The organism is Mucilaginibacter sp. JRF, from assembly GCF_015223065.1.
Classification (GTDB): domain Bacteria; phylum Bacteroidota; class Bacteroidia; order Sphingobacteriales; family Sphingobacteriaceae; genus Mucilaginibacter.
In genome coordinates this window covers 1,037,433-1,095,103 of sequence record NZ_JADFBY010000001.1, presented here as the reverse complement: position 1 = coordinate 1,095,103, position 57,671 = coordinate 1,037,433, and the positions used below count along the sequence as shown (strand labels likewise).

The 57,671-nt window shown below is 39.8% G+C and carries 60 protein-coding genes, 2 pseudogenes and 1 riboswitch (2 of these 63 cut by a window edge); of the genes and pseudogenes, 31 read left to right on the top strand and 31 right to left on the bottom strand.

Features of this window, described 5'->3' with window-relative positions; genetic code table 11:
* Nucleotides 1–76 carry the 5' portion of an MOSC N-terminal beta barrel domain-containing protein gene (locus IM792_RS04495; RefSeq protein ID WP_194100583.1) on the bottom strand. The gene continues 749 nt to the left of window position 1, outside the view, so only the first 76 of its 825 coding nucleotides appear in the window; the start codon lies at nt 74–76; its stop codon lies off the left edge, out of view.
* An 83-nt stretch (nt 77–159) separates the two neighbouring features.
* Between IM792_RS04495 and IM792_RS04490 the strand changes: the two genes are divergently transcribed.
* Nucleotides 160–831, top strand: a complete 672-nt coding sequence (locus IM792_RS04490) for an NAD-dependent epimerase/dehydratase family protein (protein ID WP_194100582.1) — start codon at nt 160–162, stop codon at nt 829–831.
* Here the strand turns inward: IM792_RS04490 and IM792_RS04485 are convergent.
* The gene (locus tag IM792_RS04485; RefSeq protein ID WP_194100581.1) at nt 826–1,209 is read right to left on the bottom strand and encodes an acyl-CoA thioesterase; all 384 of its coding nucleotides are present in this window, start codon (nt 1,207–1,209) and stop codon (nt 826–828) included. The two genes, IM792_RS04490 and IM792_RS04485, sit on opposite strands and share 6 nt — an antisense overlap.
* A gap of 65 nt (nt 1,210–1,274) precedes the next feature.
* The gene (locus IM792_RS04480; RefSeq protein ID WP_194100580.1) at nt 1,275–3,320 is read right to left on the bottom strand and encodes a PAS domain-containing sensor histidine kinase; all 2,046 of its coding nucleotides are present in this window, start codon (nt 3,318–3,320) and stop codon (nt 1,275–1,277) included.
* Between the two features lie 211 nt (nt 3,321–3,531).
* On the opposite strand from IM792_RS04480, the gene IM792_RS04475 reads away from it, so the two are divergent.
* The 3 genes from IM792_RS04475 to cysM all read left to right on the top strand — a co-directional run bounded on the left by IM792_RS04475 (nt 3,532) and on the right by cysM (nt 5,883).
* Nucleotides 3,532–4,056 carry a DUF4269 domain-containing protein gene (locus IM792_RS04475; RefSeq protein WP_194100579.1) on the top strand — a complete coding sequence of 175 codons (525 nt, stop codon included), beginning with the start codon at nt 3,532–3,534 and terminating at the stop codon, nt 4,054–4,056.
* 114 nt (nt 4,057–4,170) lie between these two features.
* Nucleotides 4,171–4,980, top strand: a complete 810-nt coding sequence (locus IM792_RS04470) for a serine acetyltransferase (protein WP_194100578.1) — start codon at nt 4,171–4,173, stop codon at nt 4,978–4,980.
* Between the two features lie 12 nt (nt 4,981–4,992).
* Complete coding sequence (cysM, locus tag IM792_RS04465) at nt 4,993–5,883, top strand: cysteine synthase CysM (protein ID WP_194100577.1); 891 nt, start codon at nt 4,993–4,995, stop codon at nt 5,881–5,883.
* On the opposite strand, the gene uxaC is transcribed toward cysM, so the two are convergent.
* Complete coding sequence (gene uxaC, locus IM792_RS04460) at nt 5,877–7,283, bottom strand: glucuronate isomerase (protein ID WP_194100576.1); 1,407 nt, start codon at nt 7,281–7,283, stop codon at nt 5,877–5,879. The genes cysM and uxaC overlap by 7 nt on opposite strands.
* A 179-nt stretch (nt 7,284–7,462) precedes the next feature.
* On the opposite strand from uxaC, the pseudogene IM792_RS04455 reads away from it, so the two are divergent.
* From IM792_RS04455 to IM792_RS21260, 9 genes and pseudogenes are all read left to right on the top strand, one after another.
* Nucleotides 7,463–8,098 (top strand): annotated as a pseudogene (locus IM792_RS04455) (HAD family phosphatase); the annotation flags it as partial.
* A 90-nt stretch (nt 8,099–8,188) separates the two neighbouring features.
* Nucleotides 8,189–8,869 (top strand): metal-dependent hydrolase, encoded by a 681-nt coding sequence (locus tag IM792_RS04450; RefSeq protein WP_194100806.1) that lies wholly within the window; start codon nt 8,189–8,191, stop codon nt 8,867–8,869.
* 133 nt (nt 8,870–9,002) lie between these two features.
* Nucleotides 9,003–10,868 (top strand): mechanosensitive ion channel family protein, encoded by a 1,866-nt coding sequence (locus tag IM792_RS04445; RefSeq protein ID WP_228084926.1) that lies wholly within the window; start codon nt 9,003–9,005, stop codon nt 10,866–10,868.
* A 125-nt stretch (nt 10,869–10,993) separates the two neighbouring features.
* Entirely contained in the window at nt 10,994–11,926 is a 933-nt protein-coding gene (locus IM792_RS04440; RefSeq protein WP_194100575.1) for a glycosyl hydrolase, read from the top strand.
* A 180-nt stretch (nt 11,927–12,106) separates the two neighbouring features.
* Nucleotides 12,107–14,032 carry a threonine--tRNA ligase gene (gene thrS, locus IM792_RS04435; RefSeq protein WP_194100574.1) on the top strand — a complete coding sequence of 642 codons (1,926 nt, stop codon included), beginning with the start codon at nt 12,107–12,109 and terminating at the stop codon, nt 14,030–14,032.
* Nucleotide 14,033: 1 nt separating this feature from the next.
* Complete coding sequence (gene infC / locus IM792_RS04430; RefSeq protein ID WP_194100573.1) at nt 14,034–14,600, top strand: translation initiation factor IF-3; 567 nt, start codon at nt 14,034–14,036, stop codon at nt 14,598–14,600.
* A 135-nt stretch (nt 14,601–14,735) separates the two neighbouring features.
* Nucleotides 14,736–14,936: a 50S ribosomal protein L35 gene (rpmI, locus tag IM792_RS04425; RefSeq protein ID WP_173413919.1), complete on the top strand. Its 201-nt coding sequence runs from the start codon at nt 14,736–14,738 to the stop codon at nt 14,934–14,936.
* Between the two features lie 78 nt (nt 14,937–15,014).
* Nucleotides 15,015–15,359 carry a 50S ribosomal protein L20 gene (gene rplT / locus IM792_RS04420; RefSeq protein ID WP_194100572.1) on the top strand — a complete coding sequence of 115 codons (345 nt, stop codon included), beginning with the start codon at nt 15,015–15,017 and terminating at the stop codon, nt 15,357–15,359.
* A gap of 130 nt (nt 15,360–15,489) precedes the next feature.
* A complete protein-coding gene (locus tag IM792_RS21260) occupies nt 15,490–16,158 on the top strand; it encodes a helix-turn-helix transcriptional regulator (protein WP_228084925.1) in 669 nt (222 codons plus the stop codon).
* Between the two features lie 52 nt (nt 16,159–16,210).
* On the opposite strand, the gene IM792_RS04410 is transcribed toward IM792_RS21260, so the two are convergent.
* Nucleotides 16,211–16,957, bottom strand: a complete 747-nt coding sequence (locus IM792_RS04410; protein WP_194100571.1) for an SRPBCC family protein — start codon at nt 16,955–16,957, stop codon at nt 16,211–16,213.
* A gap of 124 nt (nt 16,958–17,081) precedes the next feature.
* Nucleotides 17,082–17,287, top strand: a riboswitch (cobalamin riboswitch).
* 91 nt (nt 17,288–17,378) lie between these two features.
* On the opposite strand from IM792_RS04410, the gene IM792_RS04405 reads away from it, so the two are divergent.
* The 4 genes from IM792_RS04405 to IM792_RS04390 all read left to right on the top strand — a co-directional run bounded on the left by IM792_RS04405 (nt 17,379) and on the right by IM792_RS04390 (nt 21,867).
* Entirely contained in the window at nt 17,379–19,403 is a 2,025-nt protein-coding gene (locus IM792_RS04405) for a TonB-dependent receptor (RefSeq protein WP_194100570.1), read from the top strand.
* A 9-nt stretch (nt 19,404–19,412) separates the two neighbouring features.
* Nucleotides 19,413–20,483 carry a DUF5074 domain-containing protein gene (locus tag IM792_RS04400; protein ID WP_194100569.1) on the top strand — a complete coding sequence of 357 codons (1,071 nt, stop codon included), beginning with the start codon at nt 19,413–19,415 and terminating at the stop codon, nt 20,481–20,483.
* 59 nt (nt 20,484–20,542) lie between these two features.
* Nucleotides 20,543–21,115, top strand: coding sequence for a DUF6580 family putative transport protein (locus tag IM792_RS04395; protein WP_194100568.1), 573 nt, complete (start codon nt 20,543–20,545; stop codon nt 21,113–21,115).
* 71 nt (nt 21,116–21,186) lie between these two features.
* Entirely contained in the window at nt 21,187–21,867 is a 681-nt protein-coding gene (locus IM792_RS04390) for a Sir2 family NAD-dependent protein deacetylase (RefSeq protein WP_194100567.1), read from the top strand.
* 86 nt (nt 21,868–21,953) lie between these two features.
* Here the strand turns inward: IM792_RS04390 and IM792_RS04385 are convergent, their stop codons facing one another.
* Both IM792_RS04385 and IM792_RS04380 read right to left on the bottom strand, forming a co-directional pair.
* Entirely contained in the window at nt 21,954–22,202 is a 249-nt protein-coding gene (locus IM792_RS04385) for a hypothetical protein (RefSeq protein ID WP_194100566.1), read from the bottom strand.
* A gap of 3 nt (nt 22,203–22,205) precedes the next feature.
* Complete coding sequence (locus IM792_RS04380) at nt 22,206–22,904, bottom strand: DUF3291 domain-containing protein (protein WP_194100565.1); 699 nt, start codon at nt 22,902–22,904, stop codon at nt 22,206–22,208.
* Between the two features lie 75 nt (nt 22,905–22,979).
* Here IM792_RS04380 and IM792_RS04375 point away from each other — a divergent pair, with 75 nt between their 5' ends.
* From IM792_RS04375 to IM792_RS04350, 6 genes are read left to right on the top strand one after another with little or no spacing between them, the layout of a single operon-like run.
* Nucleotides 22,980–23,456 (top strand): GAF domain-containing protein, encoded by a 477-nt coding sequence (locus tag IM792_RS04375; protein WP_194100564.1) that lies wholly within the window; start codon nt 22,980–22,982, stop codon nt 23,454–23,456.
* A complete protein-coding gene (locus IM792_RS04370; RefSeq protein ID WP_194100563.1) occupies nt 23,457–24,104 on the top strand; it encodes an alpha/beta hydrolase in 648 nt (215 codons plus the stop codon).
* A complete protein-coding gene (locus IM792_RS04365) occupies nt 24,101–24,703 on the top strand; it encodes a DNA-3-methyladenine glycosylase (protein WP_194100562.1) in 603 nt (200 codons plus the stop codon). The genes IM792_RS04370 and IM792_RS04365 overlap by 4 nt, the downstream gene beginning before the upstream one ends.
* Nucleotides 24,704–24,741: 38 nt before the next feature.
* Nucleotides 24,742–26,031 carry a kynureninase gene (gene kynU / locus IM792_RS04360; RefSeq protein ID WP_194100561.1) on the top strand — a complete coding sequence of 430 codons (1,290 nt, stop codon included), beginning with the start codon at nt 24,742–24,744 and terminating at the stop codon, nt 26,029–26,031.
* A gap of 8 nt (nt 26,032–26,039) precedes the next feature.
* A complete protein-coding gene (locus IM792_RS04355) occupies nt 26,040–26,897 on the top strand; it encodes a bestrophin family ion channel (protein WP_194100560.1) in 858 nt (285 codons plus the stop codon).
* The gene (locus tag IM792_RS04350) at nt 26,897–27,799 is read left to right on the top strand and encodes a histone deacetylase (RefSeq protein ID WP_194100559.1); all 903 of its coding nucleotides are present in this window, start codon (nt 26,897–26,899) and stop codon (nt 27,797–27,799) included. The genes IM792_RS04355 and IM792_RS04350 overlap by 1 nt, the downstream gene beginning before the upstream one ends.
* Nucleotide 27,800: 1 nt before the next feature.
* Here the strand turns inward: IM792_RS04350 and IM792_RS04345 are convergent, their stop codons facing one another.
* Genes IM792_RS04345 through IM792_RS04330 form a run of 4 tightly spaced genes read right to left on the bottom strand, consistent with a single transcriptional unit; the run spans nt 27,801 to nt 30,799 of the window.
* Nucleotides 27,801–29,159: an MATE family efflux transporter gene (locus IM792_RS04345; protein ID WP_194100558.1), complete on the bottom strand. Its 1,359-nt coding sequence runs from the start codon at nt 29,157–29,159 to the stop codon at nt 27,801–27,803.
* 57 nt (nt 29,160–29,216) lie between these two features.
* Complete coding sequence (locus IM792_RS04340; RefSeq protein ID WP_194100557.1) at nt 29,217–29,840, bottom strand: ATP-binding protein; 624 nt, start codon at nt 29,838–29,840, stop codon at nt 29,217–29,219.
* 15 nt (nt 29,841–29,855) lie between these two features.
* The gene (locus IM792_RS04335; RefSeq protein WP_194100556.1) at nt 29,856–30,305 is read right to left on the bottom strand and encodes a GNAT family N-acetyltransferase; all 450 of its coding nucleotides are present in this window, start codon (nt 30,303–30,305) and stop codon (nt 29,856–29,858) included.
* Between the two features lie 8 nt (nt 30,306–30,313).
* Complete coding sequence (locus IM792_RS04330; protein WP_194100555.1) at nt 30,314–30,799, bottom strand: DUF4442 domain-containing protein; 486 nt, start codon at nt 30,797–30,799, stop codon at nt 30,314–30,316.
* 201 nt (nt 30,800–31,000) lie between these two features.
* Between IM792_RS04330 and IM792_RS04325 the strand changes: the two genes are divergently transcribed.
* Nucleotides 31,001–31,219, top strand: a complete 219-nt coding sequence (locus IM792_RS04325; RefSeq protein WP_194100554.1) for a hypothetical protein — start codon at nt 31,001–31,003, stop codon at nt 31,217–31,219.
* A gap of 32 nt (nt 31,220–31,251) precedes the next feature.
* Here the strand turns inward: IM792_RS04325 and IM792_RS04320 are convergent, their stop codons facing one another.
* On the bottom strand, nt 31,252–32,334 hold the full coding sequence (locus IM792_RS04320) for an acyltransferase (protein WP_194100553.1): 1,083 nt from the start codon (nt 32,332–32,334) through the stop codon (nt 31,252–31,254).
* A gap of 821 nt (nt 32,335–33,155) precedes the next feature.
* Here IM792_RS04320 and IM792_RS04315 point away from each other — a divergent pair.
* Both IM792_RS04315 and IM792_RS04310 read left to right on the top strand, forming a co-directional pair.
* Complete coding sequence (locus IM792_RS04315; RefSeq protein ID WP_194100552.1) at nt 33,156–35,675, top strand: P-loop NTPase fold protein; 2,520 nt, start codon at nt 33,156–33,158, stop codon at nt 35,673–35,675.
* A 173-nt stretch (nt 35,676–35,848) separates the two neighbouring features.
* A complete protein-coding gene (locus IM792_RS04310) occupies nt 35,849–36,898 on the top strand; it encodes an ATP-binding protein (protein ID WP_194100551.1) in 1,050 nt (349 codons plus the stop codon).
* A 138-nt stretch (nt 36,899–37,036) separates the two neighbouring features.
* Here the strand turns inward: IM792_RS04310 and IM792_RS04305 are convergent, their stop codons facing one another.
* The 11 genes and pseudogenes from IM792_RS04305 to IM792_RS04255 all read right to left on the bottom strand — a co-directional run bounded on the left by IM792_RS04305 (nt 37,037) and on the right by IM792_RS04255 (nt 46,279).
* Entirely contained in the window at nt 37,037–38,452 is a 1,416-nt protein-coding gene (locus tag IM792_RS04305) for a hypothetical protein (RefSeq protein WP_194100550.1), read from the bottom strand.
* Between the two features lie 47 nt (nt 38,453–38,499).
* On the bottom strand, nt 38,500–39,063 hold the full coding sequence (locus IM792_RS04300; protein WP_194100549.1) for a hypothetical protein: 564 nt from the start codon (nt 39,061–39,063) through the stop codon (nt 38,500–38,502).
* Nucleotides 39,056–40,042 carry a GTPase gene (locus IM792_RS04295; RefSeq protein WP_194100548.1) on the bottom strand — a complete coding sequence of 329 codons (987 nt, stop codon included), beginning with the start codon at nt 40,040–40,042 and terminating at the stop codon, nt 39,056–39,058. The genes IM792_RS04300 and IM792_RS04295 overlap by 8 nt, the downstream gene beginning before the upstream one ends.
* A 3-nt stretch (nt 40,043–40,045) precedes the next feature.
* Nucleotides 40,046–41,101 carry a GTPase domain-containing protein gene (locus tag IM792_RS04290; protein ID WP_194100547.1) on the bottom strand — a complete coding sequence of 352 codons (1,056 nt, stop codon included), beginning with the start codon at nt 41,099–41,101 and terminating at the stop codon, nt 40,046–40,048.
* 2 nt (nt 41,102–41,103) lie between these two features.
* Nucleotides 41,104–42,144: a GTPase-associated system all-helical protein GASH gene (locus IM792_RS04285; RefSeq protein WP_194100546.1), complete on the bottom strand. Its 1,041-nt coding sequence runs from the start codon at nt 42,142–42,144 to the stop codon at nt 41,104–41,106.
* A complete protein-coding gene (locus IM792_RS04280) occupies nt 42,141–43,013 on the bottom strand; it encodes a hypothetical protein (RefSeq protein WP_194100545.1) in 873 nt (290 codons plus the stop codon). The genes IM792_RS04285 and IM792_RS04280 overlap by 4 nt, the downstream gene beginning before the upstream one ends.
* A gap of 77 nt (nt 43,014–43,090) precedes the next feature.
* Nucleotides 43,091–43,474: a metallophosphoesterase family protein gene (locus IM792_RS04275; RefSeq protein WP_194100544.1), complete on the bottom strand. Its 384-nt coding sequence runs from the start codon at nt 43,472–43,474 to the stop codon at nt 43,091–43,093.
* Between the two features lie 18 nt (nt 43,475–43,492).
* Entirely contained in the window at nt 43,493–43,795 is a 303-nt protein-coding gene (locus tag IM792_RS04270) for a polyhydroxyalkanoic acid system family protein (protein WP_194100543.1), read from the bottom strand.
* 445 nt (nt 43,796–44,240) lie between these two features.
* Nucleotides 44,241–44,579, bottom strand: a complete 339-nt coding sequence (locus IM792_RS04265) for a hypothetical protein (RefSeq protein ID WP_194100542.1) — start codon at nt 44,577–44,579, stop codon at nt 44,241–44,243.
* 4 nt (nt 44,580–44,583) lie between these two features.
* Nucleotides 44,584–45,164 (bottom strand): annotated as a pseudogene (locus tag IM792_RS04260) (recombinase family protein).
* 749 nt (nt 45,165–45,913) lie between these two features.
* Nucleotides 45,914–46,279 (bottom strand): helix-turn-helix transcriptional regulator, encoded by a 366-nt coding sequence (locus IM792_RS04255; protein WP_194100541.1) that lies wholly within the window; start codon nt 46,277–46,279, stop codon nt 45,914–45,916.
* 254 nt (nt 46,280–46,533) lie between these two features.
* On the opposite strand from IM792_RS04255, the gene IM792_RS04250 reads away from it, so the two are divergent.
* The 5 genes from IM792_RS04250 (at nt 46,534) to IM792_RS04230 (ending at nt 49,229) form a co-directional block, all read left to right on the top strand.
* Nucleotides 46,534–47,061 (top strand): hypothetical protein, encoded by a 528-nt coding sequence (locus IM792_RS04250; RefSeq protein WP_194100540.1) that lies wholly within the window; start codon nt 46,534–46,536, stop codon nt 47,059–47,061.
* 152 nt (nt 47,062–47,213) lie between these two features.
* Nucleotides 47,214–47,552, top strand: coding sequence for a hypothetical protein (locus IM792_RS04245; protein WP_194100539.1), 339 nt, complete (start codon nt 47,214–47,216; stop codon nt 47,550–47,552).
* Nucleotides 47,542–48,501: a Mu transposase C-terminal domain-containing protein gene (locus IM792_RS04240; RefSeq protein ID WP_194100538.1), complete on the top strand. Its 960-nt coding sequence runs from the start codon at nt 47,542–47,544 to the stop codon at nt 48,499–48,501. Before IM792_RS04245 ends, IM792_RS04240 begins: the two co-directional genes overlap by 11 nt.
* Entirely contained in the window at nt 48,501–48,788 is a 288-nt protein-coding gene (locus IM792_RS04235; RefSeq protein WP_194100537.1) for an ATP-binding protein, read from the top strand. Before IM792_RS04240 ends, IM792_RS04235 begins: the two co-directional genes overlap by 1 nt.
* Nucleotides 48,789–48,866: 78 nt before the next feature.
* Complete coding sequence (locus IM792_RS04230) at nt 48,867–49,229, top strand: hypothetical protein (RefSeq protein ID WP_194100536.1); 363 nt, start codon at nt 48,867–48,869, stop codon at nt 49,227–49,229.
* 195 nt (nt 49,230–49,424) lie between these two features.
* Here the strand turns inward: IM792_RS04230 and IM792_RS04225 are convergent, their stop codons facing one another.
* The 8 genes from IM792_RS04225 to IM792_RS04190 all read right to left on the bottom strand — a co-directional run.
* A complete protein-coding gene (locus IM792_RS04225) occupies nt 49,425–50,693 on the bottom strand; it encodes a tetratricopeptide repeat protein (RefSeq protein ID WP_194100535.1) in 1,269 nt (422 codons plus the stop codon).
* Nucleotides 50,683–51,786, bottom strand: coding sequence for a tetratricopeptide repeat protein (locus IM792_RS04220; RefSeq protein WP_194100534.1), 1,104 nt, complete (start codon nt 51,784–51,786; stop codon nt 50,683–50,685). The genes IM792_RS04225 and IM792_RS04220 overlap by 11 nt, the downstream gene beginning before the upstream one ends.
* A gap of 44 nt (nt 51,787–51,830) precedes the next feature.
* Nucleotides 51,831–54,416 carry a DNA gyrase subunit A gene (gene gyrA / locus IM792_RS04215; RefSeq protein ID WP_194100533.1) on the bottom strand — a complete coding sequence of 862 codons (2,586 nt, stop codon included), beginning with the start codon at nt 54,414–54,416 and terminating at the stop codon, nt 51,831–51,833.
* Between the two features lie 150 nt (nt 54,417–54,566).
* Nucleotides 54,567–54,962, bottom strand: a complete 396-nt coding sequence (locus tag IM792_RS04210; RefSeq protein WP_194100532.1) for a hypothetical protein — start codon at nt 54,960–54,962, stop codon at nt 54,567–54,569.
* Nucleotides 54,962–55,876 carry an oxygen-dependent coproporphyrinogen oxidase gene (hemF, locus tag IM792_RS04205; protein WP_194100531.1) on the bottom strand — a complete coding sequence of 305 codons (915 nt, stop codon included), beginning with the start codon at nt 55,874–55,876 and terminating at the stop codon, nt 54,962–54,964. The genes IM792_RS04210 and hemF overlap by 1 nt, the downstream gene beginning before the upstream one ends.
* A gap of 57 nt (nt 55,877–55,933) precedes the next feature.
* Nucleotides 55,934–57,163 (bottom strand): MFS transporter, encoded by a 1,230-nt coding sequence (locus IM792_RS04200; protein ID WP_194100530.1) that lies wholly within the window; start codon nt 57,161–57,163, stop codon nt 55,934–55,936.
* Nucleotides 57,164–57,266: 103 nt separating this feature from the next.
* A complete protein-coding gene (locus tag IM792_RS04195) occupies nt 57,267–57,464 on the bottom strand; it encodes a cold-shock protein (RefSeq protein WP_194100529.1) in 198 nt (65 codons plus the stop codon).
* 132 nt (nt 57,465–57,596) lie between these two features.
* Nucleotides 57,597–57,671, bottom strand: the 3' end of a protein-coding gene (locus IM792_RS04190; RefSeq protein ID WP_194100528.1) for a peroxiredoxin. It continues 561 nt past the right edge of the window; 75 of the gene's 636 nt are visible here — the last part of the coding sequence; the start codon falls outside the window, past its right edge — the gene reads right to left on this strand; the stop codon is at nt 57,597–57,599.

The window sequence follows — 57,671 nt, the reverse complement described above, 5'->3', positions numbered from 1 at the left end:
TAACTTCAGCCTGTTGCAGCTCAATGCCACCTAATGATTTTACGGGATAAATGTACAGTGCCGATACTTTGAGCATAATAAAAGCTTAAAAATGTAAAATTATTTAAAATCTTAATCCTGTCAAATCGTTTATACAGATACATAACCTATAAAACTTACATGAAAATAAAAGCAATTATAACAGGCGCAACGGGTATGGTAGGTGAGGGCGTAATGCACGAATGCCTTAACAACCCACACGTTGAAGCTGTTTTGCTGATAAACCGTCGCCCATCAGGCGTGGTGCATACAAAAGTTAAAGAGGTCATTCATGCTGATCTTTCAGATATATCTGCCATTGCCGATCAGTTGAGCGATTACAATGCCTGCTATTTTTGCGCGGGTGTAAGTTCGGTAGGTAAAGGAGAGGAGGAGTATACAAATCTGACTTATAACTTAACCCTGGGCTTTGCCAAAACTCTTTCAGCCATTAATCCGGATATGGTATTCTGCTATGTATCGGGCAGTGGTACTGATAGCAGCGAAACCGGCCGTGTAATGTGGGCACGTGTAAAAGGCCGTACGGAGAATGATCTGGCAAAGCTCCCGTTCAGGAAAGTATATAATTTCAGGCCAGGATTTATGAAACCAACGCCGGGTTTAAAGAATACGCTTAAGCTTTATAAATATATCGGCTGGCTGTTCCCGGTGTTTAAAGCGCTTTGGCCTAATGCCACCAGCACACTTAAACAGGTTGGTGATGCCATGATCAACATCACGCTGCGCGATTATAATAAAACCATTATTGAAGTGCCTGATATTAAGCGACTGGCCTATCCGCCTGCCCTATAAAACCTTTATAGGGTTTTTATGCTCATCAATGGCCACGAAAGTAAATGTACCGGTAATGGCTTTTTCGCGATGCTCTGAGTACATTTCTTCGATGAATATTTCAACCAAAACTTTCAGACTGGTATTACCTACATGAACCACACGGGCTATCAACTCAACAATAGTACCTGCCGGGATAGGTTTATTGAAATCGATACGATCAGAAGATACCGTAACCACACGTTTACGGCTAAACCGGGTTGCAGCCATAAAAGCCACCTCATCCATCATGAACATGGCATTGCCACCATGCAGGGTATCATAGTGGTTCGTGTCGCCCGGAAATATGGGTCTGAACATGCGCGTTTCTGACTGTTGTATTCTTTCTTCGATATCCATGCGGCAAAAATAACAATACCACGCTTTTTGAGCATGGTATCGCCTTTTTATTATTAAAATCTGTTTTAGCTGTTATTGATGGCAGGCAGCTCAAAGTAAAATGCCGAACCTTTACCCGGCTCGCTGTCAACGCCTATTTCGCCCTCATGCCTGCGTATTATCTCGGCACATAAATATAAGCCGATGCCAAAGCCGCTAACGGTTTGGGTTTGGTTGTTGCTAACTCGATAATAACGGTCAAACAGCTTGTGTTTATCCTGATCCTGAATACCAATACCGCCATCTTTCACGGTAACGCGTACACGGCCGTCAGTTTCAGAGCATTCAACTACAATTGGGCTGCCTTTAGGTGAGTATTTAATAGCGTTGCTTAAGTAATTATTAATTACCTGACCTATTTTATCCCTGTCAGCATCTACAATTACAGGTTTGCAGCGGTTAAAAATTATCGGGTGACTGGTATGGATCAGCTTCATCTCGTCCTCAACCTCATCAACCAGTTGCTCCAGGTCAAACTCTTGTTTTTCCAGATATATCTTGCCCGATTCCAGCCTTGACACATTAAGGAAACCATTGATGAGCGAGGTCATTTTTTTAACCTGCGTACCGGCCTTGCCCAATGCTTGTGCTGTAAAAACATCCTCGGCCTTATGTGCCTTCGCGGTTAGCATTTGCAAATAGGCATTAAGTGATGTAAGCGGTGTTTTAAGCTCGTGGCTTACCATACCTATAAAATCATTTTTACGTATATCATCTTCCTTGGCCTCTGTTACATCAAGTAATGTGCCCGAGAAGTATTTGTTACCATCGTCCTTATCCTCATATAATTTGCCTGTAGCCCTAAACCAGCGTAGCTGCTGACTTTCGCGGGTACGCAGGCTAAACTCCTCGTCGAAGTGAATGCCTTTGGTCATGGCGTTGCGCATAGCGTTTTTAACACGATCGCGGCAATCATCACTAATAAGCGCCAGGGCATCATTATAACTCATGTAATCTTCCTCGTTATATCCGAAAAAGCTTTTCATCCGTATTGATGGTAAAAACTCATAAGTTTTAGCATCAATATGCCAGGTGCCCAATTTTGATGATTCGATAGCCAGGCGCAATTGTTCCTCGGCCTTTTCAATGGTTTTGCGTGCCAGTATACGCTCGGTGTTATCAATTACCGTTGCCAGTACACGGTTCACTTTTCCATCCAGATCGCGCAGTGGTTGGTAATGGAAATCGGCCAGGAAACGGCGCTCTGTACCGTCATCATTCTTATAATATACTGCAACTTCTTCCTTAACTACAGTTTCGCCGGTATCAAGCACATGTTTCCATATTGTGGGGAATATCTGTTCGCCAACCTCGGGGAATACCTCGAGCATCGGTTTACCCAATACCTGGTCAACTGTTTTATTCCAAAAATCAAGTATAGCCTGGTTAACCGATCTGATAATAAAATCATGCCCCTGCAAAACAACCACGGGCGCGGCAAGCGAATTAAGTATTTGCTCAACCTTTGATTTGCTGTAGCGCAGTTCCATTTGCGATTGAGCCAGTTCCTCAATAGTAGCCGTTAATTCTTCGTTAGTGGCCGAAAGCTCCTCGTTGGTAGCAAGGTATTCTTCATTTATAGCGGTAAGTTCCTCGTTTGATGCCGCGAGTTCTTCAAATAGTTCCTGCTCGTGGTTTTCCTTTTCAACAATAACTTTACCCTGCCTAATCTCTTCAGTAACATCAACCGCGGTATGCAATATGCTGTATACATCGCCGGTATCGCTTTTTATGGGGCGGTATTCAAAATCAAAATAAAATGTTTGCAGTTCGCCATCAACAACCAGGTCGGCAGGGGTATTCTCGGCTGTATAGGTAACGCCTGTATGCCATACCTGCTTTAACAAATCGGTAAACGGCTGACCTTCCATTTCAGGTATAGCCTCCTCAAATGTTTTACCCATCACACCGCGGTCTTTACCCCAAATACGCAGCATACCATCGTTCACAAAACCTATATGTAGTTTCTCGCTTGTATATATTGCTGTAGCATAAGCTGATGATGAAAGAACCTGTATCAGCAAGCTATCATGTAAACTATCATTTTTTGACTTTAAAGTCGGGTTATCCATTCTTAATAAAAGTAAGATGTATCATCAAATATCAATCGATAACAATGTTAATTGCTCACCGATGTTGTAGAATCCAAATTTAGGCAAAACATAAATCAATTTATTGCTTATTACCCTAACAAAATTAACTAAACAGCTAAATGTGCTATTAATTATATAACCATTAAGCACTTATTACCTGTAATTGACATTTTTGCCTGATAATTACAAAATGAGCGATCAGATTTTTGATACCATTGAGTATTTGAAAACGGGCAATTCGAGGCAACGAAGTGCTTACGATACATTGGTCAAGTATCATATAATGGAAGTGCTTGCGGACTTTAACCCCATATTAACCGGCACGGTACCCATTGGTATAGATATTCCAGGTAGTGATCTTGATATTATATGTTGTTATGATAGTGTCGATGAATTTGAAGATACCATAGCATCCAATTTTAAAAGCTTTAAAAAATTTAATATCGGGCACAATCAAGATAATGAAAGTATCATAGCTGATTTTTACGCTGATGATTGGGAGATCGAAATATTTGGACAACCTGTACCTACACATTTGCAAAACGCGTATCGCCACATGATCATCGAGAACAAACTGTTGCTGCTACACGGAGAGGATTTTCGGGATACAATAATCGCCCTAAAAAAAGAGGGATACAAAACCGAACCCGCTTTTGCTAAGGCATCAGGTTTGCAGGGCGACCCGTATCAGGCATTATTGGATATGGATATTTGAATGTTTTGAAGTAACAAATTGGCCGCTTTTAGCTGTATTTGTTTTTTGCATGACATTGGGTAACTAACTAAAAACGTACTTTTGCCATAACCGGCATACTGAACCACCGATTTTATGAATGACAATTTTTACAAAGCATTACTCAATAAGCCGAGAGCACAACAGGTTGTCCCGTCGAATGATATGATAGCGGGCTGGGCGCTCAAGGTGATTTATTTATTATACCCTGAGCATTCAACCGTTGAATTTGATTCGATAGCGGGTCTGGAAGAACATGTTGCGGCTCTGCGCGATGAACTGGCCAGCATATTAAGTACCGGCGCACACGCCGACTCTGCAACAGGATGCCAGATAGCCGCCGACTTTTTTGATGATCTTCCATCATTATACGATACCTTAAACACTGATATACAAGCCATATATGATGGCGACCCGGCCGCCAAAAGCGAGTTTGAGGTTATACGCACATACCCCGGCTTTTATGCCATTTGCTTTTACAGGATAGCACATATACTTTATAATTTCGATGTAGCTTTTATACCAAGGATACTGACCGAACACGCGCATTCAAAAACAGGCATTGATATTCATCCTGCTGCTGTTATTGGCGAGTATTTCCATATTGATCATGGTACGGGTATTGTAATTGGCGAAACTTGTGTTATTGGCAAGTATGTAAAGTTGTATCAGGGTGTTACACTTGGCGCTTTAAGTGTGCGTAAAGGCCTATCCGGTATAAAAAGGCATCCAAATGTTGAGGATAGGGTGATCATTTACTCGGGCGCCACTATATTGGGCGGCGATACGGTGATAGGGCATGATAGCGTAATTGGCGGTAACGTATGGCTTACCGGTAGCGTAGCGCCGTATTCAACCGTTTTTCATATACCTAAGATTACCATACAAAACGTTACACAAGAATAATATAAGTTTGAAATGGCAGGAGTTACTGATTTTATAGGCAATACACCATTAGTTAAACTGGCAAAGCTTAACCCTAACCCCAACGTTGAGGTTTATGCTAAACTGGAAGGCAACAACCCAGGCGGTAGTGTTAAGGACAGGGCAGCGCACAACATGATTCGCAGCGCCATTGAGCGTGGCGATATTAAGGAAGGCACTAAGCTTGTTGAAGCCACCAGCGGCAATACCGGTATAGCTTTGGCGATGATAGCCCGCCTATATAACCTGGATATTGAACTGGTTATGCCTGCCAACTCCACCCGCGAGCGTACGCTAACTATGGAAGCTTATGGCGCAAAGGTAACCTTGCTCGAAAGCATTGAGGTTTGCCGTGATTATGCCGAAGAAAAGGGCGTTAAACCCGGCTACTTCCTGTTAAATCAGTTTGCTAATAGTGATAACTATATGGCCCACTATAAAACTACCGGGCCTGAAATTTGGCGCGATACACAGGGAAAGATAACCCACTTTGTAAGCGCGATGGGCACTACCGGTACCATTATGGGTTGCTCAAAATACCTTAAAGAAAAAAGTACCGACATACAAATTGTAGGTTGCCAGCCTACCGAGGGTTCATCAATACCGGGTATACGCCGTTGGCCGGAGGCTTATCTGCCTAAAATATTTAATCCGGCCAGTGTTGACCAAACCATAGATATTGATGAGGCCAAAGCCGTAGCCATGACTCGTCGGCTTGCTAAAGTTGAAGGTATTTTTGCTGGTATGAGCACAGGCGGAGCATGCACCGCTGCAATCAATCTTGCTAAAACCTTAGATAGCGGAACCATAGTATTTATAGCCTGCGACCGTGGCGACCGCTACCTGAGCAGCGGTCTGTTTGGTGACGTTACAGATGCTCAATAAGCAAAGTTGAAATAGTTGCGCGCATTGTGATAGCATATATCATTAATGATCTGGCCTGTCCATTCTATATCGGCAGGCAATTCGCCGTTCTCAATATCCTCAGCAAACAGGTTGCATAATATGCGCCTGAAATATTCGTGCCGAGGGTACGACAGGAAACTGCGTGAATCCGTCAGCATACCCACCATTCGGCTGATCAATCCGATGTTTGACAGTGAATTAAGCTGCCGGGTTATTCCATCCTTTTGATCAAGAAACCACCACGCCGAACCAAATTGCATTTTGCCCAATATCTCGCCATCGTTAAAACAACCTAAAACGGCGGCTATCATTTCGTTGTCGGCAGGATTAAGGTTGTAAACTATGGTTTTGGCAAGGGCATTAGCACTGTTTAACTTATCCAAAAAACGGGCAAGCGATCTGGCATGACTAAAATCGCCAATGGCATCCCAACCAGTATTTGGGCCGAGTGTTTCCATGCTCTTGCTATTCAGGTTGCGTATAGCGCCTATATGAAACTGCTGCGCCCAGCCTTTTTCATGGTTCCAGCGGGCTACTTCAAATAACAATGCCGATCTGAATTGATCTGCCTCATGCGGCGAAACCGGTTTGCCTGTTCTAATCTTGTCGAAAATATCTTCAATATCCTCATCAGTATAATCATCGGCATATAAATGCTCCAAACCATGATCAGATAGTTTGCAGCCATGAGCAGCGAAATAATCATGACGTGTTTTCAACGCGGTCAAATAATCGCTATAAGTACTTATATCAATATTGGTTATCGCTTCAAGCTTATTGATATAAGTATTTAATGTTACCAGATTACCGGTATTCATCGCCTCATCAGGCCTGAAGGTAGGGTATACCTTTGTAGTAAAGCCATCATCGCTCAGCTTTTTGTGGTGCTCCAGGCTATCTATCGGGTCATCGGTAGTACATATTACCTCTACATTCATCCGGGTAATGAGTGATCGTGTACTAAATTCAGGCTGTTGCAACATAGCTGTACATTCATCATAAATACCCTTTGCTGTGGCAGGTGAGAGTATTTCGCTAATACCAAAATATCGCTGTAATTCTAAATGACTCCAATGGTATAGTGGGTTACGTAAGGTGTAGGGGATGGTAGCGGCCCATTTTTCAAACTTTTCGTAATCACCGCGCTTGCCGGTAACATAATCTTCGGTAACGCCATTGGTGCGCATTGCCCGCCATTTATAATGATCGCCTTTTAACCAAACATCAGTTAAATTACTGAACACTTTATTCTGTGCTATTTCATCAGGCGGCAGGTGGCAGTGATAATCAATTATGGGTTGATGGGCGGCGTAATCATAATATAATTTACGAGCGGTATCATTGGTAAGCAAAAAGTTCTCGTTCAAAAAGCTTTGCATAGGTTAATGTGTTGGTTGATGCTATATTACAAATTAACAAAGAAATACTTAGCCTCATAATCATTAAATAACACAATTGATACCAATAAGTCATTGTCATATTTAAATAAATGTTGAAACTTATATTGGTCATTTTACCGCAATAGACCTACCTTAGCCCGACACTACTGCGCATATATATGAAAGCGATAATATTCGATCTGAACGGTACCATGATCAACGATATGTGGTACCATACCTTAGCCTGGGAAGATATTTTGAACAACGATCTTGGCGGTAACTTTACCCGCGAACAGGTTAAGCAAAACATGTACGGTAAAAACCATGAGCTGTTGGTGCGCATGTTCGGGCAGGATCATTTTAGTATTGAGGAGATGGATAAACTATCCCTCGAAAAAGAAAAGCGCTATCAAAAAGCCTTTTTACCGGAGTTGAAGCTTCTGCCCGGTCTGCATGAGTTTTTAGAACAAGCGCACGCGAAAGGCATTGTAATGGCTATCGGCTCGGCAGCCATTACCTTTAATATTGATTTTGTGCTTGATGGGCTCGGTATACGCAAATACATCCCCGTGGTTGTTAGTGCCGATGATGTGAGCATCAGCAAACCACACCCCGAAACATTTTTAAAGGCTGCTGAATTACTGAACGTTGCTCCGCAGGATTGCCTGGTATTTGAAGATGTACCCAAAGGAGCGGAGGCAGCCGCGAACGCCGGTATGAAAACCGTGATATTGACCACTACGCACGAAGCTGAAGAATTCAGCTATCTGGATAATGTATTGCATTTCGCTGCCGATTTTACCGACCCATACATTACCGGTTTGGTTAAAGAAACACTCAACAAAACACCGCAGTTCCTGTTTAACAAACGGGAGTCTGATTTAATAATTAAACAAACTATCACTATGGAATTTAACTATTATGGCCATGCCTGTTTCGCTGTTAAAATAGGCGGCAAGCATATCCTTTTCGATCCTTTCATCACGCCAAACGAGCTGGCAAAAGCTATTGATGTAAACGCCGTACCGGCTGATTACATTTTTGTATCGCACGGGCATTTTGACCACATGAACGATACCGAAGTTATTGCCACCCGTACAGGTGCTAAGGTAATAGCGAGCTTTGAAGTTCACAGCTGGTTCAACAACAACGGTGTCAGCAATACGCATCCGCTAAATCCGGGCGGGCAATTGGCGCTTGATTTTGGTAAGGTTAAATGCTTTACCGCGGTACACTCAAGCAGTATGCCCGATGGCAGCTATGGCGGCGTAGCCACAGGTTTTGCCTTAAAAAGCGACGAGGGTAACTTCTATTACAGCGGCGACACCGCATTAACTATGGATATGCAACTGGTGCCTCGCTGGGCCGACCTTAACTATGCCGTACTACCTATAGGCGATGATTTGACCATGGGGATTGATGACGCCATTGAGGCCGCGAAAATGGTGAATGTAAAAACCGTTATCGGTGTACATTACAATACTTTTGGCTTTATTATGATAGATACCGAAGATGCTAAAAAACGTTTTGAAGCAGCCGGCATAACTTTACTATTGCCGGCTATAGGCGAAACAATAACCGTGTAATAATAAATACATATCTAATACAACAAGAGCTGCCTTACGGGCGGCTCTTGTTGTATATGGGGCTAATTCAATCAATGGAACAGTAATTCACTTTATATGTTAATCATTAATTTGTGATTAATTAAGTTTGTATATGATCAAATATTTACCTGCACTGTTTCTCGCCCTGTTTTCGATAAATGTAGCTTTAGCACAATCGCCTGATTCTACTACAAATCAAATCGATACTACGCATAACGATAAGGTAAAAAATCAGTTAAACAGTGTCCAGCAGCTATCAGCCGAACGGGTAGCCGACTCGTTAAAACGCGCCGAGCTTGAGGCTAAGGTAGCTCAGCTTACCGGTAATAATGATCAGCGCTCGATGCTTGTAAACGAGCTTAATGCTTTAAAACAGAAGGATTCACTACGTATCATCAGGCAAAAACAAAAGGTTGATTCGCTGCGCAGGTTTGTTAAGGGTTTCGCTGTTGCGCCGTTTAAGGATACAGTTTTCTCGATATACCTTAAACAGGGCAGTTTTACCGCCAAAGATAGGGCAGAAGCCATTCAACAACGTTTGATAAAGCTCGCCGACAACTACCGCTTTAGTGCCGATTCATTAAAAACAACCGATGCCGAACAAACTACTGATATTATTTATGCCGATGAGCTGATCATGTCGGTATCAGATATGGATGCCCTTTGGGAAAATACAACCCGCGAAAAGCTTGCCCAAAAGCTAAGCGTAGCTATGGGCACTGCCATAACCGTACATCGTGATGAAACGAGCCTGCAAACCCTCATTAAAGAAGGTCTGCTCGCGTTGTTGGTAATTGGAGTATTAAGCCTGCTCATTTATTTAATAAACCGATTGTTCAAATGGTTCACCGGTAAGCTTGCACTTAACGATAGGGTATCAAAAAAAGGCGTACACATTCGCAATTATCAGCTACTTACACCGGCAAGGCAATTGGGATTATTGAATACCGCTATCGGATTAATTCGATGGGTAATCATCCTGATAACTGTTTACTTCGCGCTTACTATACTGTTTGGTATATTTCCATTCACACGCGATATATCAACCGCTTTGTTGGGTTATATATTAAGTCCGCTACGAAGAATAGGCGAAGCCATCTGGAACTACATCCCCAATCTGATCACTATTATTGTTTTGGTAATAGTGTTCAAATACGTGTTAAGGTTCTTCAATTTTATCAAACTTGAAATAGAACGGGGCCAGTTAACCATCCCCGGCTTTTACCCAGATTGGGCTAATCCAACGTATCAAATTATAAGGGTATTGATACTGGCGTTTATGCTGGTAGTCATATTTCCATATCTGCCGGGTAATGAGTCGCCAATATTTAAAGGCGTTTCGGTATTTGTTGGTGTGTTGTTCACTTTTGGATCGGCCGGTGCATTGGGTAACGTGGTAGCAGGCTTGGTACTTACTTACATGCGGGCCTTTAAAATAGGCGACAGGGTTAAGATAGGCGAAGTTACCGGCGATATCATCGAAAAGAACTTACTGGTTACCCGAATCCGCACTATACAGAACGAGATCATATCCATCCCCAACTCAACCGTAATGAGCAACCATACGGTAAATTACAGCAGCGATGCTACACATAAAGGTTTAATAGTTCATACTACAGTAACCTGCGGATACGATGTACCCTGGCGACAGGTGCACCAATTACTTATAGAGGCCGCAGGGCGTACATCAATGCTTGAAAAGGAACCTGTGCCTTATGTATTGCAAACCAGTCTTGATGACTTTTATGTGAGCTACCGAATTAACGCTTTCACCAAATCGCCCAATAAGCAGGCAGTAATTTATTCGGAATTACATGCTAATATTCAGGATGTATTTAACGAGGCCGGTATAGAGCTTATGTCGCCAAGATATAATGCTGTAAGGGATGGAAACACAACAGCCATACCACCGGAATATTTACCTAAAGACTATCAACCCGGTGGTATGAGGTTCCAAAGCAATGATAATGAGGCATAATCATGCCATAAAATATTATTAGCATAGCTGATACTGCAAACTTATATTTGAGAGTTTTTGTAATACTCAGCATGTCGCTCAAAAAACATATTGTAATACTATTCAGCTTATCTCTAATTGTCGGGATGAATTCATTGACAATGGCGCAGCAACCCGTTAAACTATCCAACAAAAAAGCGACTAAAGAAGCTCGTGCGCTTTATAATTACCTGCTGGCTATCAACGGTAAAAAAACATTATCGGGCCAAATGGATGTTAAATGGGGCGATAGCGAGTTAAAGTATATTCAGGATGTTACGGGTAAGCAGCCTGCCATACGTGGTATGGATTTTATGGATAGCACAGAGAACGTGAATGAGGTTGACCATGCCATTAATTGGTGGCGCAAAGGTGGTATACCAACCATTATGTGGCATTGGGGTGCACCAACCATGGGGCAGGGATACGATAACTCGAAAAAAGAGATCGACATAAATAAATGCTTTGAGAAAGGCACACCCGAAAATATAGCATTTTGGGCTGAACTAAGTCAGAAGGCCTGTTTGCTGAAACAACTCCAAAAAGCTAAGGTACCTGTACTTTGGCGACCGTTTCATGAGATGAATGGTAATTGGTTTTGGTGGAGTAAACAGGGCCCCGAAACATTCAAAAGGCTTTGGATAACCATGTACGATTATTTTGTTAAAGAAGAAAAGCTTAACAACCTGATATGGGTATTTGGTTATACCGCCAAGCCCGACAGCACCTGGTACCCTGGTGATGAATATGTAGATATTGTGGGTGCAGATGACTATGGTGATGATAGTCCTCATACCGAAATGTATAAGCTAACTAAAGCAATAAGCAACCGTAGTATACCAATTGCTTACCACGAATGCGGCGTACCGCCCGATCCGGATAAATGTGTGGCTGAAGGCACTATATGGTCGTGGTGGATGGAGTGGCATACCGAACATTTAACCACTATCGACAAAGAATATCTTAAGCGTGTTTACAATCACGATCTGATCATAACGCTTGATGAGGTGCCTGATATTGTGAAGATATACGGTAAATGATTTGATTCCTATATTCTTATCAGCCTGTAAATTTTCTTTTCAACAAGGACATTAGCTATTAAATAAATCATATTTTTGCTGCATAACATACAGGTCGCGTTAGTAGGCGATCTTTTAAAAACATATTTATATAAACTGGCCTATCAAATACATATTGAAAAGGCCGAATCATAGTTGTAGATGATTAATATTACACTCCCTGATGGTTCCGTTCGTCAGTACGACAAAGGAATCACTTCTATGCAGATCGCGCAGTCGATCTCCGAAGGTTTAGCACGTAACGTATTAGCGGCCGTAGTTAACGGCCAGGTTTGGGATGCCAGTCGCCCTATTGAGGATGACAGCGCGGTAAAACTCCTTACCTGGAATGATGCCGATGGTAAATCAACTTTCTGGCATTCATCAGCCCACTTAATGGCTGAGGCACTTGAGGCCTTGTATCCGGGTACAAAATTCGGTATCGGCCCGGCTATTGAAACCGGCTTTTATTATGATGTTGACTTTGGCGACCGCGAATTCTCGTCCGAAGAATTTAAAAAGATCGAAGACAAGATCATCGAGCTGGCCAAGGCAAAGTCAGAGTACATCCGCAAACCTGTTAGCAAAGCCGATGCTATTGAATATTTTACCGAGAAAGGTGATGAATACAAGCTGGACCTGATCAAGGATCTGCCCGATGGCGCTATCACTTTCTATACTCAAGGTAACTTTACCGACCTTTGCCGTGGCCCGCACATTCCAAATACTGGCTTTGTAAAAGCGGTTAAACTAATGAGTGTTGCCGGTGCTTACTGGCGTGGCGATGAAAGCCGCAAGCAGCTTACCCGTATTTATGGTGTAACCTTTACCAAACAAAGCGAGCTTACTGAATATTTACACATGCTGGAGGAAGCCAAAAAGCGCGACCACCGTAAGCTGGGTAAAGAACTGGAGCTGTTTACATTCTCCGAAAAAGTAGGCATGGGCTTACCGTTGTGGTTACCAAAAGGTACCGCTTTGCGCGAGCGTTTAACTAACTTTTTGCAAAAAGCACAAACTAAGGCAGGTTACGAGCAAGTTATTACTCCGCATATCGGCCATAAAAATCTGTATGTAACATCAGGCCACTATGAAAAATATGGTGCCGACTCATTTCAGCCTATAAAGACACCACAGGAGGGAGAGGAGTTCTTGTTAAAACCAATGAACTGCCCGCATCACTGTGAGATATATAAATCAAAACCACGTTCGTACAAGGATCTTCCGGTGCGTTATGCGGAGTTTGGTACCGTTTACCGTTACGAGCAAAGCGGCGAATTGCATGGCTTAACCCGTGTACGTGGCTTTACTCAGGATGATGCCCACTTATTCTGCCGCCCTGATCAGGTTAAGGAAGAATTTAAAAAGGTTATTGATCTGGTATTATATGTTTTTGGAGCGCTTGGCTTTGAGGATTATACCGCACAGGTATCATTGCGCGACCCGGAGAACAAAACCAAATACATTGGTACTGACGAGAACTGGGCGCTTGCCGAATCGGCCATTAAAGAAGCAGCTGATGAAAAAGGCTTAAAAACCGTTGTTGAGCTTGGCGAGGCAGCATTTTACGGCCCTAAGTTGGATTTTATGGTGAAGGATGCGCTTGGCCGTAAATGGCAGTTGGGTACTATTCAGGTTGATTATAACTTACCTGAGCGGTTTGAGCTGGAATACACAGGCAGCGATAACCAAAAACATCGCCCGGTAATGATACACCGTGCACCGTTCGGTTCAATGGAACGCTTTGTGGCTGTGTTGATTGAGCATTGCGCAGGTAACTTCCCGCTGTGGCTTTCGCCGGAGCAATACATAATTCTTCCTATATCTGAAAAATATGAAGATTATGCAAAAAAACTTTCGGATGTGTTAAAAGATTCCGATATTTGCGGGCTAATTGACTTCAGAGATGAAAAGATCGGTAGAAAGATCCGCGATGCTGAAGTTAAAAAGATCCCCTATATGCTGATAGTAGGCGAAAAAGAGGCTGCTGAAAATGTAGTTTCAATTCGTAAACATGGTCAAGGTGACCTTGGCAGCATGAGCGTAGAGGAATTTATAAAACAGATAACTAAAGAAATAACAGTATAACTTGGCTTTAAACAGACCGTTCAACAGAGGACCAAGGCCCCCTTTCAAGAAAAAAGAGGCCGAACATAACATCAATCAGTTCATCAAGGCACCAGAGGTTCGTCTTGTTGGTGATAATGTGGAAACAGGCGTGTATTCGTTACGTGATGCACTTGCCATAGCCAATGAGCAGGAGCTTGACCTTGTTGAAATATCGCCAAATGCTAATCCGCCGGTTTGTAAGGTAACCGATTACAATAAGTTTATCTACGAGCAAAAGAAAAAGCTTAAGGAGATAAAGAGTAATGCCAAACAAACCGTTATCAAGGAGATCCGTTTCGGGCCTAATACTGATGATCATGACTTTGAGTTCAAATTAAAGCATGCCATCAAATTCTTAGAGTCGAACGAAAAAGTGCGTGCTTACGTACACTTTAAAGGCCGTTCAATTGTATACAAAGAGCAAGGTGAAATACTTTTACTGAAGTTTGCACAAGCCCTTGAAGAAGTAGGCAAAGTAGAGCAGTTGCCAAAACTGGAAGGTAAACGTATGTTCCTGACGGTTGCTCCAAAAGGCGCTAAGAAATAGTGATTTTTAGATGTGCAGATGCGTGGATATGCAAATGTGCAGATGATAGAAAAGATAAATTCGAAATTGAACATTCAATATTCGGGATAAAAATAAAACGTTGCGAAAACGTCTAAACACAAACAAATAAGAGTTATGCCAAAAATGAAAACCAATTCCAGTGCTAAAAAGCGCTTCAAGCTTACTGGAACAGGTAAAATTGCAAGAAAAAACGCATACAAAAGCCACATCTTAACCAAGATGTCGACCAAACGTAAGCGTAACTTAGGTCACACCAGCTTAGTGTCTGATGCTGACATGGGTAACGTTAAACGTATGCTTTGTATCGGCAAGTAATTAATTTAAATTTTTAACCAGGTATTAGAGTACAAAAGTTCGTGTTAAAGCGGCACTCACTACCAAAAACACAACAAGATGCCACGTTCAGTAAACGCAGTAGCTTCGAGAAGAAGGCGTAAAAAAATCTTGAACCTCGCCAAAGGTTATTGGGGTTCACGCAGCAAGGTTTATACCATTGCTAAAAACACAGTAGAAAAAGGTTTACAGTATGCTTACCGCGACCGTAAAACCAAGAAAAGAGAATTCAGAGCTTTATGGATTCAGCGTATTAACGCTGGTGCCCGTCAGCACGGAATTTCATATTCGCAATTAATGGGCAAATTAGCCGCTAAAGAGATCGGTTTAAACCGTAAGGTATTAGCTGACCTGGCTATGAACAACCCGGATGCATTCAAAGCAATTATTGACGCAGTAAAATAGTTCTGTTTAGCAACGTTTTACATTGAAAAACGCCCGGTATTTTTTGCCGGGCGTTTTTTTATTCTTAAATTTTTTACAATCTGAAATTATTTCACAATATTCAGGAATAATTTTATTTCCCCCTAATTAAATGGAGCTTACTAAACCGATCACTGATAAGATCAATGATTTTGCGCCCTATGCTGAAATGATGCCGGGCGTGATCATCATTCATCAAATAGTTGATTTTTCTGTAGTGTATATGTGCTCCAAGGGCCAAAAACTTTTGGGTGTTACCGTTAAGGAATTGCACGAAATGGGTACCGAATATTATCCGCGTTATTTTAATATGGAACATATGCAAGGCATTCTACCCAAAATGGAAACCCTGCTGCGTGAAAATAAAGCGAATGAAAGCTTCAGCTATTTTCAGCAAGTAAAATTTGCTGAGAAAAACGAATGGACCTGGCACATGACATCAACCGGCATTTTTATGTGGGATGATGAGGGCAAGCCTATACTTACCATAACGGTAGCCTTACCAATAGACAGCATGAAAGAGGTTGAACCCAAAGCTGAACGCATTTTACAGGAAAACATCTTCCTGAAAGATCATGCTGATAAATTCTCCTTATTAAGCAAGCGCGAAGTGAGCATATTACAATTGGTTGCCAAGGGTAAAAGTTCGCCCGAAATAGCTGAGGAATTATTCATTTCGGCAGAAACTGTGCAAACACATCGCCGTAATATCAAACAAAAGCTGGGTATATCAAGCAACTTTGAATTTACGGAGTATGCCCGTGCATTTAATTTGATATAAAAAAGGGTGAACACCTACCGGGTCACCCTATAAAAATTGAGCATGCTATTTTTTAAGATACCGATATTGGCAGAACATTGTCCGACAATTCACGGGTATCATTATCAATATCCATGTATTGCTTAAAATTCTGCACATCGGCATTTACCATATTTTTGAATACCGGATTGAGCACGTGTGCTATACTTGCGCCAAAACCGCCTGCAGGTGGGTGATAGCTGATCACAACATCAATCAAGGTACCCCCATTTTCTGCATCCCTGAAACGCACCTTGCCTGCATTATTAATGATTGAGCCCGGTAACGAACTCCAACCTATCATATATCCCGGTTCATCCTTCACAATTTCGGCATCCCAACTTACCTTAACAACATTGGCAGGCAACTTTAACTCCCAGTGAGAACGGTTATTGTCCAATATCTGTACGCTTTCCAGGTGTTTCATAAACAGTGGCAGGTTGTCCAGTTGTCGCCAAAAATCATACACCTGGTAACGGGGCTTATTTACAACAAATGATGAGCGGATGTTTACATTAACCACATCATCAGTAGTAGTTTTGCCGATGCGGGTATATAATTCGCAATGGCCGGTAAAACCACGGGTAAGCAAATAACCACTTGCGCCAAGCTTTAAGATGCTCGAAAATGGGCTTTTAAAAAGATTCTTGAATCCTGATATGCCCAACTTTACACCGGATGCAATGGATATATAGCGTTCGGGCCAGGTTAAATTTATGGGCTCAACTTCAGGTGCGGTACCATGATAGCGATTTGCCAACTGTAATGCTGCGTTCGACATAATGTTTTTACGTTTTAAGTAGATACATTAATAACACACTGCACGAAAATGAGTTTTGTTTTAATTAAAAAAGCATCAACATAAAGCAAAGCGTATTCTGAATAAAAACATGAAGCTATTTATTGTACATTTGTGAGCTTTTGGTTTCGTGTTGATGTACTCATTAAACTTCACGAATTAAAAGGGAATACGGTGTAACTCCGCAACTGTCCCGCAGCTGTAAGCTCCGCAACCAAAGCCCCATCTAAAATACCACTACAGCTAACACTGTGGGAAGGCAGGGGCAAAGGGGAGTAAGTCAGAAGACCTGCCAATAGCTATAATTATTCAAAGCTTTCGGGGATTGAGGCTTGAATGGCGTACCCCTAAAACGGCGTATCTCATCAAAGCATTTCCTCTGCAATAATATTTAATAGCACCAATGCTGATCAGTGTACCTTGCATTTTAAAACATAGTCGCCTTGCAAAAGGATTAGGTATATTTTGCTTACTTGGCGGTACAAGTTCAGTATCATTTGCACAAACCGATACAACCAAAAGCCTTAAAGAAGTTAATATACAAGGCACAACTATACCTGTATTACAAACTGAGCTACCTATTCAATCCATTTCATCAGCGGACTTTTCGAGGTACAGCGCTTTTAACGTGGCCGATGCCGTGCGTAATTTTTCGGGAGTTAACGTACGCGATTATGGTGGCATCGGTGGATTAAAAACCGTATCAGTACGTAGTATGGGCGCTAACTACACCAATGTGCTATATGATGGTATTTTACTTACCGATGCGCAAACCGGGCAGATAGATTTGGGCAGGTTTAACTTACTGAACTTGCAGGAGATAGTACTATATGTAGCGCAGCCTGTAAACATCTGTCTTCCGGCACGATCATATACCAACTCAGCGGTATTATCATTGGTTACCACCCAACCAAAGTTGACCGCTGAAAAGCCATATCAAATAACTGCTGGTGTACGTGCGGGCAGCTTTGGCCTTATTAATCCGTATTTGCAATGGCAGCAACGGATAAATGATAAATGGGCATTCGTTGTAAATGGCTATACGCAAAACGCTAACGGCAATTATCGTTTTAAAGATAATTTTGGCGGACGCGACACCATTGGCAAACGGGTTAACAGCGATGTATCAACCCAACAAATTGACGGCGGTATTTATTACAGCAAAAACGACAGTAGCAAATTCAGGCTGCAATTCAATTACAATAATACTGACCGAGGATTACCGGGGCCCGTGGTGCTAAATGCCGTTTATAAAGATCAGCACCTTGTTAATCAGGATGCTTTTATACAGGCTTCGTATGATCGTATTTGGAAAAGTAGTTTGCATCTATTATTAAGCACCAAGGCATCACATAACTATCAGCATTATACCGATGCATCTTTCCTGAACAACAATGGCGGCGCTAACGAGCATTATACACAGCGTGAAATATATCAATCGGCTGCTTTGGCCTACAAGCCTACCAGCAACTGGGAAATCTCATACGCTTCAGATTTTTCATTAGCTGATGTTGATATTGACGTATTTAGATACGCCTATCCAACCAGGCTATCATTATACAATGTGCTGGCGAGTAATTTAAGCCTGGGCCGATTTTTTTTACAGGGTAGTTTATTGAACACCTACATTAATGATAATACCCAAACGCCTGTAGCTGCACGTTCACAGTTGGCATTTACACCCACTGTTATATTGAATTACGATGTTCTCGACAAAAAAGGGTTGACCTTAAGGGCTTTTTATAAAAACCTGTATCGTTACCCTAATCTCTCTGAGCAATATTACTACGCTGTTCAGCCCCGCACCCTTAAACCAGAGCAAGCCCGACAGTACAACGTAGGCGCTGTTTATAATAAAGCTTATAATAGCTTTGTTGAGCAACTTATATTAAGTGCTGATGCCTATTACTATAATATTGATAATAAAATATTCACTTTTCCCGGTCGTTCGGCAGAGATCATAAGTGTACGCAATTTGGGTAAAGTTGATATCCGCGGACTGGATGTAAATCTGAAATCACAATTCAGACCGGTACATGGATGGGCGGGTTCATTTAACGCGGCATATACATTTCAAAGAGCTATTGATGTAAGTAATTCAGGTGATTCATATTATAAGGATCAGATACCTTATACGCCTAAGCATACTTTAGCATTGAATGCGGGAGTGAAGCATAATGATCTGGGCATATACTTTAATCATATCCTATCATCATCCCGATATTATTTAAGCAATAATAGTCCGCAATATTATGTGCCCGGCTATAACGTAAGTGATGCTTCAGTAACCTATGATTTTAAATTATACGGCCGCAAAATACATACAGCGGCTGAGGTGAATAACCTTTTTAGTAACAATTATTCCATTATTGACGGTTACCCGATGCCGCCACGATCTATCCGCTTAACATTTCAATTAACAATTTAATATATCAACATGAGATCATTTAAACACAGCTACTTATTGGTTTTATCAGCACTGTCATTATTGGTGGCATCGTGTAGTAAAGATGATGAAAGCCCTACGCCCGATGACAACATTGGCAATGGAGTTTTCATTGTTAACCAGGGTTCTTTTTCTGCAAGCAACGCAACTTTAACTTTTTATAATACCGACACTAAAAAAGTTACTGCCGATATTTTTTCATCAGCAAATATTACCGGCCTTGGCTCAGTTGCTAATGATGGTGCCATTTACGGTTCAAAAATGTATATCACTGTAAACGTGTCGAGCACACTGGAGATCATCAATCCTAAAAATGGCAAGCTCATTAAACATATCGATATGAAGAATGGCAGCACCAACCGCCAGCCAAGATATGTGGCTTTCTATAAAAATAAAGCCTACATCACCTCTTACGATAATACCGTGGCTGTGCTTGATACCACAAGCCTGGAGATCGAAAAATTCATAACTGTAGGTCGTAACCCTGAGCAAATGGCCATTGCGAACGGCAAATTATATGTAGCCAATTCGGGCGGACTTGATTTCGGGAATCCCGATAAAACAGTTTCAGTTATCGACCTGAACACCAATACCGAGATCAAAAAGATTGAAGTACCTGCCAACCCGGTAAGCCTTGCTGCTGATGCGGGTGGTGATATTTATGTTATTTCAAATGGTAACTATGTAGATGTAATGCCCGCACTTACTATCATTAACAGCACTACCGATGTTGTAAAATCAAGCGCTACAGCCGATGTTGGTTACGGCAGCCCGATAGCTATTTCAGGTAATTTGGCTTACATTATTTCAGGTTCAGGTAAAATACAGGTTTACAATACCGAAACTGATGCCATCAGCAATGATAATTTTATTACAGGCAACTTTAAAATTGCTACCCCTTATGCAATAGCGGTTAAAACAAGCACTAACGAGGTTTACATTACAGATGCCAAGAACTACACAGGCGATGGTAAGCTATATATATTCGGCAGCAATGGTGCGGTTAAAGATAGCGCGGTTGTTGGCCTTAACCCGGGTAAAATTGTATTCACTAATAACTAATTGGGGGAGTTTACAAATTGCTATATTATCGTTAATTTCGCATGATAATTAATTAAGCGATGCCTGCATATAACATGAACACCCGCAATACTGTATTAATACTGATGATAATTGGCGCCATAGCCATGCGCTTTGTTACTTTTGAATTTCAACAACTGAGCAACTTTACACCTGTTGGTGCGGTGGCTTTGTTTGCGGGCACTTACTTTACCGATAAATGGAAATCGTTTTTATTGCCATTGCTGATATTGTTTGTTAGTAACATAGGTATCAATTATCTGTATACTGGTCAGGTTACCTTGTTCTCATGGTTTGATCTGGTAACGTACTCATGTTTCGCGCTTACTGTGTTTATCGGTACTTTCATCAAAAAGGTAAATGTGCTGAATGTATTGGCAGGTTCAGTATTATCAGCAGTATTATTTTGGCTGATAACAGATATGCCTTTCTTGTACGGAAACTTTTATACGCATGATATGAGCGGTTATATTACATCATTAACCAACGCCTTACCATTTTTACGTAACATGATCATGAGTGATGCGATCTTTGGTTTATTGCTTTATGGTGGCTTTGAATTAGCGAAAAACAAATACACCTTTTTACGTAACAAGCACGAGCTGGCTATGTAATTTGATGGAAAAATTATAAGCAAAGCGACTCGAATTCGGGTCGCTTTTTTTGTTTACCTATATTTGGAGATATGGAGCATATTGTAGTATTAACAGGAGCCGGTATAAGCGCTGAAAGCGGACTTAAAACATTCAGAGATAGCGATGGCCTGTGGGAAGGTTATAACATTGAAGAAGTGGCCACACCGCAAGCCTGGCGCCGTAATCCTGAATTGGTGCAGGAGTTTTACAATATGCGCCGTAAATCTGTTTTAGAGGCTGAACCTAATGCGGCACATTTCGCATTGGCTCAACTGGAAAGTAAATACAAGGTTACCATCATAACACAAAATATTGACGATTTGCATGAGCGTGCCGGCTCAACCAATGTTATGCATTTGCATGGCGTTATCACCAGATCGCAAAGTAGCCTCAATCCGAATCTGACCTATCCGATTGATGGCTGGGAAATTAAAATGGGAGAGAAGTGCGAGCTTGGTTCGCAGTTACGTGCCCACGTAGTATGGTTTGGCGAGGCTGTACCCATGATTGAACCAGCTGCCAGAGTTTGCGCACAAGCCGACATATTTATATTAGTAGGTACCTCATTAGCCGTATATCCGGCAGCAGGTTTAATTGACTACGTACCCGATGAGGTTACCAAATATGTTGTCGATCCAAAGATTCCCGAAGTTTACATCCGCAATGTGGTGCGTATTCAAGAAAAGGCATCAATAGGAGTAGTTTCATTGGCTGATCAACTCTTGAAATAGTGCCAAATAAAATTCTGTTTGATTAATTTATAAAATATAAATATTTAATTTTCAACTATAAGTAAAGATTATCGATAGTAAGGCTATCAGTAGTTATATCTAAAATAAGCATTCTTAAAATCCTTACGCATTTCGGTAAAACGGGCTGCAACTGCCTTTAAAAACTCCTCGTCAAGCACCTCAAATACACTATTAACGCCATCTGTTAAATCCATTTCGGGTATTTTGTAACTCTGTTCTAAAGTGCCTTGTTCTATCTTTACTATGAATTTATTATTCATGTTCAGGATAGATATTTTAAAATCCGGGTGGGGTAATTCTGCAATAATTCTCATGTTCTATAATATATTTTTCAAAGGGTCTGTTCCGTTAATTGTGCCGTAACTGGCAATGGGTTTAAATCTGGCAAAAAGTTCTTCGCTGTACCAGTTTTCCTGCCTTGTTTTCTTGATCACCTCTGCATGCTCCCGGCTTTTATAGGCAAAGGCTTTCATTTGTTCTTCACTTTGCCATAGCGAAAACGTAGCCTGACGATATACCGGCGCTTCACCTATACCAACCGACATAATATACCCGGGCGCGTCTTTCATCAAATTAGCTACTCCATCAACATTAGCCCAAAAGTTTTTGAGCCTGTTAAGGCGTATTGTAGCCCTCGTAAGCACTGCGATAGCCCCTTGATATTCGCTATCTGCAATAGTAGTTTTAAACGGCTCTTTGCCATCCCATTTGCCATGACTTTGCAGGGGTTCGCATAGCAAAGTCCAGCTTTCGGTGCAAAATGTTCGCCACCATTTGGCTATAAAAGAGTTCTTTTGACAACGGTCAAAATCAGCTTGACTATCCCAAACAGCTAATAATCCCCATTGCTGCCAATCGGGGTTAAGGTCAAATGTGCCGTTTCGCCCGGTACCCAACAGCTTCCAAAAGCTACATCCTCGTTGCAGCATTAATGGTAACCGATGTATGGCCATAGCAAATAAGGCCAGCGGCATATACACCTTTTTGTAACGCACAATAGTTAGGCTCACCATCATCAGCGGCTAAATTAAAACTTTAAATTATGATAATAGCCTTATTTAGTTTACAGCAAGCTTATTTACATTTGCCGCATGGCAGAAGATCTGAAAATAGTAGAACAAGGCACCAAACAAGAACGATACGAAGCGTTAATACCTCAAATAGAGGCTTTACTATATGGCGAAACAGACCTGGTAGCAAACCTGGCCAACATTGCCGCCGCGTTAAAAGAGCAGTTCAAGTGGTTTTGGGTGGGGTTTTACTTAGTTAAGGATGGTCAGTTGGTGCTTGGCCCGTTCCAGGGACCTGTTGCCTGTACACGCATTGCCAAAGGCAAAGGTGTTTGCGGTTCATCATGGGAGCAACAAAAAACACTGATAGTACCTGATGTTGAAGCATTCCCCGGTCATATTGCCTGTAGCTCACTATCCCGGTCGGAGATAGTGGTGCCCCTGTATGCAGATAATGAAGTGGTGGGTGTGCTGGATGTTGATAGCGCTGAACTTAATGAGTTCGATGAAGCAGACGCCAAATATCTTGAACAGATCATCAAGCTGATAAACTTCTAAATGAGCCGTATCTACCTGATACCGGGCTTAGGCGCCGACTGTCGTATTTATAAGAATATTGATCTTACCGGTCATAATGTAATCCATGTAAACTGGATAGAACCAGCCAGTACAGATACTTTAACAAGCTATACACAAAAGCTTATAAATAAATATGATATACAACCAGGTTCTATATTAATAGGCAACTCAATGGGAGGGATGGTGGCGGTTGAAATAGCCAATATTATGCCCATGAGTAAGACCATAATTATATCCAGCATTAAAACCTGTGATGAAGCTTCGGCATACTTTGGTTTCTTTAGGACGATCCCCATATACAAACTAATACCAACAAAATTGTTTACTTCTGTTGGTCCTTTGGTGCGTTTTGTTTTTGGTAGAATGAAGCCGGATGACCAGGCGCTTTTTCAGGACATGCTTAAAAAGTCTTCCCCTGCATTTGTTAAATGGGCAATGGGTGCTATACTTAATTGGAATAACATAAATATACCTCCAAACGTTTATCACATAACCGGCAGCAGCGATCTGTTATTTAACTGTCGCAAAGCTAAAGGAGCTCAGATAATTGAAAAAGGCACCCACATTATGATATTTGACCGTGCCGAAGAAATAAACCAATTGCTCAAAAAGATACTTACCGAATGAAGCTACCATATTCGTTTTACCTAAGTCATGACGTTGTTGATATAAGCCGTAAGCTATTAGGTAAATACTTGTTTACCAATATTGATGGCTTGCTTACCGGAGGTTATATTGTTGAAACAGAGGCCTACAATGGCGCGGTCGACAAAGCTTCGCACGCCTTTGGCAACAGACGCACGCTCCGTACAGAAACCATGTTTCAGGAAGGGGGCCGTTCATACGTTTACCTTTGCTATGGCATACACGAAATGTTCAATATTGTAACCGCTGTAGATGGCGTGCCGCATGCCGTGCTCATAAGGGCTATTGTACCTGTTGAGGGCATTGATATTATGCAGCTAAGGCGCAATATGCCCGTGCTTAAACCTAACATTACCGCAGGCCCGGGCTCGGTAGCTAAGGCATTATGTATATCGCGCAAGATAAACAATGTCAGTTTGTTAAGTGATACAATATGGATAGAAGATAGGGGTTTGATATTTAACGATGATGATATAAAAGCTGCCCCACGCATTGGTGTTGCTTATGCCGATGATGATGCCTTGCTACCTTATCGTTTTTACCTGAAAGGTAATCCGTACGTTAGCAAACCAAACAAATAAAATTTTTGTTAAGATAGTTTTTGCTATTATTGGCCTGCATGAACTACCAAACTACCGCCGAATTTGCTCAACAACTTGATGCTGAGGATAAACTCTCGGCCTTCAGAAATGAGTTTTTAATACCTCAGCATAACGGCCATGATGCTATTTACCTTTGCGGTAATTCATTAGGCTTACAACCCAAGGCAGCGCAGCAATATCTTACCGAACAATTAGCTACATGGCAAACCAAAGCTGTTGAGGGTTGGTTTGATGGCGATAAGCCCTGGCTTGATTATCATAAACAAGTCGCATCGCTGGTAGCGCCTATTGTTGGCGCTAATGATAGCGAAGTAACCATTATGAATTCACTTACAGTAAATTTGCATTTACTGCTTGTAAGTTTCTATAAACCAAACAATAAACGCTTTAAAATATTGATGGAGTCGGGCGCTTTTCCGTCAGACCAATATGCTGTTGAGAGCCAGGTGAAGTTTTATGACCTTGACCCTAAGGATGCCATTTTAGAAGTAAAACCACGTGCAGGCGAATACACTTTACGCACTGAAGATATACTTAAAGCGATAGAAGAAAACAAGGATGAATTAGCGTTGATATTGTTTGGAGGTATAAATTACTACACCGGCCAGGTGTTCGATATGCCTGCCATAACTAAAGCGGCTCATGCTGCCGGTGCTTATGCCGGATTTGACTTGGCACATGCCGCCGGAAATGTTCCGGTGCAATTGCATGATTGGGGTGTTGATTTTGCTTGCTGGTGTTCGTATAAATATATGAATTCCGGTCCTGGCGGTATAAGCGGGATATTTGTCCATGAAAAACATCATCAGGATCGATCATTAAAACGCTTTGCCGGCTGGTGGGGTTATCGGGAAGATAAACGTTTTTTGATGCAGCCAGGCTTCGACGCGGCCATTGGTGCCGCGGGTTGGCAGGTAAGTACCAGCCCGATCATGCTATTGGCTTTGCACAAGGCCGCATTGGATGTATTTGAACAAGCGGGTGGTATTACTGCACTTCGCGAGAAAAGCATTTTACTTACCGGTTACTTTGAATTCCTGATCAACAATATAAATGAAACTCATGGTCGTGAAATATATAAGATAATTACGCCTACAACGCCTGAAGCACGGGGCTGCCAGTTATCAGTGATCTGCAATTACAAAGCAAAAGAGATATTCAGCTTTTTAGTAAGCAAAGGCGTTATTGGTGATTGGCGCGAACCTGATGTGATCAGGCTTAGCGCGGTGCCATTATATAACACATTTAATGATGTGCACACGGCTTATCTGGCTTTAAATGAAGTTATAAAAGTTATTGATATTTAATTTATTATATGATAAACTACAATCCGAAAGAGTGGTTTCGATTTATATTTTCATTTAATCGCGCTGATACCTTGCGCGAGCTTTTTCCGTTGATATTGACTGTTTCGGCTTACGCGGCCATAGTTGAATTTATCTTAACACACCTCATCAAAATAACACCGGATAATACCCTGACCAAGATCACTTACGTTCATCAAACTATTGGTTTTCTGTTCTCTTTGTTGCTGGCTTTCCGTATCAATTCAGCATACGATAGGTGGTGGGAAGGTCGCAAACTTTGGGGTAGCTTGGTAAATAATAGTCGTAATTTGGCTATTAAACTGAAATGTTTAGTGAATACTCCGGAAGATGTAGCCTTTTTTAATTTCACCATTCCTTTATATGCACGCTCATTAATGCATCATTTGCGGGATAAATATCATCCTGAAGAACAGGATATGATCAACATCAATCCAAATAAACATGTACCCAACCAAATAGCATCAGCAATTATTGAACGGATATATAAGCTTAATAAAGAGGGCATTATCAATCAGGAGAAATTATTGAGCTTAAACCCCGAAATAACTTCATTTACAGATATTTGTGGCGCTTGTGAACGTATTAAAAAAACACCTATACCGTTTTCGTACAGCGTGTTCATTAAAAAGTTCATCTTCACTTATATCATGACATTGCCCTTTGCCTGGGCTTATACTTTGGGTTATTACACTGTGCCATTTATAGCATTCATCCTTTATATATTCGCCAGCATTGAGCTGATAGCCGAAGAAATAGAGAATCCATTTGGGCTTGATGCTAACGATCTGCCGTTGCAAAACATCAGCGATAACATAAGGCAACACGTTGGCGAAATATTTTACTAATGCTGAAGATCGCATTCGACCCTGTATACATCCATCCGCTGCCCGAAGGGCATCGCTTTCCGATGCTTAAGTATGAGTTGATACCTGAGCAATTGCTATATGAGGGACTTATTTCAGCCGAAAACTTATTCTCGCCAACAGAATGCCCCGAAGACATTATTCTGCTTACACATGATGCCAATTATTGGACTAACCTGCGCGATCTAACCCTATCACCAAAAGAGATCAGGCGCACGGGTTTCCCTCTATCCGCGAAGCTTGTAGAACGCGAAATACGGATAGCGCAGGGCACTATTGATGGCTGCCATTACGCATTCGAGAACGGAATTGCCTTTAACGTTGCCGGTGGCACGCATCATGCAGGCAGTAACTGGGGCGAAGGATTTTGTTTATTGAATGATCAGGCTATCGCGGCTAACTATCTGTTAAATAAAAAATTAGCAACATCTATTTTAATAATTGATTTAGATGTGCATCAAGGCAATGGCACTGCCGAGATATTTGAGCAAGAGCCTCGGGTATTCACTTTCTCGATGCATGGCGCAAACAATTTTCCATATAGAAAGGAGCGGTCTGACAAGGATATCGATCTGCCTGATGGAATAGAGGATGAAGAATACCTCTCAATTTTAAAAAAAACACTTCCACAACTCATTGATCAGCATCAGCCTGATTTTATCTTTTATCTTTCGGGAGTTGATGTATTGGCCACTGATAAATTAGGGCGGCTAAGCCTAACCCGTGAAGGTTGTGTGGAGCGCGATCGTTTTGTGCTCGCGCAATGCCACAGCAGGGGCATACCGGTACAGGTAAGCATGGGAGGGGGCTACTCGCCTCAAATACTTGACATAGTTGAGGCGCATTGCAACACCTATCGCATAGCTAACAATATCTATTTCTGAATTAATTAGTTAGCACCAGTTTCTTACTTAATTTATTGAACCTGAAATACAGCATTATAGCCGCTGCACCCAATCCACAAACCAAGCCGCACCAAACACCATTCGCACCATAGCCTAAGCGAATACCGATCAAATAACCAATAGGTAAGCCGATAATCCAGTAAGCGATAAAAGTGATAATGGTAGGGATATTTACGTCGCCCATACCACGCAGCACGCCTAAGCCAACAACCTGAGCACCATCAAATACTTGAAATACTGCCGCAAGTAATAACAATTGTGAGGCAATAGCAATTACCTGAGTGTCATTAGTCACTATCCAGGGCAGCCACGGATTAGAGACCACAAACAATACCGCTGTAAAAGCCATGAATATCAGCACAATGTGATAGCTTGATAAGGCTGATAAACGTAGCTGATTATAGTTTCTTGCCCCGGTATTGTTACCGGATTTTATTGCCGCCGCAGATGATAATCCGGTGGCAACCATAAACGTAACCGCGGCCATGTTGATAGCCACCTGGTGAGCGGCCTGTTCAATAGCGCCAATAGTGCCGATCATGATATTAGCGCCACCGAACGCGCTTACCTCAAAGGTACTTTGTAATGATACAGGTATGCCGATCTTCAGAATTTTTGCACTGCGAACTTTATCAATATGAGTTATCACAAAAGATTTGAGATACTTTTTGAAACGAGGGGCCCGCAATACATATATGGCCATCACTACAGCCATCAGGCTTCTGTCTATCAATGTGCTGTAGCCTACACCTCGTATTCCCATAGGCTCAATACCGAATAATCCTTTAACAAATGTCAATCCTAATATGATATTTATAACATTACCCCAAATAGATATTTGCATGGCCTGTTTGGTAAAGCCAAGCCCCTCAGCAAATTGTTTAAAGGTGCTGAATATTAGCAGCGGAATAATGGAAAAGCCCAATAGAATAAAGAATGGCTTTGCCTGAGCAACAACTTCGGGCGATTGATTCAGGTGATCAAGTACGTAAACCGAGCCGAAATACATCGCCATAAATAAAATCAAACTGGTAATTATGTTTATGATGAGGCTGTTTGAAAGCAATCGCCCACATTCTTCAAAATTGCCACGACCGTTCTCCTGGGAAATAAGCGGGGTTATACCATAGGATATTCCGATACCTATAAGCATCGGAATGATAAAGATACTGCCCACTAATGATACCGCAGCTAATGCAACAGTACCCACAAAATGCCCAACCACAATACTATCGGCCAGGTGCGTTGCAACGTGACCCACCTGCGATATTACGATAGGGATGGCCAGCTTTAATGTATCCTGATAATGTGGCTTAAATTTTAAATAGATCCGTTTCATAACGTACGGCTGTAACGGGCGGCAAAAATAGTAAATACGCCGGTAATAAGCTACTCGTTACGCTGCGGTGTAAAATTCTTCTTTTTCGGTAGTGTGCACCAATATAACACCCGACAATACCAGGTCAACCAATATACGTTGCGCCCGGCGACGGCCAATATTTAATAAAGTACAGAATTGTTTTACGGTGATGCGGCCCATTTCATCCAGATACTCCAACAATGCTTTTTCTTTCGATGAGTACTCGATCAACACACCCTGATCCTCATTTGATCGTTTTAATACATCAACTACAATTTTGCTCGCCAGCACACTTTTATCTTTCACACGGATGTACACCCACCATTTGCCATCCTCAGCAAGGGCATAATGTGGTTTATTATCGCTGGGAGGGATCTCGGCCACCAATACTACTTTTTGGTCGATATATATTTCCTCAAAAACAGGTTCAATAGCCGGGCGACAATAAAGATGCGCGGCTTTGGTGAGCATGTATTTTTCTTCTTCTTCTGATTTTACACCCAGTATAGCACCATTATCAGCAACGCCGACCAGCAATTTGCCACCTTTATTATTAGCGAATGACACCATGGTTTTGGCGATCTTCTCGTACCGGGTAATGGTTTTTTTAAAATCAAGTGAAACGCCTTCACCTTCAAGAATCAATCTTTTTAAGTTCATTTCACTTCCTTTCTGTTATTCAGTAGTTGTTGTATAAGGTTTATAGATCCCCATCCATCTGTCGGGGTTATTGATCACTTCAAAGCCAAACTGCTTATAAAGGCCATGCGCATCAGCAGTAGCTAAGGTCCAGCGCCGTAAACCTTGCAGCTCAGAATTATTTAATATAGTTTGAACCAGCCATTTTGATAAACCGATGCCACGATGTTGCTGTAATACAAAAACATCGCACAAGTAAGCGAACGTGGCCTTATCAGTAACCACACGGGCAAAACCAACCTGATCATCACCCTTGTAAATGCCAAAACACATGGAATTATCTATGGCTATTTTCAATTTCTCAAATGGCATTCCCTTAGCCCAATACGATTCATTGTTCAGGTAATTATATACCACATCAATATTTATATGGTCTTTATCGGTGGATATTTCATAGCCTTTATTGGCGAAGTAGGTATCGTTCATTAAGGTGGTCACTTAGCGGCCTCCTTCTCAAAAACAAAGTTCAGATCGCGCAGATATATCTCGTTTGTGAGCGATACGCATAGTTCATTATTAATATCGTACATATCAATAGCATAGGTTTTTACATGTTTACCATTGTATTTTAGATCACGCTCAACAAGAGCGATATCGTTATCTGTAAGCTTAATACTAAAATTAAGATCGGTACGGGCAGGCTTTAAGTATTGTATGGCCGATGACTTTAGCCAGGCTATAACTTTGTAGCCTTTATGACTAAATAATTGATGAAAAAGCACAGGATAAAACGGATCGGCAGCTGCGAAAATTGTACCGCCAAAAATGGTTTTGTTATAATTTTTGTTGAGTATGCTTTTGTTGATACGGACACTTAAGCCGGTAAAGCCGGGCTCTACTTTTTTTAACCAGATACGCTGAAAAAGGAGAGGGGGGTAAAAACGCATTGCCCATTTGAGGGTATTTTCGCTCACAACCATAATGCATTAAATATAACATTAAGGGGTTATAATATCCCTAAATATTTATCAACTATTGCTACAGAAATTAACATTGAATTTCGTGTGACATATAAACTATTTAGGTTACAATGAGTGCTTTTTTAAATGAATGTTTAAACAATATCATTACACTTAATGTTGTGCTGTTGATATTACTAATTAAACATTCAACATATACCTATGAAAAAGCGATTTTTAAATTTTGCTATTGCAGCCGCTTTTGTTGGCGCCATAGCTACAGGTTGTTATTCGCAAGGCGAAGCAACAGGTTCAGACACCACTGCTGCTGATTCGACCACAGCTGTTACAGATACATCAGCCGCGACACCGGTTACTGATACAGCTTCGGCGCCGGTACCGGTAGATACAACTAAGAAGGATACTACTTCAAAAATGTAATAAAAAGTCCCGGTATATATACCGGGACTTTTTTATGCCTTATCTATCCATTTTAACTTTAAATACCTACGGATAGGTATATCTAAAACCTTCATCACTATATATGCCAATATGATCATAGATATGGTTCCGGCTATCATGATGGGGATCATTTCATTAATCGTAGGTTTTTCTTTTTCTACATAGCTCATAAACAGCCAAATAAACGGATAATGCACCATGTAAAGCGGGTAGGAGATGTCGCCCGAGAATTTGCATAGCTTACCTGTAGCATTACCCAAACGAGCACCAGCACCCAGGGCTACAAACAACGGAAAGTATAAAATCACGATCAATGGATCAACAAACCAATTCCATTTTGGGTTAAACGGGATTAAAAAAGAGGCTAATAACAAAATCGCTATTGCGATAAAGCCCATGTTAGTACGAATTATCCATTGCGAGCGATAAGCAAGCACGCCGACCAAAAACGAAAATGATACCCTGATGGCGCCGCCGATAATATTATCGCCGCCCCAGCCAACACCCAAAAATCCTGATCTGTGCGACTCGTAGCACAAGGCTATAGCGGCTATAACGGTTAATATCCAAAGCGGTAACTTTTTTAAGCGGATAATTACAAGCGCGTAAAATATATTAGCCACATATTCCCAGAATAACGACCATGTGGGTGGATTGAGATGAAATAAATTAAAATAGCGCTCGTGCACCAATGGATACGGTATCATTAAACACGAGGTTAGAAACATCAAGAATATTTTACCCGAATACGATTGATACAGATTACTCATCGGATCATACACAAAGGCAACCAAGCCGATAACTGAACCAATTATCACCAATGGATGCAATCGAATAAGCCGAAGTTTGAAGAAATTGCCTAAACCAATTTGCTTTAGTTTCTCATCGTACGCGTAAGCGATCACAAAGCCTGAAAGACAAAAAAAGAAATCGACAGCCAAATATGCGTGAGCTATAAAACTATTGCTGTAATCAGGCACCGCAATTTCCATAAAATGAAAAATGACCACGGCAATAGCGGCAATTCCTCTGAGGCCATCAAGAGTTTGAAAATGTTGTTTAGTTTTTAAAAGATCAGTTTTAATATCACTCATAATAATTGGTTAATTATTGGAGTGGCAAATATGCTTTAATAAGCACATACATCAATATTACGATGTTTCATTTTTGGATTGTTCCAAACAAATTGTTCCTTTTTAAAAGTATAGATTTTTGTTTAAATATGCGATTTCGAACTCTAAAGAGTACTTTTATACTTTAAGTGTCTAAAACAAATTATTCCTTTTTTGGAAAACTTTGAATGTTGATAAAACAAATTATTCCAAAAATTATTTTGAATGCATTGTTTTTCAGTGTTTTACAGCGGTTATTGGTTTCTTGATTGATGTGTTTGTTCAACTACAATTAAAGAATCGCTTTAATAATGTATTTTATGCGTACAAGCTCATCTATGGTTTTATCCCTCAATGCGCTAAATAGATTTCTTCAACAGTAAGGTATTCAGTGCAACGGGTATATAAGTTGGAAAAAACATATTTTTCAATACAGACGTTTAAGCTCAAAGACTTAGAATCTTTTATTCACCGGTTCGATTCCGGTGTAGTGTATGTATAGGATTTTTGTCTGATTTTCGAAAGGGTTGTTCCAAAAGAGCAACCCTTTCTCATTAAGAATCAGCGACCAGGCTGATGGAAGGGCTTTTTTGCGCGCGGCGCATTGCGGCGCCAAATTGGAAGCTTCGCTAATGACAGAAGTCTAATTTATTGAAAATAGTTATGATAACAGTTGTAAGCCTAGAAAATACACTGACATCACTTACCTGATATTGCAGCACTCCCTTCTCAGAGATACTGATGTGGAAAGTTTTTTGGGATGAGGTTAAAGGGATGTTTTATCTTTAGCTAAAAATCTGAACTTGAAATTAAACCGCTATTCTTTACCTGTCATTGTTGCTTCCTTGTTGGCAGCTTTATTGTTCTTTTTCCGGTTACCAGTGAGTCGTCTGCTAGATGTATTACTGGTAAGGCCCCTGTTCGCTGATGTAGAAGCCGGTATATGGACTGACTTGGTACTGTATGCCGTTTTACTATTGTTGGCATGCTGGACAGCAAAAAGCCAGGCGCGTATTTTTCTATATCGGTTGGTTTTGTATGGCCTGGTCTTTTATGTGTTGCAACGCACCAATAGTTATTGGGTGTTTTACAGACTGTCAACTTTTGATGAACTTGTTTATTGGGATTTGTTCGCTATTACATTGTTGCTGTTATTGCCGTTAAGTTATGTTTTAAAAGAAGAAAGCAACCATAGTGCTACAGCAAACAATGAAGGCTTTATAGAGGATAATGCGGTTACGGATGTGGAGGATGACCATTTCAGGCGAAGTATTGCAGCTAAAGAAATTGCACGACTGGTTAAGTTGACCCATAACAAGAAGTCTTTTGCAATAGGCATTCTTGGGGAATATGGCAGTGGTAAGACTTCTTTTTTAAACTTGATACACGGTGAATTGAGCCGTAATGACGTGCTGAAGATTGCTTTTGACCCGTGGAGTGCGGGCAGTCCGGAAACCATACGGCGTGAGTTTTTCGATTTGTTGGCCAGCAAGGTTGCCGAAGTTGATTTGAGCGTGTCGGCGCTGATTTATAGCTATGGACGCAGGTTAGCGGGCTTTGATGCACGTTCGCTTTCACTACTGAACTGGCTAGGCTTTTTGGGCAACAAGGGTTCTGTCCAGAGTTCCGGTGAGTACCAGCGGATCAACCAAATGATCAGTTCGACTGGTCGCAAGATTGTGATCACGATCGATGATCTTGACCGTTTGCACCCGGCTGAAATTATGGAGGTACTGAAGCTCATCCGTAATACCGCGAATTTTTCAAATGTGTTCTATCTTGTCGGGTACGATAAGGGCTATGTGCAGGGGGCGATCAAAACCTTGAATGATGCCGGTAGTTTGGATTATCTCGACAAAATTTTTCAGTTAGAAATACCTTTGCCAAAGCGTGAGGAAGATGACCTACTCGTCACCCTACAGGAACGTCTGAAAGAAATGGTAACGCCTGAACACTATGCGGTCTTTGAAAATATCATGATCCCTAATGGTTTCCGCAGTCGCTACGAAAAAGCCTACAGCGGTGTGTTACGCCAGGGGCGAGACGTAGTGCGTTTTATCAATGGGTTCAAGATCATTTACAAACTGATCGGCGAAGAAGTGGATTTTGAATGTCTGGTGCTATTGGAAATGATCAAGTTCCGGTTTCCCGCTATATACGAACTGCTCTATGTGCAGCATGACGTTTTTCTCTACGAACAACCTTTGCGTTCAAGCCACCAGCAATATTATTCCCCGGTGATGGTGAAGGCCGAAGGATCGACGAAGCGTTCTGATGAGGTTTCCTTGTTTAAAACTCATATTGAAAAACTAGGCTGGCTATCTCCTGAAGAGGTGTCGCTTTTGGATGGGCTGTTCATGGCATTGTTCAAGGGCAGCCTTTATCATCATCCCGATTCCAAGAACTCGATCTCCTATCCGTTATACTTCGAGATTTATTTCCGGTACAGGTTGTCCCAGCGTGACCTTTCCGATAAGGATTTTAAAGCGGCATTGGCTTCGGGACACATGCGGGAATATATGGACTATTGCGCCAGTCACGGGCTGCACAAGGAATTGATGGTTAGATTAATGCAGGAAGACATCAATAAGGACAGGCGGCATTTTGAGCAGGTCATTCGCTGGATATTTGCTTTCGGACGGACTTACGTGCAAAAGGAAAGCAAGTTTAGTTTTGACTATGAAGCACTGGTCGATAAGATTTATAATTACCACAACAACACTACCGATAAATTGTACAAAAAAGATGTTGATGCCTACAAACGGTTCATCGATCACCTGTTCGGGACTGCAATTGCGCCGTTCCTTTTTGAAAATGAGCTGCTCTACCAGCTTAAGAAAAAGGGCGAGGGTTTTGTAATATCGCTTAATGAAATGACAGTTCATCAATATTCTTATTTTACGCAAATGGCCGATAGTGGGCACGGGCTTAGCGAAGATACGCTATGGCTGTTCTATGGTGCCAGGGAGCATTATCGTGTTCCTGCTGATGAAAAAGGCGCATATTATGAAAAATGGCGTTTCGAGCCTTCATTGGCTAATAAAATGAAACAGTATCTTGCTGATAAAGACCCGAAGGAGTTTTTGAAGTTCAGCATACAACAAGACATGCGTGATCGTTCGCAGGCTTTTATACATAGAGAGGTGATGGAGATGTTTGATGCGCCAGCTGAATACCGCAGTTTGGTGGCGGAGAATCCGGCGCTGGATGATGAAATACAAAAGGAATACTTAGAACTGTTCGACAAACTGGCGGAAACAAACTTCCAGCAGTATGCGGAAATAGACCTGAAAACCGAATTGCATAAACCTGAACGCGGCTGACCCCATTGAATTTTTGCCTGTGTCGGAAGATCTTTGATGATTATAGCCTCTCCACCCATTTGATAACAGCGTCCAAACAGACAATTTTAAAGTTTTCCGTCCGTGTACAATCACCAGGAGGCCTTGGCAATTCTTAGGTGAAAAATTTGTAAATTTATTAGGAATAGAAAAGCATGAAAGAAATTATCATCAATCTGATTGAAAACGAAAGTGAAAACACCAGATTAGATTTTAAGATAGAGCAGTATCCTATTGAAAAAGGCAATATTAAGAAAGCTGAATTTTTAAAAGATATGTGCGCATTTGCAAACCTTCTTAGTAAAGAGGATAAGTTTATTATTATAGGAGCCGAAGAAAAAAATGGCATTGCAATTGGTTTTAAACCTATTGATGTATTGCATGACCAAGCATCATATCAACAATTTTTAAATCAATATATAGAACCTGAAATAAATTTTGAGTACAAAGAGATTATACACCAAGGAAATCGTTTAGCTTACTTCAGACTCTTTACCAACAATAAAAGACCATATTTATTCAAGAAAGAATATAAGGACACTCAGCCGAAAGGAAATCAGTATCGAATCGGTACAGGGTTTGTTAGGACAGGAACTTCAACACGAGAACTAAAACGAGATGATTTTGAAAAAATATATTCTGAACGCTTTGCCACTAAAGACCGTAGCAAAGAAATAGATTTTAAAATAACACTTGGCGGATTCAAGTCTTCAGAGTTGAGAAGCACTATGTATAGACATCTGCAAGTTGATGTGACAAATTTATCAAATACTTCTATCGACCTAGACGTTGAGGCCAAAATTTATAATAACGGCGGTGTTAGCGCTCACTGTACACTAGATGTCGAACGTAAGATTGCCGAGGATAGGCGTGATAAAAGCCTATTCGCTTACACTCAATATTCAGAAAAAATGTTACCCCCACATTTGTTCATGGATATGAATGTAGAATTTAAAAAACATGCGGCTTATTCTATCTACGAAATTACTCCTAAAAAAGGCACTCATACAGCCCTTCGTGTAAAACAGAAAGGGACAGAAACGGATATCTTTAACGGTCAAATTACTTTGATTTTTTCAAAGCCAGCAGAGGTAAAAATTGAACTCATTGTACGGAGCAATGATTTCTCAGACGGACCAAAAACCTTTCCATTCAGTTTTTCGGAAGACGAGACTCTGCAAGTTTTAGACCCGTGGGACTTGTAATGCACTATGCAATCATTTATCAAATTTCTAAAAAACTGCTTATTTGTATCAATTCGTCCACAAAACGGTTCAAATTGTATTTACTAGTAACTTAATTATTTTAAATGCCCTAACTTATTTAAAGTTTTTCAGGAATTTCTAATTTCTACTTTTCTTTTTGTACCTATTAATCAATCTGTCTCGTATGTCAAGACTTTGAATTTGGTCTGCAACCAAGTAAATATTCCACTGATTTTCAATAAAATGATCCACTACAGCATTGACGAGTTTTTTGCACCGATCCCAATCTTTAAATAACCCAAGTGGTTTAGTGTGAATTTCGATTCGACGCCAGGCATTGTGACTTAAAATTTCCTTTGCTAACGCAAAATATACTATCTCCAGGGAAAAATTGTAAAGTCTAATAAATGAGGCGTTTTTTGAGTTTAACGCTAAAGCAATGCTAAATGCATGTATTTCTAACGGTACTGAATTTAATCCTATTTGAGAAAATTGCTCAAAGTAATTTATCCATTTTTCAGCCCCAGCCTGACTGACCGCTGATGAATTGGGATTAAGGATTGAAACTAAAATCTCAATTGTTTTATTTTCGATGTAGTCTACATTTTTTAACCAATATAAAACATCTTTTTCATGGGCTCTAAGATACCGAAGCCAATTTTCTGGCAATGTTCCCGCTCCAATGTAACTGACCGAATTTAAAATTGAAACTACAATGTAGGAAGTATCAAAGTTTATATCGTCTACATCGATATTTGATTTCAATCCAATCAGTATAGACAAAATTTTATCCCATTGCCATGCCAAATCGGGCGATTGTAAAAGGTAATAAATTATTTCGCCATGATGATCTGAATTGACTTTCCAAAACTCTCTGTCATAAACCAAAATTGGATTTAAAAGAATAAATGTTAAAGACAGCTGTTTGTCCTTCCATAATATATTTAAATTATTACTTTCCGAAAGTTCATTCGCTAAGGCAATCAAGGCCGCTTCACCCTGAATGTTAGGCCCAATCTTGATTATTTGCTTTAACAATTCCATTTGTTCGCCTTTCATCATAAAAAAAAGGTCAACAAATCGCTTTTCGTATTCTAATCGCTGGTAGTCAAATGAGAAACTGTATTCAGTTATGGATAGATAGAAAAGAACTGCAAGCTCATCATATACCGGCAGATATTTTTCACTTTTTCTTCCTTTGCTCCCCAATAAATAGGTTTTGAGACTATTAGCATTTGAAGGTTCATTAAATAATTCTGAGATTTTTTGGATGCAGTTTTGTAATTGCGGTTTAAGCTTTGTCAGAAACAGATATGCTTCTGATAATGGCTTAAAAGCAGAGCGTTCTCCTTGTGCGTCTGAACCGAACAGTCGGAAAAAACTTAAGAGCTGCTCATTATGATTGTCTAAGGACGCAGAAGCCAATTGTACCCAGCTGTCCCCAGAATAGTTATTGTCTTTTTCCTCCCGAATATTTATAAATTTATATTCAGTAGTCTTACTGGGATCAATTAATTGAATAGGGGTGGCTTGTAAATCAAGCGCCTTGCCCATAAAGCTTCTTGGAGCGATGGCACCTGTACAGAAACTAAAATTTCTCTTTAAACGTGGCCATTGTTGCATCCAATTTTGAGAAATAAATCTTCAAAGAAATAGCTTTCGGTGGCCCCTAAAAGTATTGACGAATCGGGATATTCATATAAGTTATAAATAACCACATCTTGAAAATCCAATGAAAATTGATAATTATATGAGTTTTCGAGAATCGGTGTATCAATATTTTGAGCGATCAGTTTTTGGTTATAATTTGAAAACACTGGATCAGACTCTGATGGTCGCTCAAAAAGCGCAAGTAATGACTGGATATCGTTAATTCGCGGCAGGTCATCAAAATCAATTAATAAAGTCTGTGTCCAAACACATCCTGGTCGCTTCATTTCACCAGCATACCAAGTTTTGGCTAATGCGTATGAATGAATATGTTTAAGTGGGTATCCGGTAATATATTCATCAAAACCTCTTATGATTCGCCCACCTGATAAATCTGATATAGGAAGCATTAACCTTTTTGCTTCGGGTGGTAAATTTATTGAGGAAGCGAGTAAGGTATGGCCATCACGATATCCATGCAGAACTTGATTAAGGAAAATCGGATTTTCAGCCATTAATTAACCACTTAAAGGGTATTGTAATATCATTATTTATAGATTCGCCATCTTGAACTTTTATCCTTTCAGATTGCTTTGCAAAGGAAAGCAATTTTTTGTTGCCATTTTTTAATTTGCTGTAGGCTGCTCCTTGGGCACTTATCCCAAAAACTTTGAACGTGTAGAATTCAAAATTGGCAGTTAAATACTGATTTAGTAACGGCAAGTTTGTTGCCAACCATTCCTTCGGAGTTTTTCGCGGCTCTACAATTTCTGGAATTTCAAGAATTAAATCCCATGCAGAAATCACGATACTGATCTTACAAGGTTTTATCAACTTATTTTCAATAATTTGAAGTAAATCAACAAGCATAACTTGTGATTGACACATTTTTGGCGTCCATTCAACAATTTCCTTAACATCATTCTTTAAATCGGATGCCTCCGCTTGCCCAGATGCCTCATCTACAGACTGATTGGTATTTAAATTGGCTTCTTCCTTTACTTCTACGTTTTGGACAACCTCTGCCTCTTCCTGACTAATGCCGCCTTCTGATTCGTCAAGCATAGCATCGGCATCTGTAATTAAATTGGGCTTCTTCAAGAATTCTGGATTGACAAATAGTATTATTGAATCACATTCTTCAATATCAGCCAAGTAGGTTTTGGTGATTTTTCTATATTCAAATTGCGATTCAAAAGTTTCTCCTGATAAATCAGGAAATGTAAAAGTCGCTTTATTACCAGTGGAATTGTCTTTAACGTCTAAATCGATTTGTTTTACAAATTCGGTTTTGGTGCGTTCAGGAGCCTTGCAGCCTAAAAAGCTATCGCGTAACTCATTTAAATATTCTCTGTCATTAGGTTGAACATCTACCGTATAGGAATCTTCGATTTCTCCAGAATCAACAACATGCCAAAAAGCTCCAATAAAAGAGGATTTACCTGAATTTGGCAATCCCATAAACATGCATCGCATATTACCTGTGTATCCCATATACTACTGAACAAATTGATAATTTAAAAATTGTCTTGAAGAATCTAATTCTACAGATTTCCTCAAGGGTTCATTTATTTTCACAGACATATCGCTTTCAAACCAAGCCTTTAACAAATCTTCTATTCCATATCCAAACTCGTACTCACCGAGTGAAGGTCGCGCGGCTACTTCAAAATAAGACAAGTTATAATTGCTTTTAAGTAATTTCTCGATATCGTTCTTTAAAAGGCTAATGAACTCGTTATGTAATGCTTCATCTTCATCATTAGAAAATAAATCCCAACGAGAGAAAACAATTTGAATTTTGGTGTGAGGCAATAAAGTTTGTGCTTCAGTTAAACTTCTTAATATTCCTAAAGCCGATGTTTTTGAACTTGCTCTTTCTTCAAAAGATGTAACTCTTTTGGTGTCGAAAAATAGCACGAAACTATCTGCACGAAGTGCTAACTTAAATTTTTTGGCTGTTTCGGTAGAGTCTTTGATAGCTCTAAATTTTTCGCCTGAAATATCAGTAAATAATACATTACTTGTCTTAAGAGACTTCGTATTCTGAAGCTTAATATGTAAGAATTGTGGTGGTATATCGGGAGTACGATTAGTTTCAGGCTCATCATTGTCAGAATCAATTTTAGAAGGATGGGCCTTTTCCTCAAAATCCAAAAGTGTTTTACTTCCAGCAAAAATAAAATCCGAAAAGAACGGTTGGGTTTGAAACAAATGCATCAAACTTAATATCAATGTAGTTTTTCCCGCATCGGGCATACCGGCTAACATAATTAACTTCGTAACTCCCGAAAGAGAAATTTGGTTAACATCGTATAATTCCAATGCTTTACCAGAATAAACATCTACCACATCTTCAAGAAATTTATTTACCACTTTGTCAATTGGCGGCAACTCGGTTTCATTGGTAACATCACTTTCAATAGTCTGGCTATTTAATTCATTACTATTGGGCTCGTCAAAATTATAATGTGGGCAGGTATCTAAAGGTAAATTATTTATGCATTTGCCATTGATTGCAACCTTGCATCCTTCTTCATCGCAACTTGCCATACTTATCGATTAAAATTCAATAATACACGTTCGTTAAATATTTGAATAGCAAATTCAATTGGCGTAAACGTATCTGAAGCTTTTACAGCAGATGAGTTTTCGAATAGATTAGTCCAGCCATCCTTGCTACCATTTTCGATAATCTTTGAAAATGCAGTATGTAAAGGAACCAGATTCCCCCATTTCTCAATATCATCATTTAATTCAGATCCATATTCATGATCAAAAGCGTAATCAAGATAAGTTTTGATGCTACTGTTATCGCCAGCCGGATTAACATTTGATAGCATTTTTTCAAGAAATGCTGAACAATTTTGAGGTGGTGGATAAAGAGTGATCAAATTACTCAATTCCAAACCGAATATAATTGGTGCCTCGATTGATGATAATTCACTGGCGTTTTTATGCGCAATTGAACTAAAAGATCGAAAAAGCCACCAATGAATATTTGATTCTTCCTCCATTACACTTAGTCGTCGAATCAAGGAATTGTTGCTGTTTATAAGTAGTTGCCTAAAATTTGTTGCAAGTGAAGTGAAACTTACCGCATAATTTTCGTCGGTGATATCAACTTCTTTAGGGGCAGTATATTTAATGGGAGTCAAAACACGTGCAACCGGTTGCCTCGCATTTTGTGCAGCCTTTCCTAAGTAGTCTAATACCGTTTGAATGATATCTATATTAATAAAGGTCTCCTGATTAATTCCAAAAATGGCGGAGTTTACTGATAATGCTATATTAGTCGACACAACTGCATTTTGCAATGATTCGTGAACGATAGCGCCTGCAAGTATTCGCTTCTCTAATTCTACATTTTCATCAACAAACATTATATCTGTATTAATTATTGCGGCAACCAATTTTTCATTGAAATCATTATCCTTAATTGGCAATCCGATAAATAGACGGATACAATTGTAAATTAGAGGATAATCTTTACCGGTTGCAACATTTGTAATAGCAGCGCTGCGTTTTTCAAGTACTTCTTCTTTTAAATCAGCTATCGCAGCAATGCGATACCATTTGGGTAATTGTTGAATCATGATTTTTGAATGAATGGATTTTTACTACCAACATCAGAAACAGCGGATACCTCATCCCATAATGTGCTTAAAATTCCTTGTTCTGTTGCTCGTTTAAAGTATAATTGGGTTTTTTGAGACTCAGGTAAATTGCGATCACTGTCGTCAATTAGTTTTAGCTTAGCGGCTATTATTACTTTTGTGTGGTACGGCAAACCTAAAAATAGATAAGCCAACCGTCTTTTAGGATCTGGCATATTCAGGTTAATTATTGGTTCAACCATGGGTGCTAATTTAAGTTCACCAACAACTGTTTCCGGAGCACCCTTTTTTTTATGTGCAATATTGGTACTAATTTCTAAATCAGTTAGTACCATAGGATATTCAACATATTCTTCACCTGCGGCCTCAAAATCTGGAATGAAGGTCTTAGTGGCTTTTTTCCATACACGCTTATAAAGTCTAACGTTAAGCGTGGGTTTATCTGCCATGGGGATAGTATTTAGTTCGATAATATTATAACGTGGCTCCCAACCTGATTCGGCCCTTGATGGCTGCATAGCACCAGCAGAAAGTACAATGCATTCATTATTGATCAGCTCAACATCGAAAGAATGTTTATGCCCATATAAATGAATTCTTGCACGCGATTTAAAGTCTTTACGAACATCCTCACCGTCTATAAGCCAATCAGGTGGATGATGGCATAAAATCATATGAATCACACCTTTGCTACGAGTAAGAGAACTTTGATGTGATCCTAATACCAATCTTGATGTTTGCTGATGATCAGTATCATTAGATACTAGGGCTGAATTTACACCGCGTATTCTGAGTATGATATCGTCTAAAGAAAAATCTTTTTCCCAATACAAGTTGTTTCCGGCCATCGGGACACAACCATATTTTTCAGCAAATTGAAAATAACTATTAAGTGGTAATAATAATGAAGTAGTGGATGATGGTTTTAAGAGATAGTCACCGATTTTGTAATCAATTTCACGTCGGCTTTGTAACCCTTTGAAATTTTGTGAATATCCTTTAACATAGGATCTATTTGGGTACGGTCAATATCGTGATTGCCAGGTACACAAAAAACGTCTTCTTCCTGGCAACCAGATATTTTACAAATATTTTTTATCCATGTATCTGCAACTTTATATTCACTTTCTTGTCCTGAAAACGCGATATCCCCACCTAATAGGATTATATCAATTTTACCATGTTTTTTTACATGTGCTTCAAGATCAATATTTATTTCATTTTGAATGTCATTATCCAGGTTAAGTACCTGGTGGTCTTTATAATCGCGGAAATGTATATCTGATATGTGCAGTATTCGAAGGCTCATTGTTATAAGGTTGGTTTATTATTTAAGAATTGTGGCTGCATGATCCCTTATTATTTTCTCTATTTGGCCTTTTAATGGGAAAAATATAAATGGGATATTACTGGTAATATTAACAAAATTCTGTTCGACAAGCAAATCACCTTTAATTCCAACGGCTGTGATTTTGAAACTAAAATTCGCGCCCTTATCGTGCCATTTGACATTTAATTCAGAAAGGCCCAAATCACTCTTATTTAGTTCCGTTGAAGCAAATTTATTGATTCGATTTCGAGCATCGTTTTTACTTAATTTATGGGGAATATCAATTGAAATTTTGGGCACAAGTATATATTTTAATATAAAGGTAAAGATTTTGCGCCTACCCCGTCAATCTTAATTTTCCAATATTTTTTCAATTATAATCTTACTTGTCGTCGCTTATGAAAAAATCATTTGATTCGGCCCACGTAATATCGGATAGCCATTTCAATTTGATTACACCAGTTTATCATTGACTGTGACTAAGCGTAAAATCAGTGACAAACAAGTTTTTCATATCTGCTTTGGCAGCGCTACGAAAGATCTTACGATTACCGTTAGTATGAGCTGAGTTACTCCTTTCATTGCCTAACAATGGATAACTATTTATTATCGATGGTGGAGCTAAAATTATATGTGACTTATTTAAGCTAGTTTTATTATCGATCTAATTAGAATAAATCAAGCCGGATCTACCTTCACTTATAGGGTACAATAATTTCCCGATAAAGGTTGAATAGCTTGCCAATTACATTTTAGAAAGACCGATACTGTTTAATGTGGGGTATTCAATTAGTTCAGTGTCAATCATTTCTTTGAACTCATTAGAATAAAGCTTAACAGCCTTGCCTTTTAACTCCCAGTCGTTATATTTATATGATTTTTTTAGTCGGCCTATTTCCTTAAACCTTTTATAAAACGATGCTTCTTTTTCAAGATCTCTTATTGAGTCTGGACGTTTAGATTCTTTGTAAAATAAACGAAAATATACACCTTTTAAGCCATTGAATAAACTTTCAAATGTTTCATCGATAGCGAATATTTCTATTCCAAGAGGATCGTATATAGGATATTCATCTTCTTCCATAACGTTACTTTGTTAATTTCGCAGATTGATTTGCTTTTAGATACCTATAAAAGGTTGCCCGGCCGATATTCAACTCAGTTAAAATTTCATCAACCGTTTTTTCTCCTGAATTATATAATAGTGTTGCTGTCTTAGCTTTTGCTAATTTCTCTTTGGATAGACCTTTGGGTCTGCCACCAACTTTTCCTCTTGCTCTTGCAGCTACCAAGCCCGCGTTTGTTCTTTGCCTAATAATATCCCGCTCAAATTCTGCGATAGAGGCAAATAAGTTAAAAGTGAAGCGTCCGGTAGGGGTACTGGTGTCAATGCTGTCATTTAAACTTATGAAGTTTACATCGAGTTTTTGAAATTGGGCTACCAGATCAATAGATCCCGAAGTGATCTTCCTAAACGATCAAGTTTCCAAACCATAACTTTATCGCCAGGTCGTAGAATGCTGATCATTTTTTGAAGCTCGGGTCTTTGGATATTTTTGCCGGAAATATGCTCCTTGAAAATCCTATTACAGCCTGCTTTCAAAAGATCATCCATTTGTAGATCTAAATTTTGTTCTTGGGTACTTACCCTGGCATATCCAATGATCATAGCTCTAATTTGCTAAAAGATATCAATAACTTAATCAAATATAAATAAAATGAGAATGATTTATGGTACGTTTTTTTGAGAACGCTTATTTCGCATTTATAGTTGGATAAATTTAGAATTTGATTAAAATGATTTTTTTTAAATTATATCGGAAAAACGAGGGTTTTATGGAACTATAATATTTAAACGCTACGTCAAATTAAAATGATGCCTGAAATCTTCAATGCCAAATTTTTTAAACCACGATTCAGCTTTTATCACTAAAATCCAAACTGTATTTATTGCAAAACTTAAACTGATAATAACTAAATGAAAGTTTCGATCATCCTCCAGTTTTAACATTCTTAACTTATGATGATATCTTTCGGGGCTAACCTCGTCTGGATGGCAATAAAGATCGCTGTGCAAATACAATAAAGAATCACTTAACAGATGAACGATGTAAAATCTATCCTCAATTATTAAATGAACAAATTCTGTCTCCTCCGTTGTCTTCAACCTCATTTGACATTAGATAGTAACTCTATATCAACCGGGCACAAATAAATATGGCGCGGGTCAGTACTTATCCGTGTTAGAGGTACTGGTATACCCGACAAACGAAATAAGCAAGCCCACGCCAAAGCGTGAGCTTGCGCTTATTCTCCCGTCTGTCTTAAAATTACCAGTTTTCTAACACGAGATTCTTAGCGAACGCAAAGCATTCAATATTTTTTCAGCTACGCTGTTTTTTTATTTTACAAACATAATCAATATCGTGTCGTCTTTGAATTTTGTTTTATAACAAATGATCTGGTTTCTCTTGATTCGATGAACCTGTCAATAACTTCCTTGATTACCAGAAGATCCTTATGTGGGAGTTCTTTCATCCGGTTGATACTGTCATCCAACTCGTCAACATTTAATTCAGGTTTAAACATATCAATCCCTAATTTTTCAATATCTATATCAAGCGCTTTATTCAGTTTCTTCAATACAATCATAGAGGGCTTGGCCGTGTTGTTCTCATACCGAGCTATTTGCACATTGGTAATCCCAGAAAGCTTGGACAATTCTATCTGCGTCAGGCTCTTTTCAAACCTTATCTTTTTCAACCTTTCTCCAAAACGTTCCATGTATTTAACTCTTTTTTCTTTCTTGTTATATTAGATAAACTCTTTATATTTAATGATCTAATTTACTAAAAATCAATTTATTATAAAACACACATTAAAGTATATCTACCTATATTTTAATGTATACGACGTATCCAAAAAATAGCAATATGGGACGGAAAACAACGAGCGTGTTACAAAGAAGTAATTCATCCATAAAACTGTCGATTGACAATGTATTTCTAAAAATAAGTGACTTACATCTTATTCTCAATTTGAATAAAAATCTCGTAGAATTGGAAATAATCGCAGTTATCAGGACTACGAATGTCTTAAACGTATCAAATCACTATTGGGTTAGTTTATCTTCAATACCTCAAGACGTTAGAGCTAAATTTCATATAAACGAGTTAGAAGTAAAGGCCAAATATTTCGCATTATTCCCTAAGGCCCAACAGAGAAACAATCACCTAATATATTTATATCACTCATTAGAAGTCGAAATGCATAAGTCCTTCAATATTGAAGAACTATTGAGGGTAGCAGAATTTCGGTTGAATAGAGATTTCAATGGGCTAATAAACAATATACAAGCATTTACTTTTTTAGTTGATCTTAAGACAATTACAATTGAGGATAAATTCTTCCTTTATTACAGACTAATAACAAAAGGTCCAGAGAATATAGCTCCTCTCTTTGTTACAAATTCATTGAATGTGTTTAAAAATAAGCTATCTAGTTTTAAAAAAAAGGTTGGAGCGTTTTTATTCACGGCAATTACAATAATAAAAATGCCTCAATAAAATTTGATGATGTAGATATTGAAATTTTGAAAGGGTATAAGAACGGGTTCAAGGAAAGTTTTAGAACTCTCATGCGTAGTCTAAATACCAATCGCCTTAGTAGGGGGGAAAGGAAGGTGTCGTTACAAACAGTTATTTCAGCCATAAAAAATATGGATGACTATGGTATAATGTATCTGCAGCGTAACGGCTCGGAAGCCATAAACGATTTACTACTTCATCCTGCTCGAATCCAACCTGAGTTTCCTGGCGATCAATATCAAATTGATGGCACAAGACTCAATATTCCATTTTTAAATGAGGAGGGGAGGCCCGATATTTTTATTTTGGTCGCATTGATAGATGTGTATTCAAATAAAATAATGGGATATACTCTTACAAAAAGTGAAAATTTCGATAGCTATTATCAAGTTATATCTCAATCAGTAAAGGAAACCGGGTTTTTACCAGCTGAGATACTTTCAGATAATCTCCCCCGCATTGAAAAGTAAAGAAAGCGTTGTCTATTTATCTAAATTAAAAAAATGCGGCGTGTTAATCAGACAACATACCGTTTTGAACCCATCTGATAAATCTTTTATAGAAAGTTGGTTTGGAACGTTTTCTCAACTCTTTTTAAAAAATGTTCCGGGATTTTTAGGAGATGGTATCAAAAGCAAAAGAAAGGATGGCAAACCAAATTCAGATATAATAGAAAAGTATCGAAAGAAACGAGAGCTTCGTACCAAAAGGGAATTAGATGAGCTATTAAGGGCTAAGATTATCGAATATAATTCGACACGCGAATATAAAAACTCTACACCTAATTCGTTATTCGCGAATTCAGTTATAAAAAATGGAAAAAAAGTAGATGAAAGTTTGTCAAGGATAATTTTGTTTAAAGAAAAGACCTGTGAATTGACGAAAGCGGGTATCAGACTTCAAGTCAATAATAAACTGCATGAATACCTAATCTACACAGACAACATTCCATTTTTCCATAAATACTTTAATAAAGAAATAACTATACGTTACAATCCGTTGAATATGGATGTAATTTATCTATACCCAACGGATTCATTTTTTCATATTGCTACATTAAATCTTCATGTAAATTTCCCTTTGGCGCAAGTATCTCAAACAGAAGAGGACAGGAATAGAATAAGGGATTTTAGCCTAAAAAGATACGCTATGAAGAAAAAATTATTAAACATTTCCAAGCAAAGTGAGAATAAAGAAAATAATGAAGAAGCGCTTCCTATTGAATTAATATCGGAGAAGTACGATTCAAAAGAGCTCGTAACAAATTCCGTGAAGGAATATTTATTACCTGGGGGTAAAAAGAAAAAAAAAGCCCTAAAAATCAATTACAATCAAACGGTTGATGAGTCGGTTCCCTTAATTAATTTATCATTAGGCAAGATGTTTAATTTACCAGGAAGCAATAAACTTATTAACTGATGGAAGATTATAAGTTTTGTATTGACGATTTCGATTTAGATAAAATTAAGGATTATCAGATTGAAAAAATTATTGAAAGCTCAAATTTCAGAACTATCATAGGTGCCTGTCAGGACACTCTAAGATACTCCAGAATGACAGCAATTATCGGAGAGCCTGGTTTCGGAAAAACTAAAGCCTTAGAATATTTCGCAAACAACAATAAGAATGTTTATTATATAGTAGTCAAGAAAAGTATGACTCCAAAAAGTTTATACAATACAATATTGCAAACGGCTGGATGGTAAAATGCTTATAAGGAAAGTACTTTATATCATATCATTGAAAGCATAGGATACTACCTAAGTCAATCCACCAGTAAAAACTTGCTAATAATAGATGAAGCTGGTAAACTTAGTCATCGAAATCTACTTTATCTACACGATCTAAGAGATTCTGTTTTAAAGAATACCGGTATAATAATCGCAGGTCCAAAATACTTTCAAACGACTCTTTTGTCGCTTGAGAAAAAAAGAATTGAAGGCATCCAGGAACTGATGCGCCGTATTAATATTTGGATTGAACTTCAAGAAACGTTAGCTGCTGAAAAAAGAGAAATATGTAAAATATATGGAATTACAAACTCCTCATTGATAAGGTTTATTGTTGCAAATAGCTATCATTTAGGAGACGTATATAATTATATTTTCAATTTCGGTTTGTTGGTATCCAGACACAGCGATAAATAATTAAAGACATTATTTGTTTTAAACAAGGCGACACAATTTGTTTTAAACAATACATTTTTTAGCTGATTTATCTCAATCTATGTAATTAGTCCAATTTAAAATAATTTATATAATCATATAATTAATATTATGTTAAGTAATATGTATTTTAAGAAGGCCGATTACAAAAATCGGCCTTCCCTTATCGCTGTCTAATTAAAGAGCTTCAATTTGTTTTTGGATCTTATTAGCGTTAGCTGTGTCTTTTTTACCTAAATAATAAGTTTTAAGGTTATTTAATGCTTCAGGCGATTTTGGATTCAATGTAACAGCTTTATCCAGATATGGCTTAGCGGCATCAAATAATTTGTTCGCTTTAGCAACAGCTGCTTCATATTCTTTTTGTTTGTTAACCGGCAACGCATTAGCAGCATTGTAAGCTTCAATAGCCGGGTTAACCATCACAAAACCAAGGTTTAATGCAGCATCAGCATAGTTAGGATCGATCTCTAACGCTTTTTTATACATTTCAGCAGACTTAGTGAAAGACTGTTCCTTTTTAGCAGACAAAGGTGCTTTAGCAGCCGGAGTTTTTGCTTTCTTTTCATCTTTAGCGGCTAAGTCAGCTACTTTAGCATAAGTTATACCACCGTAGTAGTACAAGTTTTTGTCTTTAGGGCTGTTTGCTATAGCAGCCTCAATTTTTGAGACCGCATCAGCTTCTTTACCTTGCACCAGGTTTATCTCAATTTCACGAGAACGCAAGCTGGCGTTGCTCGGAAATTTTTGTACACCTTCTGAAACTGTTTTTAAAGCACCGGCAGTATCTTTGCTCATCAAGTAAGTGCTTGCCAAATCGTTATAAATATCTTCCTTTTTGGTGTAGTTAGTGGTAAGCAATTTTTGGTAACCACTTATCGCCATAGGTAAAAACTTAGCATCTTCCCTACCCGCGTTCGCAGCTGATAATGCTGTGTAATAGATCGCGTTAGTATCTTCAGGCAAAATTTGGCGGTAAGCGTCAAAAGAAGTATAAGCCAAAGCGTATTTACCACCCTGGTATTGTTTAACACCTTGATTTAAAGAGTATTGAGCAAGGTAGCGATTGCCATTATTGATGATCTCGGTAAGTTCTTTATCATCTTTTTTAGTATCAAGTTCTTGTGCTTTTTTCAATGCCTCTGAAGCGGCAGTTTGCAACGGAGCTGCTGTAGTTTCAACGCTATCGCGAGATGCTAATGCGGCATATATTACACCTTTAACAGCAAAAGTTAATGGTAAGTTAGCGGTTTTTTCGTGAGCGGCAGCTTTATCGATCGCTGTTTTAGCATCGTTCAAGCTTTTCAAAGCAACTGTAACAAGGCCCTCTTTAGTACTTTCATATTTTTGGTACTCTTCTTTAGCTTTGTTAAGTTCCCCTTTTTGTGCGAAGGCTGTGGTTGAAGCAAGGGCCAGCAAACCAGCCGTTAAAAGTTTAATTTTCATAAGATACTTTATCAGTTAACTGTTTAAGTTTAATATTTACTTTGTTTAATTGCCTGGTATTACCTGTACGCTGATATATCTGCTGTAATAATTGCAAGCTTTTTACATCAGTTGGCAATATTTCGGCAGCCTTTTGCAGCCACTTTGAAGCATAATATATATCCTTCAAAACGTCATCATCCTTTTTATCGATAGCGCTTTTTTTGTAGTATAGCACACCAAGGTTAAATACAGGGTCAAAAGCTACACTATTTAATTCAATGGCTTGCAAATAAAGATCTTCGGCCTTATCGTATTTTGATAATTGATCGTAACAATTAGCAGCAACAAATATAACATCCGGATTACTTTTGTATTCGGCAATAAGGTTAGGCAATAATGGTTCTAACGCTTTATAATCCTTTTTGTTGTTATATATGTTAGCCTCATCCATTAACAGGTATTTATCGCCGGGTAAAGCTGTTTTACCTCTTTTAATAATGGCAAGCGCCTTAGCGGTATCACCAACCGCCATATTAATATTCGCAGCGGTTTGTATATACTCCGGTTTAATGTTATCACCATCAATCAGCGAATTATAAAAACTGGCAGCCTGCTGTAAATTACCTAATTTGGTATTTGAGTAAGCTAAGTAAGCATTGAGGGGTTTGTAAGTCGGATCGTAGTAATTAGCGCGGCTAAAATACTTCTCGGCATTGGTAAAATCCGACTTGTTCATGTAATCAAAGCCAATACGAATGGCTGCATTGGCCAAACATTGGCGAATGAATTTCAGCTCGTCAGGATAACGATTGATCTTGGGGTGCTTGGCTAACTTATTATCTACAAATTCAGCTGTAGAGTTAAAGAAATCACCCGGCTGGTTGAGTTTATTAGTGGTATCAACCTGTAATATAGATGCATATACCAGGCCGCGATAAGTTATCTTCTCAATATTATTTGAATCCTTACGGCTGGTAATTAAGCTGTCTATTGATTTTTTCGCTCTGCCGAGCCAGTTGATATCCTTTGTTTGTTGGAAAAAACCAAGGCTGTTTGCCACAACCTTTAGCGCTTCAGACTGGCTGAAAGCTAATGGTGAGGCAAACAACATTATCAAAATGGTTAGTGTTACTTTACGGCAATGCATTCAAATTGTTATTCGTTATCGGTTTCCGGCGCTTCATTATCAGCTCCGGCTTTGGGTTCTGTACCTTCTGTATTTTCTTCAGTACCGGTATTTTCCGCTCCCTCCAATTCCGCTATCTCTTCTTCCGGATCATGCTCTACTTTCGCAACCGAGGCTATCTCGTCGTTACCTTTAAGGGTGATCAGCCTCACTCCTTGCGTTGCACGGCCCATAACCCTCAACTCGTTAATGGCGATACGTATTACAACGCCCGAACGGTTAATGATCATCAGGTCCTCAGCATCAGTAACACCTTTTATGGCTACAAGGTTTCCGGTTTTTTCAGTAATGTTTAAAGTTTTTACACCTTTACCACCACGGTTGGTAACACGGTAGTCGTCAATATCGGTACGTTTACCATAACCTTTTTCTGATACCACTAATACAGTAGTTTCAGGGTTATCAATACTGATCATTCCGATAACCTCGTCATTATCATTATCAAGCGATATACCGCGAACACCGGTAGCCGTACGGCCCATAGGCCTAACAGTCGACTCGTTAAAGCGTATAGCACGGCCCGATTTAAGCGCCATAACTATCTCACTGCTTCCGCTGGTCAGGTTTGCTTCAAGCAATGTATCTCCCTCGTTAACATTGATGGCATTGATACCATTAGCACGCGGACGAGAATATGCCTCCAAAGAGGTTTTCTTGATAGTACCTTTGCGGGTACACATGATGATGTAGTTATTCTCGAGGTATTCCTGATCTTTAAGACTGGTAAGCTTGATGTAAGCCTTGATCTTTTCTTCTTTCGGAATATTGATGATGTTTTGAAGCGCACGGCCTTTTGAAGTACGTGTACCTTCAGGTATCTCAAATACACGCAGCCAGAAACAACGACCGGCTTCGGTAAAGAACAACATGTAGTTATGGTTTGATGCCACCAACAGGTGTTCAATAAAGTCCTGATCGCGGCTGTTGCTGCCTATTGAGCCTTTACCACCCCTGCCCTGAGTACGATACTCGGTAAGTGGGGTACGTTTAATATATCCTTCGTGAGATATGGTTATTACAACATCATCATCAGAAATAAAGTCCTCAGTCTGCATTTCGGCTGATGAGTGTACCATTTCGGTTTTACGTTCATCACCAAATTTCTCCTTAACCTCAAGTAACTCGTCTTTAATGATTTGCATACGCAGGCCTTCATCAGCAAGTACCGATCTTAAGTAGTTTATCTGCTCCATTAATGCAGCGTACTCGTCTTTAATTTTATCACGCTCCAGTCCGGTTAAACGGCGCAGGGTCATGTCTAATATCGCACGTGCCTGAATATCGCTCAGTCCGAATTTCTCTATCAAACCTTCACGGGCTTCATCAGGTGTTGATGATGCACGGATCAGTCTGATAACTTCATCCAGGTGATCAAGCGCTATCAGTAAACCCTCTAAAATATGCGCGCGCTTTTCGGCCTCGGCAAGTTCATATTTTGTACGGCGAATAACAACCTCGTGCCTGTGCTCAACAAAGTGATGGATCATGTCCTTCAGGTTGAGCAGCATTGGCCTGCCTTGTACCAGCGCGATGTTATTTACGCTGAACGATGTTTGCAGTGAAGTATATTTATAAAGATTGTTTAATACGATAGCTGCGTTGGCATCACGTTTTATCTCGTAAACCACACGTATACCTTCGCGGTTTGATTCATCACGTATAGCCGAAATGCCTTCAAGCTTTTTCTCGTTAACCAGCTCGGCGGTACGTTCAATCATTACCGCTTTGTTTACCTGGTAAGGTATCTCGCTAACTATAATGCGTTCACGGTCGTTATTATAAGTTTCAATTTCGGCACGGGCGCGGATAACAATACGGCCACGGCCTGTTTCAAAGGCCTGTTTGGCACCCTCGTAACCGTAAATTATACCACCCGTTGGAAAGTCAGGCCCTTTGATGTATTGCATCAACTCCGGAACTTCTATCTGGCGGTTATCAATCAGTGCTACAGTGGCATTTACAATCTCGGTAAGGTTATGCGGCGGCATATTGGTTGCCATACCTACAGCGATACCCGATGCACCGTTAACCAGCAGGTTAGGTATTTTTGATGGAAGAACGGTTGGCTCCTCCAGCGAGTCGTCAAAGTTTAACTGGTAATCAATAGTATCCTTATTGATATCGGCCAGCATCTCCTCAGCAATTTTTTGCAGCCTTGCCTCAGTATAACGCATTGCCGCGGGTTGGTCACCATCTATTGAGCCATAGTTACCCTGGCCTTCAACAAACGGGTAGCGAAGGCTCCAGTCCTGCGCCATACGCACCATGGCATCATAAACTGATGTATCGCCGTGCGGGTGATACTTACCTAATACCTCACCAACAATACGTGCCGATTTTTTATACGGCTTATTGCTGGCCAGGCCCAGATCAAGCATACCATAAAGTACACGCCTGTGAACGGGTTTTAAACCATCGCGCACATCGGGCAGAGCCCTTGATACGATAACCGACATTGAATAGTCAATGTAGGCCGATCGCATCTGTTCATCAATATTAATCGAAATTATACGGTCTTCGTTTTGTGGATTGTCGTTTCCTGTTTCGTCAGCCATTTTATGTTATATGTAGAACTCTTCTCTTATTCGCCGCTTGTAATTGAAATTACGGCGACCTGCGAAGTTAAGAATTAATATGATTTTTGGCACGGATGTTAGTAAAAACAGCCGATGTGCACAATATGCTGTAAGGCATAAGGTTAAGGGTTACTTTACCTTTTTCCAATACTCCTCAACAGCTGCACCATTAGGTAATGTACCCTTAAATTTCAGCGTATCGTTACTTATGATATAGGTATAAACTATGGTTTTATTTAATGTTTGCGATGGCTGGCTGCAATACGTTTGGGTTTCAAAACAAGTATCGGCTTTTAGTTGATATTCGCCCACCTCATATTTAACCGCCTTTTCTCCGGATTCGTGCACAAAAGCTACAAAGTTTTTCTTTTTGTATTTACGCTGTAAGGTATACTCAGTTGGCGCTGCCGATAACTTGCCGTTAAACATACCACCGCAATATTGCCACACACCCTTTAATGATGCATCATTAAATGAACTGCACACGGCCATTATAGCCACACAAACTATCAGTCGCTTTATCATTACTCGGCCCAGTTTATTCCTTTTTTTAATAACGATAAGGTGTGCTCCTCATTGCTGCCGGCTGCCGGGATATGGTTGTAAACCCACTTAGCGGTTGGCGGCAGGCTCATTAATATTGATTCGATACGACCATTGGTTTCGAGGCCGAATTTGGTACCGGCATCATACACCAGGTTAAACTCGGCATAACGGCTGCGGCGCAGGTATTGCCATAACTGATTTTCTTCGGTAAATGGTGTATTACGGTTACGCTCCACCAATTCAGTATAAATAGGAATGAATGAGCGACCAAGATTTTTAGAGAACTCAAATATATCCTCCCAGCTTACTTCGTCAGTAGCGGTAAGCCTGTCGTAAAATATGCCGCCTACGCCACGGGTTTCGTTACGGTGTTTGATGAAGAAATAATCATCGGCCCATTGTTTAAAGCGATGATAAAACTCGGGATGGCACGAATCACAAACCGATTTTAGATAAGCATGAAAATATCGCGCGTCGGCGTCTATCACATAATGCGGTGTTAGGTCGATACCGCCACCAAACCAGCGCAAAGGTTGCTTGTCCGGATCATTGGTTGGCATTTCAAAATACCTGATATTCATGTGGATGATAGGCACCCAGGGTTGATTAGGATGAATAACGATAGATACCCCCGTAGCAAAAAACTCATCATTCTCTACCTTAAGCGCCCTTTTCATAGTATCAGGCAATTGCCCGTATACAGCCGAAAAATTCACGCCGCCCTTTTCGAAAATGCTTCCGTTTTGCATAATGCGGGTAATACCGCCACCACCACCATCTCGTTGCCATTGCTCCTCCTCAAATCTGCTTTGGCCATCAACAGCCTCTAAGGCAAGGCAAATCTCATTTTGGATGATACGGTAGTCTGCCGCTATTTGTTCTTTGCTTATCATTGAGGGCAAAAGTAACTATTTTGTTAAATGAACAAGCATTTTGAGCTAATGGTGTAATTAGCTCTCCATATAATCAAGATCCTTATTAAAGCTTTCCTTCAACTGGCTCAACGCGAAAAGCGACAGGCCTATCAGTATAAAAAGCATAATATAACCACTTGTTATACGGCCATAATTTTTCACCAGGGCATCAAACGCGAAGTTGATAGGTATCAACGCCCCACGAACAAAGTTAGGCACCGTTGTAGCCACCGTTGAGCGTATGTTCGTACCGAACTGCTCGGCAGCGATGGTATTAAATGTAGCCCAATAACCTATGCAAAAACCGATAACAAAACTCAGCCACATAAATTTATCGGGTGTTATGCCTTTGGCATTCAGGTAAACCACCACACTAATGGTTGATGCTATCTGGAAGATCAGCATAGTTAGCTTGCGCGATTTGGTAATCTGCGCCAACACACCGGCAAAAATATCGCCTATAGAAAGGCCGATGTAGGTAAACATTACACCCGTACCAGCGCTTAGTGGCTCGGTTGACCCCAGCTCTTTACCAAACTCGGGCGCCTGAGTAATGAGTACGCCTACTATATACCATAACGGAGCGCCTATGAGTATGCAGCAAATGTATTTGAAGAAACGCTTACGATCATTAAACAGCATCATTAAGTTACCTTTTGATACCGAGCTTTGCTCTGCACGTTTGTACATGCCCGATTCAAATGTACCCATGCGCAACAGCAAGAGTACGAAGCCAAGTCCGCCACCTGTAAAGTATGCCGTGCGCCAATCCTCCTTGCCTACCAATGAGGCCACAACCGCGCCAAATAAGCCTATGGCGGCCACTATGGTTGTGCCATAGCCGCGTTTTTCCTTACTTAATGTTTCGGTTACCAGGGTAATGCCTGCCCCAAGCTCACCGGCCAGGCCAATGCCCGCAATAAAGCGGATGATGGCATACGTATTTACATCGTGCACAAAGCCATTGGCAATATTGGCCAGCGAGTACAACAGTATCGACCCGAACAGAACCTTTATACGGCCAAACTTATCGCCAACTATGCCCCAAACAATACCGCCAAGCAGTAAACCGAGCATTTGCATATTGATGATGAATACCCCTTCGTGCTGTATATCCGCTTCGGGTACGCCAATATCCTTTAAGCTTTGTATGCGTACAATTGAAAATATGATCAGATCGTACAGATCAACAAAGTAGCCCAGCGCGGCCACCAGTACCAGGAATACAACGTTGCGCGATTGCTTGCGCGAAAGTTCATCAGCCATTAAAATTCGAGTTGGTGTGTTTGAGCGGTAAACTTAAAATTTTTCCATAAAAAAACCTCTGTACATATAGCACAGAGGTTTACTAAATATGAAAAGAAATATCTTATACTTTTTTTACTTTGACGGCCTGCGGGCCTTTCTTGCCATCCTCCACATCATATTCTACAGAATCATTATCTTTAATAGCGTTTACGCCGCCCTGAACATCTTTAAAGTGTACAAAAAGATCTTTACCTTCTTCGGTAATAATAAAACCGTATCCTTTTTGTGTATTAAACCATTTTACTTTTCCAGTTTTCATATAAAATATCGTATTAAGTTATAGTGACAAGAATTTTTACTAAAACCAAACTGAATATAAAACGGATTGATAATCAGAGCGGAATAGACAAATCTATCTATCAAATATAAAAAATTATTAATCCAAATAAAATTATTTATTCGGCTGTGGAGTTAAACGTAAATATGGCTTTACTTCTGTGTAACCTTTCGGGAATTTCGCAGGTAT

Bases quoted from the DNA above. Each gene is read 5' to 3' on its own strand.
- IM792_RS04490 (WP_194100582.1), top strand. From the start codon at position 160: ATGAAAATAAAAGCAATTATAACAGGCGCAACGGGTATGGTAGGTGAG.
- IM792_RS04485 (WP_194100581.1), bottom strand. From the start codon at position 1,209: ATGGATATCGAAGAAAGAATACAACAGTCAGAAACGCGCATGTTCAGA.
- IM792_RS04480 (WP_194100580.1), bottom strand. From the start codon at position 3,320: ATGGATAACCCGACTTTAAAGTCAAAAAATGATAGTTTACATGATAGC.
- IM792_RS04475 (WP_194100579.1), top strand. From the start codon at position 3,532: ATGAGCGATCAGATTTTTGATACCATTGAGTATTTGAAAACGGGCAAT.
- IM792_RS04470 (WP_194100578.1), top strand. From the start codon at position 4,171: ATGAATGACAATTTTTACAAAGCATTACTCAATAAGCCGAGAGCACAA.
- cysM (WP_194100577.1), top strand. From the start codon at position 4,993: ATGGCAGGAGTTACTGATTTTATAGGCAATACACCATTAGTTAAACTG.
- uxaC (WP_194100576.1), bottom strand. From the start codon at position 7,283: ATGCAAAGCTTTTTGAACGAGAACTTTTTGCTTACCAATGATACCGCT.
- IM792_RS04450 (WP_194100806.1), top strand. From the start codon at position 8,189: ATGGAATTTAACTATTATGGCCATGCCTGTTTCGCTGTTAAAATAGGC.
- IM792_RS04445 (WP_228084926.1), top strand. From the start codon at position 9,003: ATGATCAAATATTTACCTGCACTGTTTCTCGCCCTGTTTTCGATAAAT.
- IM792_RS04440 (WP_194100575.1), top strand. From the start codon at position 10,994: ATGAATTCATTGACAATGGCGCAGCAACCCGTTAAACTATCCAACAAA.
- thrS (WP_194100574.1), top strand. From the start codon at position 12,107: ATGATTAATATTACACTCCCTGATGGTTCCGTTCGTCAGTACGACAAA.
- rpmI (WP_173413919.1), top strand. From the start codon at position 14,736: ATGCCAAAAATGAAAACCAATTCCAGTGCTAAAAAGCGCTTCAAGCTT.
- rplT (WP_194100572.1), top strand. From the start codon at position 15,015: ATGCCACGTTCAGTAAACGCAGTAGCTTCGAGAAGAAGGCGTAAAAAA.
- IM792_RS21260 (WP_228084925.1), top strand. From the start codon at position 15,490: ATGGAGCTTACTAAACCGATCACTGATAAGATCAATGATTTTGCGCCC.
- IM792_RS04410 (WP_194100571.1), bottom strand. From the start codon at position 16,957: ATGTCGAACGCAGCATTACAGTTGGCAAATCGCTATCATGGTACCGCA.
- IM792_RS04405 (WP_194100570.1), top strand. From the start codon at position 17,379: ATGCTGATCAGTGTACCTTGCATTTTAAAACATAGTCGCCTTGCAAAA.
- IM792_RS04400 (WP_194100569.1), top strand. From the start codon at position 19,413: ATGAGATCATTTAAACACAGCTACTTATTGGTTTTATCAGCACTGTCA.
- IM792_RS04395 (WP_194100568.1), top strand. From the start codon at position 20,543: ATGCCTGCATATAACATGAACACCCGCAATACTGTATTAATACTGATG.
- IM792_RS04390 (WP_194100567.1), top strand. From the start codon at position 21,187: ATGGAGCATATTGTAGTATTAACAGGAGCCGGTATAAGCGCTGAAAGC.
- IM792_RS04385 (WP_194100566.1), bottom strand. From the start codon at position 22,202: ATGAGAATTATTGCAGAATTACCCCACCCGGATTTTAAAATATCTATC.
- IM792_RS04380 (WP_194100565.1), bottom strand. From the start codon at position 22,904: ATGATGGTGAGCCTAACTATTGTGCGTTACAAAAAGGTGTATATGCCG.
- IM792_RS04375 (WP_194100564.1), top strand. From the start codon at position 22,980: ATGGCAGAAGATCTGAAAATAGTAGAACAAGGCACCAAACAAGAACGA.
- IM792_RS04370 (WP_194100563.1), top strand. From the start codon at position 23,457: ATGAGCCGTATCTACCTGATACCGGGCTTAGGCGCCGACTGTCGTATT.
- IM792_RS04365 (WP_194100562.1), top strand. From the start codon at position 24,101: ATGAAGCTACCATATTCGTTTTACCTAAGTCATGACGTTGTTGATATA.
- kynU (WP_194100561.1), top strand. From the start codon at position 24,742: ATGAACTACCAAACTACCGCCGAATTTGCTCAACAACTTGATGCTGAG.
- IM792_RS04355 (WP_194100560.1), top strand. From the start codon at position 26,040: ATGATAAACTACAATCCGAAAGAGTGGTTTCGATTTATATTTTCATTT.
- IM792_RS04350 (WP_194100559.1), top strand. From the start codon at position 26,897: ATGCTGAAGATCGCATTCGACCCTGTATACATCCATCCGCTGCCCGAA.
- IM792_RS04345 (WP_194100558.1), bottom strand. From the start codon at position 29,159: ATGAAACGGATCTATTTAAAATTTAAGCCACATTATCAGGATACATTA.
- IM792_RS04340 (WP_194100557.1), bottom strand. From the start codon at position 29,840: ATGAACTTAAAAAGATTGATTCTTGAAGGTGAAGGCGTTTCACTTGAT.
- IM792_RS04335 (WP_194100556.1), bottom strand. From the start codon at position 30,305: ATGAACGATACCTACTTCGCCAATAAAGGCTATGAAATATCCACCGAT.
- IM792_RS04330 (WP_194100555.1), bottom strand. From the start codon at position 30,799: ATGGTTGTGAGCGAAAATACCCTCAAATGGGCAATGCGTTTTTACCCC.
- IM792_RS04325 (WP_194100554.1), top strand. From the start codon at position 31,001: ATGAAAAAGCGATTTTTAAATTTTGCTATTGCAGCCGCTTTTGTTGGC.
- IM792_RS04320 (WP_194100553.1), bottom strand. From the start codon at position 32,334: ATGAGTGATATTAAAACTGATCTTTTAAAAACTAAACAACATTTTCAA.
- IM792_RS04310 (WP_194100551.1), top strand. From the start codon at position 35,849: ATGAAAGAAATTATCATCAATCTGATTGAAAACGAAAGTGAAAACACC.
- IM792_RS04305 (WP_194100550.1), bottom strand. From the start codon at position 38,452: ATGGGCAAGGCGCTTGATTTACAAGCCACCCCTATTCAATTAATTGAT.
- IM792_RS04300 (WP_194100549.1), bottom strand. From the start codon at position 39,063: ATGGCTGAAAATCCGATTTTCCTTAATCAAGTTCTGCATGGATATCGT.
- IM792_RS04295 (WP_194100548.1), bottom strand. From the start codon at position 40,042: ATGGGATACACAGGTAATATGCGATGCATGTTTATGGGATTGCCAAAT.
- IM792_RS04290 (WP_194100547.1), bottom strand. From the start codon at position 41,101: ATGGCAAGTTGCGATGAAGAAGGATGCAAGGTTGCAATCAATGGCAAA.
- IM792_RS04285 (WP_194100546.1), bottom strand. From the start codon at position 42,144: ATGATTCAACAATTACCCAAATGGTATCGCATTGCTGCGATAGCTGAT.
- IM792_RS04280 (WP_194100545.1), bottom strand. From the start codon at position 43,013: ATGGCCGGAAACAACTTGTATTGGGAAAAAGATTTTTCTTTAGACGAT.
- IM792_RS04275 (WP_194100544.1), bottom strand. From the start codon at position 43,474: ATGAGCCTTCGAATACTGCACATATCAGATATACATTTCCGCGATTAT.
- IM792_RS04265 (WP_194100542.1), bottom strand. From the start codon at position 44,579: ATGGAAGAAGATGAATATCCTATATACGATCCTCTTGGAATAGAAATA.
- IM792_RS04255 (WP_194100541.1), bottom strand. From the start codon at position 46,279: ATGGAACGTTTTGGAGAAAGGTTGAAAAAGATAAGGTTTGAAAAGAGC.
- IM792_RS04245 (WP_194100539.1), top strand. From the start codon at position 47,214: ATGGATGACTATGGTATAATGTATCTGCAGCGTAACGGCTCGGAAGCC.
- IM792_RS04235 (WP_194100537.1), top strand. From the start codon at position 48,501: ATGGAAGATTATAAGTTTTGTATTGACGATTTCGATTTAGATAAAATT.
- IM792_RS04225 (WP_194100535.1), bottom strand. From the start codon at position 50,693: ATGAAAATTAAACTTTTAACGGCTGGTTTGCTGGCCCTTGCTTCAACC.
- IM792_RS04220 (WP_194100534.1), bottom strand. From the start codon at position 51,786: ATGTTGTTTGCCTCACCATTAGCTTTCAGCCAGTCTGAAGCGCTAAAG.
- gyrA (WP_194100533.1), bottom strand. From the start codon at position 54,416: ATGGCTGACGAAACAGGAAACGACAATCCACAAAACGAAGACCGTATA.
- IM792_RS04210 (WP_194100532.1), bottom strand. From the start codon at position 54,962: ATGATAAAGCGACTGATAGTTTGTGTGGCTATAATGGCCGTGTGCAGT.
- hemF (WP_194100531.1), bottom strand. From the start codon at position 55,876: ATGATAAGCAAAGAACAAATAGCGGCAGACTACCGTATCATCCAAAAT.
- IM792_RS04200 (WP_194100530.1), bottom strand. From the start codon at position 57,163: ATGGCTGATGAACTTTCGCGCAAGCAATCGCGCAACGTTGTATTCCTG.
- IM792_RS04195 (WP_194100529.1), bottom strand. From the start codon at position 57,464: ATGAAAACTGGAAAAGTAAAATGGTTTAATACACAAAAAGGATACGGT.